Raw genomic sequence first — 53927 nt, forward strand, 5'->3', positions numbered from 1 at the left:
AGGTTGCGCAGCCTCTGGGAACGCAGCACGCAAGTAAAATTTATACCAGTAGCGCGTTTAAATTTATATAACAGTTTTATTTTCAACTGACTATATAGAGTAGAGCATCACTATTTTATAAAGTACCAGCGAGTATAAAGTACAAGTGAATAAAGCATAAGCTGTTACCCAATCATTCATCGTTATCAGCGGCATCGCTGCCAGCTCGTTAATACTACGTTGAGACCCATCTAAAAGTGTGAGTAAATTACCCATGTGGAATAATAACCTACAGACCCTTCTAGTCGGTACAATAATGGCGACGGCTCTGTCATTGAGCGGCTGTGATAGCAACAAAAACGATCCCGAAACCTCAGATGCGGCCACCGATAGCAGTGCGCAGACCGTCACTGAACCGCAAACCCAAGACAATGCGGCCTCAGACTCAGACCTCGACGGCGCGGTGGCTGAGCAGGGCACGCCTGTCAAATACGATGTCTCGGCATGGAGCAATGAAAAAGTAGAGCCTCTAAAGGTCACCGAGCTGGACGGCATCAAAACCACATTTGGCAAGGTGCTCAGTACAGACGAAAACAGTCTCGACTATGCCAGCAATCCAGCATCCAAATATCGTTTTATGAAGACCGACGCGCCGTATCTAGATATTATCGACTCCGAAAAATATCTCGAGCTTGGCTGGTACTATGCCAACCCCACCGACTCAGATACAGAAAAAGAGCACAGTCAAAACCATGCCAAAAAAGCCTACAAGCTGGCACGGCAACTGATGGGCGACGATGGCGGTAAAGTCATCGCCGATATGCTGGCGGGCCAAGTCGTCAAAAACAAAGTCATCGGTGGTCAAAAAGTCGAGTTGGCCAAGTGTGAGTTTTATAGCTGTATGCTGATCATCAATAAATCAGCCGCCCAAACAGATGACGGCTAAGCGATTCAATGCCGACATCTGATATAGCACTACCACTTGCTAACGCTGCCTCCCTACCGAGCAGTGCTTGGCACTGTCTACAATTGGCCGGCCAGCACCTAGAGGCGCTAGACTTAGATGCTGCAAAACAACAATCAGCGGCATCTGCAGTCGCCCTAGACAATCGCGGACTGGCATACGCTGATGGTTTTTTTACCACCATGGGCGTCGTCGATGGGCAGATACTGTGGCAGCAGCAGCATCGACAGCGACTGCTTAGCCATGCAAAAGCACTGCAGCTGGATATAGACTGCCCAGCACTCATGAGCCAACTGTCCGTCTATGGCAAACAGCTGCAACAAGGCATGCTAAAGCTGATCGTCACGCGTAGTACGCAGGCGGTACGCGGCTATGGCTATGCGTCTGATGCAGCTGGTCGCGCCTGTGATGTCTGGCTAAAAGTGGCCGCTATGCCTGTCAAGACAGCAGAGCAAATCACGCTACCTGATGGACGCAGGATGCCTAGGCAGCCTAATTGTGCCGCCGTTTGTCTATCGGCGAAGGTTGCTAGCCTACCGCCGCCATTGGCAGGACTCAAAAGCCTCAATCGCTTGGACAATGTCCTCGCGAGCGGTGAGCTGCAACGGTATAAGACGCAGTGGCTAAATGCTCAGCCGGTGCCAAACCCTCCACAGCCAGAGATCGCCGAAGGTCTGCTACGCGATATGAGCGGACACTGGGTGGAGGGCACGATGAGCAATGTGTTTTATCAACTAGCAGAGTCGCCGCCACCTGTGTCAACCAGCAGCGATAACGACCAAACTCAGGCCAATTATCTGACCACTGGCCAATGGTATACGCCGTCGATGGCGCAGTCGGGTGTCGCTGGGGTCATGCGACAGGTAATCATCGATGCGCTTGCGAATACAGAACGACCAGTAGTCATGCGTTCATTACATGATGAGGATTTGCCACAGATAACGCGGCTATTCTTTTGTAATGCGCTGCGCGGAGTAATGCCGATGAGCTCGCTTACTTTGCTATCAGGTGAGGTGGTTGAGTTCAATTAGTCGCTTACTTCACATCAAAAATATTAAATTTGGTATCGATCAAATCATCATAATTTAACTCAACATCTTCATTTCTATACTTTTCTTGCGCTTGCATAATCGCTGAAGAATCGTCTTCAGCCTTTATGTCTATAATAGCGCTCATCGTTTCAACTATTTCTATTTGATAAGTTTTTAAGCCTGTGTCATTTTTCATAATCATTCTCACTGTTGCTAGGATTGGTGCTGCTGATCCTAGCAAAAAGACTTTAGAGAAGTGATCGTCTTTTGTTAACTAGACTTGTGCATTGAAGCCAATCGATCAATGCTAGTGTCTTTAACAGAGGATAATTGAAAATGGACTACGTCTACGAAGATGAACGTATACCTTTACAAATCCGTCGACTATTAATTTTCGATGAAATTTGCAAACTAGCAAAAAAACAGCCTGATGAAATTATTCACTTAATGAGATTTACTGAATTATGTCTCGGTGTCATGTATTTAAAAGACTTTAAAAAGTTTATTGCATTTGGCGGTGTGTTTGAATATGCAGAAACGCGTGAAGAAGTTATCGAGCAACGTATTAGTGTTTTTCCTAACGACGAACCAGTAACACGTGCGCTGACCGTCAATTTAAAGCAGTTTACCAAACCTGCACGCACGCCTATCCAGCTGGTCTGGTATTGGAACAGCTATGTTAAAAACAGGATGCACGCTTATGTTGATTATCGTGAAGACGTGTTTTTTCGGATTAATGATGAAATTGACTCAGACTATCCACCGCATAAGTTTCATGACCGTCTCGTTGCAACGGCACGCCTACCTTTATGGGATGATAGAGAAGAGTTAATTGCAGACGTATATCGTGATAATAAGGGGCAACCAAGGCCTGAACGCTTCAATGAGAAACGTTTAATATAATTTAAATGACATAGAAGTTGATTGTACTTTATTAAATATAGTCTATCCATTTTAAAAAGAGTACGGTTCTACTGGGGTAAATTGTACGAAGCATCTGTCACGCTTGCGAACAGCCAGCGAGGAAAATTTATACCAGTAGAACATGATGACCGTACCACTTTTATTTTGGATTAACTATACTGTTTAACAGGAGATACAAATGCGTACTGCTTATGAAGAAAAACGTATTCCACTGCAAATCCGCCGATTGATGCTATTTAATGAAATATGTCGTAAAGCAAAAAAATATCCTGATGAAATCGTTCAATTGGCGGGTTATTCGAAAATAGCATTCACTGTTACTTATTCTAAGAAAGATAAAAAATACACAGCGTTTGGTGGGGTGTTTAAGTATGCGCATACCCGTCAAGAGGTGATAGAAAAAGGTCTAGATAAGCTACCTCACGATGAATTAGTCATGTGTGCACTTACAGTAAAAAGACAAGCTTTTACTAAGGCTTCTCGTACGCCATTAGGGCTATTAATAGAATGGAACAAGCATGTGAAAAACAAGCCTTTCAAATGTATTAAAGACAATATAGACACTTTTTTTAAAGTAAACGATGAGTTGGAAACCGATTATCCTCCACACAGATTCTATGAACGGTTGGTTGCAAGCGCCTATTTACCACTTTGGGGTGATAACCAAGCTTAGCTTAATTTTCGATACTGACCACGGCCCACAAACTCAATAATGCCTTTATCTCGTAGCACTTGTAGTTGCTGGCGAATTTTATCTTTCACATGGTTGTTGTCAGGATGCTTGAGTTGTAATTCATCAGCAAAAGCATAAACTTGTTGCAGGCTAAATTTATCACCCAATCTATCAATACACTGCCAAACATCTAGCGTCCAACCTCGTGAAGTGATGGATTGCTGACGTAAAAACAACGTCTTTTGAAACTGCTGCGTGACACTGTCGCGCGGTATCACTTGCTGGTCTTTGACCAAAAACACCTTTCCCGTTTCTGGTACTCGGCGCAGGTCAATATTGCAGCCGACCCAACCTGCACGTCTGGCAGAGGCTGCCAATGGTTTGCGTTTTATAATGATATCGGGCTTAAAAAACTGCTTAGGGATAATCAAAAAATTATTAACGCGATACTCTTGGGAGTAGGTCAAAAAGAAGAAGCTTGGATTGTCGTCGCTATTGATACGCGCAAGCATGGTGGCATAAGCGCCATCATTGATAATATTGCTTAATTTTGATTGTTTGCTTTTTAGCTCGTATTGCTCGGCACAAGCTGCACAATAAAAATCAGCCACAGGTTTATTATTGCTAAACTCAGCTAATGGTTGAATGCCGCAGTTGGGGCAGTAACCGTTGTCTTTTACCCATGCCTCACTAAGCACACGAATAATCTGTGGTTTGGAGTTGTAGTTTTCGGCCAGACTTTGATTAAAATATAAGTTCATGATGCGTTTTTGTGCCCAGTAAGTAGGTGTAAGCGCTGCAGTAAAAGTAACAAGCTAAACAAATCCCATTGAAAATCACACGGTTCAGTGCTAAATTCTAGCAAACTTCTGCCCTGCGAGTTGTCATGAGCACACCAACCCCTGAGTCGCCGCCCGAACGTCCCAATGATACACCAGAAAACCAGCAAGACCATGCAGCATCGTCCAATGCTGACAAGCCGCGTACGGATGACACGCCTGTAGAGCCGTCAGTCACCAACGTAGCAGACACCCCTGCGACAGATGTATCGCTCATCAGCGGCGAGGGCAAACCGCGCACTTACAAAGTCGACAATCCGTCGTTTTTTATGCAGCGGGGCTATCAGGTGCTACTGGTGCTGGGGCTGATCGCCGCGTTTTTTTTGGTGATGGTTTATCAGACGCTGTTTGGCCGTATCGAGCAGCCAGCGCAGATGGTGACGATTGAGCAGGGTCAGACTTACTATGGGTTGTTGCCGCAGTGGCAACAGCAGATTCCGCTGTTTTCTGCCAGTGTGGCCAAGCTCTATATCAAATCGCAAGTCGATGCGCCGCTGCACGCTGGTATCTATCAGCTGCCTGAAAATCCAACCATCGCTGAGGCACTACAGATACTAGAGCAAGGCGCAAAAGCTGCCATGGTCAAGATACAGATCATCGAAGGCAAGACCGCAAGCGACCTTTATCAGACTTTACGTGACAACCCAGGCATCAAAAAAGAAGTATTGCTAGATAGTGACGACAGCACCCCTCCCGCGAGTAATGCCAGCATCGCTCAGGGGCTCGACTTGGTCGGTATCTTGCCAGAGGCGATAATCAATAGCAACGACCCCATCGTCAATCACAATCTTGAGGGCTGGTTTGCGCCAGACACTTACTATTATGGGGAAGGCTCAACCGATAAGCAGGTACTAACAGATCTGTATAAGCGTCAGCAGCAAGCGTTGTTTGATGCGTGGGAAAGCCGTGCGCCGAACCTGCCGTATCAGACGCCTTATCAGGCACTGGTCATGGCCTCTATTATCGAAAAAGAAACCAGCATCGCTGATGAGCGTCCGTTGGTGTCGGCAGTGTTTAAAAACCGTTTGGATAAGGGCATGCGCCTGCAAACAGACCCAACCATCATCTATGGTATGGGCAACCGTTATGATGGTAATATTCGCCGTAAAGACATCGATGAAAAAACGTCATATAACACCTATCAAATCGATGGGTTGCCGCCAACGCCCATTGCCCTGCCATCGGCCGCTTCTATCGAGGCGACCTTGCATCCGGCAGATAGCGAGGCGCTATATTTTGTGGCAACAGGCAATGGCGGGCACAAATTTACCAATAGCTTGGCTGAGCACAATCAAGCGGTAAGAGATTACCTAAGCGTCATGCGCGAAAAGAAAGCACAAACACCGCCGCAGTAATACCCGTTAGCGATAATTTCCGTTACGTGATGCTCTTTTTGAAACCACACCCCTATTTATCAAGCGCTATGTCACCTCATAGCGCTTAATCATGACACAAGGTCATCTCATGTCTGTATCTATACCTGCCAATGCCGATACCAATCTGGCGCAAGACACTACTGATAGTCAGATAATACAAGGTCGCTTTATCAGTTTTGAAGGCACTGAGGGCGTGGGTAAAACCACAGCAATCGAGCAACTATGCACACGTTTAGATAGTCGTGGTATCGACTATCTGCGTACCCGCGAGCCTGGTGGCAGCCCATTTGCTGAGCATCTGCGCCAGATACTCCTAGACCCTGCGACCGACATAAATGACGACACTGAGCTACTGTTGATGTTTGCTGCGCGCTGCGATCATATGCAGCAAGTGATTTTGCCCGCGCTACAAGCTGGCAGGTGGGTGATATGTGATCGTTTTACCGACTCAACCGTGGCTTATCAAGGGTTTGGCCGCGCCCATGGTGATGAGGCAGTGCGCACGAAGATTGATATGCTGATTGCCCAGTTTGTACCGCAGTTGCCTGAGCTGACGTTGTGGTTAGATTTACCAGTCGCTGAGGGGATGCGGCGTGCTGGCAAGCGCAGCGCTGCCGATCGCTTTGAGCAGCAAGCGGATGCGTTTTTTACGCGGGTGTATGAGGGGTTTGACACGCTTGCGCGCCAGTATCCTGAGCGCATACAGCGCATCGAGGCGTCGGGCAGCGCCGAGGAGGTTGGTGCGCGCATCTGGCAGGCGGTACAAGAGAGGCTGGAGCTAATATAAAAGCGGCGGCGTATAAAAAACCCCCAACGTCGGTTGGGGGTTTCTCTATGGTTACTTGTCTGGTGATGCGTCAGTTATGGTTCAGTTATGCGTCAGAGTCCTTGCGGCTGTCCGTGTCGGTTGCAGTATCTTGACCGGCATCAGGGAAGCGATTGGGATCCAGCGAGCCTTTTTTGGTCTTAGGCGCATGACCATTGCCATTGGTATTGCTGCTATTAGCTGCCTTGGTTTTGGCGGCTGTAGCGGAGCTGGCAGTATCAGCATTGTCGTTTTGTACTTGAGCCGCTGAGCTGTCTGGCGTCGCGGTATCCAACGTCGCGGCGGCGTTTGCGGCTGTATCCAAGCTGCTGCTTGCGTCCTTTGGCATGTGCGTCGGTGCATTTTTTTCAGTATTTTGCTCGGCAGTTGTATCGCCAGCGACTTTGTCTGCGCCCGTTACGCTCACAGGCTCGGTAGCGTCAGTACTTTCTTCGTTCAGCTCTTTTTCTTTGCGTTTTTCAGGCGCTTTGGAGCTGGATTCAAAGTTGGCATCCGCCGCCATACGCGCTTGCTCTTGCTTTGGCGTTACATCGACTGGCTTTGGTTGCACCTCATCGTCCACTACCAAGGAGATAAGCTTGCGATCGCGCGGCACCGTCCCATCAAACTTGTCGGTGATGACGTGGAGCTTGCCTTCTTTGTCGACGGTATAGAGCGGCACAAATTGTTTGTTATCGGCCTTATACTGCTCAAAACTATAGCTGTCAGTGATGTTGGTGATTTTGATACGTGCCTTTTTGGACAGCATACTGGCAAGCTTGGTATAGGTGACGTCTTTGCCAAACAGCCATTGTGAATGGAAGTTTGACTGCTTATCGTCGCGCTCGCTTTTGACTTTTTCGTCACTAAACTTAAGACGATACAGCTTACGCTCACCAAACTCGTGACGATAATGTATCTCAGATAAGGTGTTCATCTCCTTATCCATACTCATGGCAAACAGACGGCCGATACCGATCAAATCCAGATGATGGTCGGCGTGGTCTGAGATGGGGTTGCCAAAGTAAGTACGTAGGCCACTCATGCGGGCGCGAGCAATATTGGTGTAGTTGTTGTGAGCGACGATGACATCAAAGCCTTGGTCTTTGAGTGAGGTGGCGATAAGAAGCGCGACAGGGTTTGAGCCGACCACCAATATGCCATTGGTTTCAGGCTCACGCACGCCCAGCAAGTTGCCGACCATTTTGGCACCCAAACCTTGGATCAAGACCGTACCGATGATGACCATAAACACCAGTGGCACTAGCAGCTCGACGCCTTGGATATCATACTCTTGTAAGCGGATAGCAAACAAAGATGAGATAGCAGCAGCGACGATACCACGCGGCCCAATCCAGCTGATCATCAGCTTTTCATTGGTCTTAAGGTTTGAGCCGATGGCCGATGCCCAGACAGACAAAGGACGTGCCACAAACATGACGATAGCCAGCAGCACCAATCCTGCAAACCCAACACTTAGCAAGCTTGCCAGCTCAACACGGGCGGCAAGGATGATAAAGAGCACAGAGATGAGCAAGATGGTTAAGGATTCATTAAACTCCAAAATCGTCTCGCGCGGGAATTTGGGCCAGTTGGCCAGCGCCACGCCCAATACCGTCACCGTCAATAGACCAGACTCGTGCTCTAAATGGTTCGATACCGAAAACAGCACCAACACAAAGGCTAGGGTAAAGACATTGCGCAAAAATTCAGGAATCATATGACGACGCATGAGGAATGCAAGCAGCCAAGCGCCTGCCATCCCAAGCGCTGTCGCTAGTACCACAATTTTGGCAAACAATAAGATACTGCTGGCTTCGCCGCCTGAGATGATGTACTCATAGACCAATACCACCGCGATAGCACCGATCGGGTCGATGATGATGCCTTCCCATTTGAGGATATTGGAGATGGTCTTATTGGGGCGTACACTACGCAGTAGCGGCATGATGACTGTCGGGCCTGTCACACAGACCAAGGCCCCGAATAGCAGGGCAATCAGTGGATCGACATCAAATAATAAATACGTCGATAACGCCACGATAGCAATGGTGATCAGTACGCCGACCGAGACCAGCATTTGTACGACGGTGCCGTGTTGCTTGATTTCATCAAACTCTAGCGTCAGCGAGCCTTCAAATAGAATAATCGCCACCCCCAAAGATATGAAGGGGAACATCAGCTCACCGAGCACCAAATCAGGGTCAAAAATACCCAAAACCGGCCCGACGATGATACCTATCAATAATAAAAATAAAATGGACGGTTGCTTTAAATACCAAGCCAGCCATTGGGCGGCGATGCCAATCCCAACCACGCCAGATAGTAATAGGGCGGTATCCATACATTAATCCTTTTGTAATCTTGTCATATGTTATATCTATCCATTGCTTGGGCGACCGCGCTGCCTGCTATCGGCAGTGTGTATCGATGTCGCAAACGGTCGCAAGCCTTTTAGTAGCAAGGCCATCAGCAGATAGCCATCATGCATCCAAACATGAGCCAGATGTGATATATACTATAAAGTAATAAAGACAAAAGCATGCCCAGATAAAAATACCAAATCCAACAGTCAATCCGTGTCATCAAACCTACGCCAATCATGGTACTCGGTTGGCGGGTTCATATGACCCGTATGGCCTACTTGGTAGCTGATAGGCGGTTTTGAGTTATTGACAAGGTTGAGATAAGGTATAAACGCCTCTAGTCATGCAAAAGATGGAAAATAAGGGCGATACTAATACGAGCCAAATTGATAAACGCAAGGTCAATCCAATCGGTTTTTTAATTGACTTTTGTTTGTTTATAAAGTTATTTGGCTTGCTATCATAACATGATTTTATTTCGTCACTGCTAGTTGCCGTGTGACTGACTATTGCGTGATAACCGGCCGTATTTGGCAGCGTTAGCGCCGCCGCAGATCATGATGTAGCGCTAAAAGATACTGGTCTTATGCAGATAATACAGGCCAGCGCTTTGATTTATCATACAGTAGCTGCCTTTTTGTCGCCATCTTTGTCGTACCGATGGCCTGTCGCTACTATAAAGATAATGATATAAAGATATTGATACAAAGATACTGACGGCCAATGGTATTGCAGCAAAAAAACCAGTAACCTATTGCATAACAAAAAGGGATTGAAATCAGGGACAACAGTACGGATAAAACGATAAGACATGGCCATGGCCACTTTTGCATCACGCGGCTGTGCTGCTACATTGTTTGTCTCGTCCTGTCCGAATAGGTTTTATTGCGTGCTATCAGGTGTCATACAGACTGTGCAAAACGTATTCCAGCAGCACTTACCTAACTGTACATAGCATCGTCTTTGAGATGCAGAACGGCCACTGACAATAATAATGATCACTCATATGGAGGACACGATGCCTATCAATATGTCTACAGCGCCAGCCAAACCTCGTATGCGCCATTGGCTACATCGCAGCACTTTAGCGCTTGCCATGAGCACAGCGATGCTGGCAGGGGTATATACCACGGCGATACCAAGCGCACACGCTGCCGTCACCACGGCGGATTTTTCGGATTTGGTACAGCAGGTCACCCCAGCGGTGGCGCGTGTCAATGTCACCAAAACCGTCAGTGAGGCGGAGCTTGCTAAGGCCCAAACGGCAGAGCTGCTCAGGCAGTTTTTTGGCGATCGTCTGCGTATTCCGGATCAAGCCGCGACCCCAGCGATTGAGCATGCCTACGGCACCGCGTTTTTTGTCACTACAAATGGCTATATGTTGACCAACCATCATGTGGTCGAAGGCGCGGACAAAATCACCGTCACGCTTAACGATAGGACAGAGCTGGATGCCACCTTGGTCGGTAGCGATGAGCGCTCGGATGTGGCGGTACTAAAGGTCAGTGGTAAGCAGTTTCCCGCGTTACCGATCGGTGATTCAAATGGTTTAAAAGTTGGGGAGCCTGTACTGGCGATTGGCTCGCCCTTTGGTTTTGATTATTCGGCCTCGGCTGGTATCGTCAGCGCCAAATCGCGCAATTTTTCACGCGATACCAGTGTGCCGTTTATTCAAACCGACGTGGCACTCAACCCAGGAAACTCAGGTGGCCCACTGTTTAACCAGCGAGGCGAAGTCATCGGTATCAACTCGCGTATCTTTAGTGGTACAGGTGGCTATATGGGGCTGTCGTTTTCTATCCCGATTGATGCGGCGATGGATATCTACGAGCAGCTAAAAACCAATGGTGAAGTCGCCCGTGCTTATCTTGGTATCTATCCACAAGATATCGATCGCAACTTGGCAGAAGCGTATAACTTGGCGCGTCCGCAAGGGGCGTTGCTGACTCGCGTGTCACCAGATTCGCCCGCTCAAAAGGCAGGGCTAAAATCTGGCGATATTATTTTGCAGTATAATGATGTGCAAATCATGCGCGCCTCGGATTTGTTGAATTTACTCAACCGTGCCAAGCCCAACGACGCATTTCATGTGCAGATTCAGCGCGATGGTAAACGGATGCTCGCGCGTGGCACGCTGGCCTATGCGCCCAATGATGTTCGAGCACAAAGCGGCGATCAGCAAGACAATGATATACAGCTTGGGCTGCGCTTACGTGACTTGACCGCCGATGAGCAAGCAGAGCTGGCAGTTGACAACAAAACCGGCATCTTAGTCACCACAGTCGACCCCACAGGGCTGGCGGCGCGCTCAGGCATCATGGCAGGCGATGTGATTACCAATTTTCACCAAAAGCCGATTAAAAAAGTCACTGATTTCTCCAGTGCCATCTCAACGCTACCCAAAAAAGGCGTGGTGACCATTGAGGTCATTCGTCAAGGTATCCCGGGTATCATTGGTCTGCGTATCGAGTAGCCTTGTGTCATACAGGAGTCGTCACGCAATACGAGCATCTGACTAGAGGGAACTGGATAAATAGGGCAATGATTGACATAGGCTGTCAGTATAATGAGGCAGCCAGCAGAATGATGAGTGGGTCGATCAACCCTATGCTTCAGTCCTATGGTTCATTAGAGACGTCTCGGCAATGATCATCAGTACGACACGCAAGATATGTCAAGTGAATACATGGGTTTACAATTGTGCTTGTCTATCATAGAGCTCGGCCTCTATAATGGCTGGTTTTTTATCCAACTCGCCACATATCGTTTGGGCGATGCTGGCTGGTCGCACATTTGGCTGTGGCAGGCGCTGTCTAATCGCTAGGGTTTGCCAGCTATTGTTTTATGATCTGCGTCTTTTCAGCCCTATTTTGTCAGCCCAGCCCAGTTTATAAGGCGTTGCAGCCCCTGCGAGATAAGCATTGACTGATAAGCAATGATGGCTAAGTGCTGCTCAAAAGCCACTGCTCGATTGTTTCACCTTGATCCATAACCGCTAGGTAATTATGACTGACCACGCATTTTATACGCTAAGTATCTCTATAGCAGCCGCATTGCTTGCGTATATTCTACTATGGTCAGGATTACAGACGTTCAATGCCAATCCGACCAGACGGTTTTTGCGTATCTGGGGCAAGCTCATACTGTATTATGCCGCATATACTATGCCCTTTTGGGCGCTGCTTCTGCTGACAGGCTGGATGGAAGGTCTATTTGCCCTAGCGTGGCCGGTGCTGCTCATCGCGGTGGCAGCCATGCTGCTCTATTTTTATACCGTTATCATACAGCCCAATTGTTTGCGCCTTGAGCACCATACTGTCGATTTGGATTTGTCGGCACCACTGACGGTGGCTGTATTGGCAGACCTACGCATTGGGCTATATAGTGGCAAGCCGCGCCATATTCGTAAGCTGGTTGCGACCATCAATGACTTGGCAGTGGATGCGGTTTTGATTACCGGTGATTGGCTGTATTATCCTAGCGCCGATTTGGTCGGGCAGTTGATGCTGTTTAAAGGGGTCAACAAACCGGTCTATACAGTGATGAGTACCTCAGACTTGCGTTATCAGTCGCTCAACACCACCAAGCAAGGCCAGCCATTATTAGAAGACACTTTGGCCTGCGCATTTGATGTGCTTGATATCAGCTACATTGGTCAGCAGTGTACCTCGTTGCCGCTCAGATGCGCCGCCGTGCCGCCATCTGCCAGTCGTTTTGATAATACAAAGGATACCCAGCGCTTAGCGGCGCACGCATCAGATGCGCCTGTAGCCGTGCTGTGTGGTTGGCAAGATGTCCCTGTACAATGTGGCGAAATCAATGAGAAAAACAGCGCGGACAAAGCCAAGCTTGGGACAAAAATCACCCACGCGCGTCAGCCGGTGATTATTTTGGCCTCACGGTTTGATAGTATCAGCGATTTGCCAAAATCGCCACAACCACGGCCGTTATTGATCACAGGGGCAGCAAAAGCCACACAAAAAAACATATGGCAGGCGCAAAAGCAACAAGACATCCAGCGCAGTGGCCACAAAGGTATGCTTGGCAATAGTCGTATGGGTAAGCAGCGCGGTTTATACCAGCATGCCAGTGCCCAGATATTTGTCAGTAGCGGTATTGGCACGCGCGGTCTGCCGTTTCGCTTGTATCGGCCCACTATCGATGTGTTGACGATTCGTTAATATTTTGTAAAACACTTATCAGCGCTGCTGCATTGCGCTACACTAATCCATCATTAATAAGCCACCAAACGGTGACTCATTAATGACGGGTAGCACTTTTGATGCAGGTCATGGGTGAGCGGCGGTGAGCATTTTATTGATTGGCAACGTAGATGTAATCTCAATTGACTGATAGCGGTCAAATCAAAATATGCTACACTAACAGGCGTTTTTTATGATTATGTGTTAATGATTCTGTTTTAGAATCAGACAGACGCATTTATATCGCAAGTGCTTGGTGTACACCAGCATTTCCACAGTACGACAGTACGTAAGATAAAACATCGCACGTAATACCATGAGCGTCTATTTTTGCCTATATAACGATAGGTAGAGTAGAGGCGCACACTGGCATTTGCAAACGACCTATCATGTGACAGCTTTGATAAAAGCTAGGATAATACAGTAAGGCACGGTTATGAGCACAGCATACGACGAGATTAAAACCCGACTACAAGGCTCAATGGTAGCCTTGGTAACGCCCATGCACCCTGACGGCACGGTCGATTATAAACGTCTGGCAGACCTCATAGATTGGCAGATTGAGCAAGGCACGCATTGTCTGGTGGCCGTTGGTACTACCGGCGAGTCAGCAACGCTATCGATGCAAGAGCATAGCGATGTGATTCGTTATTTTGTGCAGCATGTCAAAGGTCGCGTACCGGTGATTGCGGGCACAGGCGCCAACAACACCATGGAAGCCATCAAGCTGACCCAAGATGCTGCCGACGCTGGTGCAGATTGCGCCTTGCTCGTTGCGCCTTATTATAATAAGCCGCCGCAAGAAGGGTTGTTTCAGCATTACAAGACCATCGCCGAGGCGGTCAACATTCCGCAGATGCTCTATAACGTGCCAGGACGCACCGTCGTCGATATCGCCCAAGAGACCGTCGAGCGCTTATGTGATATCGACAATATCGTCGCTATCAAAGACGCCACAGGCTCAGTGGGCCGCGGTGAGCAGCTGATCAAAGCTGTAGGTGATAAAATGGTGGTGCTATCTGGTGATGATGGCACCGCGCTTGATTTGATGAAAGTCGGCGGTAAGGGCAATATCTCCGTGACGGCCAACGTCGCACCAAAAGCCATGAGTGAGACCTTTACCGCTGGTCTGCGTGGCGACTTTGCCGCTGCTGACAAAGCTCATGATGTGGTCAAGCATCTGCATCGTGATCTGTTTATTGAGTCAAGCCCGATTCCTGCCAAATATGCCCTGCACAAAATGGGTATGATCGACAAAGGGATTCGCTTGCCGTTGGTATGGCTGGCACAAAAGCATCATGCCACTATCGATGAAGCTTTGGTGCGTGCCAACTTACTATAGTAGTATCGAGCAATAATTGCTAACTCAGAGAGATAACATGATGAAAACATCATCGACGATCACAAAGATAATCCCTGCGCTGCTAACCGTCGTTTTGGGCAGCACCTTCGTATTGAGCGGTTGCCAAAGTATCAAAAACGTACTTGGCAAACGCGACAATGGTAGTTTGGAGTACCAACAAAGCAAAAAACTGGCACCGATTGAGTTGCCAGCGAATAAAGAGCCTGCACCTTTTGTCCCTTTATATCCTACGCCTAACGCTGGTACAAACACCCTAACACTAAAAAATGACTCAGGCAGTCAGTATCAACTGCCAAAGCCTCAGCGTACGGTTAGCACGCCTTCAAACTAATTTTATTTCTTTACTTATACCGCTGAGTTTTTGCCTTGCCGATTGTATATGATCGACTGAGCCAAACCAAAGCGGTAGCTGCGCGTTTTTACCACATAAGCTTGAACGAACAGGAACTCCCATAATGCAAAAGCAACAACTGCTGTACAAAGGTAAGGCCAAATCTGTATATGAAACAGAAGACAACGATCTTCTGATTTTGCACTTCCGTGATGATACCTCAGCGCTGGATGGTAAGCGTATCGAGCAATTAGCACGCAAGGGCGTCGTCAATAACCGCTTTAATGCGTTTATCATGCAAAAGCTGGCAGACGCGGGTATCGAAACCCACTTTGAAAAGCAGCTGTCAGAAGATGAAGTGTTGGTCAAGCGTCTGGATATGATTCCGGTAGAGTGCGTGGTGCGTAACTTTGCCGCTGGCAGTTTGGTACGCCGTTTGGGCTTAGAAGAAGGGCAAGCACTGACGCCGCCTACTTATGAGCTGTTTTATAAAGACGATGCGCTGGGTGATCCTATGGTAAATGAGTCACTGGCCGTGTCTCTTGGTTGGGCGACCAAAGAGCAGTTGGCAAAAATGCAAGAGCTGACCTATCAGGTCAATGACGTACTAAAAGCGCTGTTTGCCGCTGGTGATTTGATCTTGGTCGATTTCAAACTTGAGTTTGGCGTATTCCATGACCGTATCGTCTTGGGTGATGAGTTCTCACCTGATGGTTGCCGTATCTGGGATAAAACCACCAAGAAAAAACTGGACAAAGACCGTTTCCGTCAGTCATTGGGTGATGTGATCGAAGCATACGAAGAAGTGGCCAACCGCATTGGCGTCCCATTAAGCTAAGCGATTTTTTTAGACCGTTATAAAAGACTGAGCCGTGTGCTCAGTTTTTTTTATGCAAAAAATTACGGAACTGGTAAAAAAGACGCACGGTACAAGCACGGTATTCTACTTATAATACCTTTGAATGTGTCACGTAGGTCGATAGTCATGTCTCACAAGCGGTCTCCCGAAACAAACAGCAAGGCACTAGAGCCGATTTGGTTTACGCGTCCCACCTGTGTGGTCGCCGCTGATTTGATAGGTAAGGTACTGTGCAGGCGGCTGATAGATAGCGACGGCATAGAAAAAATCCTACGTATGCGCATCTCGGAGACCGAAGGCTATATTGGAGCAGCAGACCCAGCCTGCCACGCTCATGCTGGCACGCGCACCTCACGTACCAAGATTATGTATGAGCCAGGTGGCGTGTTTTATGTTTATCTGACTTATGGCGTCCATCACATGCTCAACTTAGTCAGCGGCGTTGCCCAGTCGCCCGAGTCTGTGCTGATACGTGCAGGGTTTTTGACCGGCGACAGTGACTGTCTCACAGACGAGCAGCAATGGCATCCCCGTAAGCAGCGGACAGCTCCCAAACAGTTTGCAGGCCCAGGTAAGCTCACCAAACGCTTGCACATTGATCGTGATTTATATGGCAAGCCTATTGCCCCTGTATCTGACGTTTGGGTCGAAGACGATGGCTGTCAGCCGCCAGTGTCATTGCGCCCGCGTATCGGCATCGACTATGCAGGCGACGCCAAGGACTGGCTACTACGCTATATATGGACTGATCATCCATCGTTATCTAAAAAATAGTAAGTTTATAGCTATAGTAATTTTTTTAAATAAGCTCGAAGGAAGTGTTTTATGTATAAATTAACCGTTTTTATCCCTGATGAGGCGCTCGAGGCGGTAAAATCAGCGCTGTTTGCCGCGGGCGGCGGTAAGATTGGCAATTATGAAGCGTGCTGCTGGCAAGTGCAAGGTACAGGGCAGTTTAAGCCTTTGGCAGGTAGTCATCCGCATATCGGTGCGCAGGATAGACTAGAAAAAGTAACCGAGTGGCGCGTCGAGATGGTGGTGGCAAAAGAAAATATCGAGCAAGTCATTAGTGCGTTAAAGCAGGCGCATCCTTATGAGACGCCTGCTTATGATGTCATCGAAGTACTTGACTGGTAAGAGATGAGGCAGGATAGCGAATAGTGGCGTAATTAGTGGTTCAATCTTCTTTTATTCTAATCACCTGATAGCTTGGGTAATCAAGCTCGATCTTATAGTCTTCGCCGCCGCGTCTGGCTTTTACCTTTATTTTGTGGTCGCCTTTCTTGTATTTTACATCTTTGACACGGTACCCCAAGCTGCTGACTTTATTGGCAGCGCGCTGCTCGATTGCTGGCTGATACAGCTCTTTATCGATATTTTTCAGCGTTTTTTTGTGCTTCTTATACAGCTTGGTGTCTTTATAAACGTCTTCATATAGATCGCCATATGCATTGTAGCCAGGCGCGGTGACGCAGCCAGTCGTCAGTGCCAAGGCAGCAACCATAGCAGTCACTGCAGCGGGCTTTACAAAAGTAGTGATGTGCATAAAAACCTCTTATGGGGTCAAAATGTGATGAGTCGGTTTATAAAAAATGGCCAAACAAACCAAGGGCTGGCTTATTTGACCAGAGGCATCAAGACCACAACGATGCCAAAACTTAATAAAAAGTCGCGCGCATAACGCACGGACAAACAAGAATCATCAATGAGACGTGCACTACCTTATTAAAATCAATCTTTTTCTATTTTGATGACGTTTAGGTTGGGATAGCCAAGCAATATTTCGTACTCTTGGGAGCCGCGTTTTGCCTCAATCTCAAACACTCCACGATTATTTTTTTCTTCCAGCTCAATGTCTTTGACGCGGTAACCCATGGCGCCAACCTTTCTGATCGCCCGTTGTTTGATGGCAGGGTAGCGTGACTCTTGTTTGATACGATCCTCGACGTCATCACCTTTATAGTGCTTATTGTACTTACCATGATTCTTATGTTTATCGTTCTTATGATAATCTTTGTCGTCCCAAATATTGGACCAAGATTTTTTGTTTGAGCTGATCAAGCGCAGATCAGGATAGCTATATTTTAGCTCATATGCTTGGTTATTCTTTTTGGCATAAGCAATGAGCGCACGGCGGCCTCGATGACTGTCCGCTCTAATATCCATTACTTGATAGCCTTTACGGCGCAAGTTATTGCGTAGCTGCTGACTGACGCGCTTATAACTGACACGGTCATAATCACCATCTCCGCCGTAGATGGGATAATCATAACCGTATCCAGGCGCAGCGACCGTGCAACCGACGGTAGAGGCACTCAGTAATGCGATAGCAAGACCAGAGGTGACCGCCGCTGATAAAGACGAAGGTTTTAACATTTTCACAATGTCTTCTCCTATAGGGGATATTTCTTCTTTTTGAAATATTTGCTTACATAACCATAGTAGGACGCTAATCTCATTGCCGCGTGTCTTGGCTGTTAATAAGTTGTAAACTTTGCAAATATTTGCGTAAGCAGCGGCAACTTTGGGTGACTAAGGTGCAGGATGCAGAGAAGTTCATCGTTGATCTATTTTTATTGCCGTATGATTTTTTCAAGCAGGCGGTTGCTTTTATAAAATAAAATGGATAATTATCAATAGCTTAGTCGGATAAAAATGAGTGCAGAAGTACTTATGTAAGTATATGCTTACACGCAATGACGCTTACGCCACTTAACATCACATTATAGATTGGGCATTATAGTTACACAGCATTAGGGAATGTGACTCAAGGATTGAGTTGACCGCATTAAGGATAATGATTCAGTGATCAGCATCAGGATGATAATGAGAACTGAAGTAAGGACACATTTTCTGTGCTGACAACAGCAGTGATTGCTGTTAGTCGTAGAAAGAGGGCAGGATGCCCAGTATCACACTATGTTGAATAGCGTGCAAGGATGCACATGACGCAACCGTGATAGGTAACATGGATGGTTAACAATAAAACCGCATAACAATTCATTGCTATGCGGTTTTATTGTATCTGCTCGTTCTATACAAAAAAAGACCGCATACTCTCATGCGGTCTTTTTTATTCTCTACTATTTATCATTTACTTAACAGCAAGTACTCAAAAGCAAGTAATTAAGCTGGTCACTGTGAGTGAGTAGAGAAGACTAGCTCAGTAAGTACAATTAGTAGTTACTGTTAGTAATTATTGTGGCGACGCCATTCGTCTACTTCGCGCTCTGCATGGTCCTTGGCATGGCCATAACGCTCTTGTACACGGCCTACTAGCTTGTCGCGGCTGCCTTCGATATGAGTGAGGTCATCATCGGTGAGCTCTGCCCATTTTTGTTTAACCGCACCTTTCATTTGGTTCCATTCACCTTTTAACGTATGTTCATTCATTATTATATTCCTTCTATTATGATCGAATTTATTGTTGAGACGGAGTCTAAAAGCTAAGTTTTATCTAAAGAATAAGCTTTTAGATACTAAGCTTTAGAGTATTAAGTGATAAGACATGCGTTCCATCTGTCTTTTTATACCGTATCACTCAGTGGCTGCTGATTGTTACCAACACTTAACTTGCATTGGCAATCAAGCGTGAGCCAACTGGTGATATCTAATATAGGCGCTCACAATAGCCTTGTCTGTATAGGCAGTGTTTAGAGTGTTGCACCATTATAGAGATCTACGTGCCTGTGTTAGGAGTGGCATCTTTGTGTAATAAAAGGCAGGTTTTTCAACAAAGTACCGTAAAGACGATATCGCAAAAATGGAAATGGATAAAAATTTATTAGCAAGATTAGGGACTAAATATTAGGCACTAAACATAATCAATCCGAAATAAAGCTGGTATGCAAGATGCTATGTGCTACAGGGCGTCACGTGCTACGAGTATTTAGCGTCACGGGCTACGGGTATCTATTTTACGAGAATGCTCGGCAGCTTTTATGCAGTAGTCACACCGACAAAGTCAAAATCGACGGATGGAGTTTTGCCCTGTATTAACAGACTAATAGCTTTTGCCGAACCACAAGCGTGGGTCCAGCCAAGTGTGCCATGCCCCGTGTTTAGCCATAAATTATCAAAACTCGCTGTTGTATTATGACTACCGTGACGGACATGGCCTCTGTGCGCGCGGCCTATCAGCGGTACGTTTGATGGGGTCATCGGCCGCAGCCCTGTCCAGTATTGTACAGAGCTTGCAATGATGCCTTTTGGAAATAGCTGCTGCACACGGCGAGTGATGGCCGCGCAGCGAGTGGGGTTTAGATCCAGATTGTAGCCGTTGAATTCGGCGGTGCCCGCGACCCGTAGCTTGTCACCGAGGCGCGATGCCACCAGTTTAAACTCATCATCGATTAGGCTGACAAATGGCGCTAGATGCGGGGCGCGAGGATTGACTTGATAAGTGGCTGAGTAGCCTTTGGCGGGGAAGATAGGCAGCTGTACATCAAGCGGTTTCATCAGGGCGACGCTATGGCTACCAAGCGCCAGCACATAGCTATCGGCGCTAAAGCTCTGGGCGTTTTCGTCTTTGGGCCGAAGGGTGACGCTATGCACGTGCGGCTGCGACGTTTGGGTATCAAGATTGATGGCGAGGACATCAGTATCATACAAAAACTGTACGCCAGCTTTAAGGCAGAGCGCAGCCAAGCGCTGAGTAAATAGATGGGCGTTGCCCGACTCATCACGGCTGGTATAGGTTGCGCCTGTGAGCTTATGAGCGATGGGGTAGAGTGCAGGCTCTAAGCTGACTGCAGTACGAATATCGATGATATGGCGCTCACAGCCAAGCGCTTGCATACGCTCGGTCGGAGCAATGGCTGCCTCAAACTCTGCTTGGTCGGTATAAAAATGCATGATGCCGCGCGTTTGCTGCTCATACTCGATACCGATATCCGCGCGTAGCTGCTGCAAAGCCTCTCGTGAAAACAGCCCCAATCGGACCATCTGTACCAGATTGGCATCCGCTCTGTCCGCGCGGCACTCTTGCAAAAACTGCAGCGCCCATCTGAGCTGCGCCTTGTCCGCTCGCAGGCGATACAGCAGCGGTGCGTCTTCTTTACCTAGCCACTTTAGTGCTTTTTTTGGGGTTGCAGGATTGGCCCAAGGGGTGGCGTGCGAGACCGATATCTGCCCGCCATTGGCAAACGAGGTCCGCATTCCTGCTGCTGATTCACGCTCGATGACGGTCACATCATAGCCTGCTTGGCGAAGATACCATGCGGTGGTCACACCCACCACGCCTGCCCCGAGTACCGCGATATGTGTCATAGATTGCTCTGCTGCGTTTTTAAAAAAAGTGCTGTTACGGCTGCGAGATGTTTTGTGCTATGGCTGGCGGGCCACATCCGCTTGCAATGCTGGTGGCAATGCCAACACTGTCAGCTCGCTGTCGGCTAAATGTTCTGGACGGGCAACGACTAACGCCTCAAAGCCATTATTGCTAGCAATGGCGTTGACCACCTGAATCTTACCGAGTTTGTCGCCGGCTGCTGGCATCTCGCCTGTGCCACTGACGTAGTGCAAAAACGCCTTTGGCGCTGATTTAAAATAAATACGGGCGATGACTTCTTGACCCAAGTAGCAGCCTTTATCGTAGTCCATTCCGCCGCGCTGATGCAGGCGTAGCTCTTGCGGCTGAAACTGCCCTTGTGTCGCCGCGACGATCCAGTAGTTGCCAGTGGCGATACTTTGCTGCGCCCACGCATTGGCCTCTTCTATCGTATGGTGCTCGTCTTTGTGACTAAAAGTCGGCTCATCAGCGAGCACACAAGGATAGATGGCGGCTGGAGCGCTGGTCTCAAACTTCGAAAATGCGCCGTACTTTTTAAGATGGGCTTGTAAGCTGTCAGCACAGTCAGCGCTGATGACGATATCAAAGTGATTTTCGGCTTGTTTTTTGATCCAAATGCCAAACTCGATGCGGCCCTTTAGGTTGCTAATGGCAGCAGCTTGATAGCTGAGTCCGAGTTTGGTGACGTCAATGGTCAGCTGGCTTTGCAAGAATTTTTCGGCATCCTCGCCTTGGAGCGTCAATTGAGAAAACTGCAGTAGAGTCGGTATATCGGTAGATTGAGTCATTGTTATTATCCTTTTTTGAGCGCTGATTAGCAGGGTTTGCGCATAGTAGGTAAGGGCTGGTATCAGACTCCTTTGACCAATTACGCGCCTATAAAAACCAGATGAGATTAAGAAGAGTACCACAAAAAGCACTGCCGTAAAAAACAACAGTGCCTCGCCAATGGTTACGGTATAAGTTGGGTAGAGTGACCATTTTTCAACCGTACAAATTGGTTAAAGATGGCGAGTTACGGTACAATGTTAGCTCTACAATACACCTAAATATTGCTGGCTGCCGAGGAAACGATGAGCTTACCAAATTGTCCAAAATGTGATGCTGAATATACGTATGAAGATGGTGCGTTGCTGGTATGTCCCATGTGTGCCCATGAGTGGACAGCCGCGGAAACTGACGCTGCAGAAGCCGAGGCTCAAGGCGCTGTCATTCGCGATGCCGTCGGCAACGAGCTACAAGATGGCGACGCGGTGACCGTCATCAAAGATTTAAAAGTTAAAGGCTCCTCACTCATCATCAAGGTAGGCACCAAGGCCAAAAGCATTCGTTTGCTACCAGATGCGAGCGATGGTCATGATATCGACTGTAAGCTCGATGGCTATGGGCCGATGAAGCTAAAATCCTCGGTGGTAAAAAAGGCATAAAACGCCTGCAAGCCAACAGACTAAAGATGGCTTACGTCACCATTACCTTTACTACAATAATAGAGAATATTTATGAGTACTAAAAACGAACAACTATTTGCGCAAGCTCGCAAACATATCCCAGGCGGTGTCAACTCACCTGTCCGTGCCTTTGCTGGAGTAGGTGGTACGCCGATTTTTATGCATCGTGCCAGCGGTAGCAAAATCTATGATACCGAAGACAATGGCTATATCGATTATGTTGGCTCGTGGGGGCCGATGATTTTGGGTCATGCTCATCCAAAGGTGATCGATGCGGTCAAAAAAGCGGCGGATGATGGCCTGAGCTTTGGTACACCAACCCCATTTGAAACCACCGTTGCCGATAAGATCTGCGAGATCGTGCCAAGCGTTGAGATGATTCGCATGACCAACTCAGGCACGGAGGCGACCATGAGCGCCATCCGTTTGGCGCGTGGCTATACGGGACGTGACAAAATCGTTAAGTTCGAAGGCTGCTACCATGGCCATTCAGACAGCTTATTGGTCAAAGCAGGCTCAGGAATGCTCGACATTGGCGAGCCAACCTCAAAAGGCGTGCCAGCGGATTTTGCCAAGCATACCATCACCATTCCTTATAACGATCCGCAAGCGATTAAGGATTGTTTTGAAAAGTGGGGTGATGAGATCGCTTGTGTCATCTTGGAGCCGATCGCTGGCAACATGAATATGGTCGTGCCCACGCAAGCGTTCCACGATACCTTGCGTGCTGAGTGTACTGCCAACGACGCCGTGCTAATCTTTGATGAAGTGATGACGGGTTTTCGTGTCGGTCTTGGCGGCGCGCAGGCACATTTCGGTATCGACCCTGATCTGACCTGTTTTGGCAAAATCATCGGTGCTGGCCTGCCAGTAGGCGCATTTGGCGGAAAAGAGAAAATCATGTCTTGTATTGCCCCACTAGGCGGCGTTTATCAAGCGGGTACGCTATCGGGCAACCCACTTGCCATGCGTGCAGGTATTGCGATGTTTGAGGACTTAACGGTCGCGGGTTTTTATGACGAGCTATCGGCCAAAGTAGATAAGCTAATCAGCGGCTTTCAGGCAGCTGCGGACAAACATGGTATCAATCTACGCACCAATAACGTCGGCGGCATGTTTGGCATGTTTTTTGTCAAAGACTGCGACACTACTGTACCGCAAAACTTCAATGACGTGACGCAGTGTGATATGGAAGCCTTTAACACCTTTTTCCATGGCATGTTAGATCGCGGTATTTATTTGGCACCGTCAGCATATGAAGCAGGCTTTATGTCTATCAAGCACAGCGATGCAGACATCGATGCCTCAATCAAAGCCGCTGACGAGATATTTGCTGAGATGGCAACAGCGTAGTTGCGGTTTTTAGCATGGGTTTGAACGCTCTGAAAATGAGCGCTCTAAAAAGGTCAGTATCATAAATGGTGCTGACCTTTTTTTATGGATATGAATGCGGTGTACAGCCTTTATTTGATTTTATCAAACTTAGCATCTTTTAGGCTCAGTCGGCCGCGCAGTACGTCACTGTACATACGAAAGTCGCTGACAAAGCTTTTTAGTGGAGACTTAAACGACGCGGGTTTGTTTTTTTCAAAGAAAAAATGACCGACCCAGGCACAGGCATAACCTGCGGCGATGCCTTTAAGCAGCGGGGCGGGCGAGCGCGACTTGACCGACTTTGCCAGGCCCAGTAAGCCAAAGCTACTACCTGCGAAGTGCAACCGGCGGCAAGCCATGTTTTGATGCTCATCTAAATAAAAATCATAAAAGCTTTGTTTGGTTGGGCTGACAGCTATCATCATGCTTTTTTTAGCATTGCTGGCCGCTTGAGCATCGGTGTTTTTGGTAGTGTTTTGTATGGTAGTTTGATTCATTTATTTAGCTTCCTTGCTAATCGTTTATTGAGTGTGGACATTAGGGGGCTTTTTGTTTTACTAAAACGGCTAGGCGGTCATTAAGTGACTGTTATTTATTATAATATTGGTCGTTTTTAATGTAGCAAAACGCTATCCTTAACACAAGCAATGGATGTTTATGGCGCATTTGTTATTTTGTCGATGATGCGCTTGCTGCTTAATTAGCATTTGGGTCGCTTGCCAGTGTTTGGCATAAATGCTTTAATGGCGAAAATTGTGTCACTGCTGTCTGTTGGCCTCTTACATTGATGTTGATGGCCCGTTTTTGTCATGTGGTTTTTATAGTTTGGTTATTATAAGGTGTTTGACAGCTTGGCTTTGCTTGAGCCAGCCGTTTGACCCAGCGCCGCCCATGTATGTACCTTTTATCCCACTAATATGGTAACGATTTCGCTTATGCCCATTGATTATTTTACAAACCCGCCAATCGCCGACGATGAAATGATGGCCGCCATTGATATCGGCTCCAATAGTTTTCACTTAGCCATCGCTCGTTTAGATCATGGGGAGGTGCGTAAAGTCGTCTCTATGTCAGAAAAAGTGCAGCTGGCCGCGGGACTGGATGAGCACAACATCCTAAGCGCGGCGGCTGAAAAGCGTGGCCTTGGATGTCTTAGCCGCTTTGTGGCGCGTTTGGATTCGGTGCCGCCTGAGCGTATTCGGGTGGTTGCCACCAACGCCTTGCGCCAAGCCAAAAACGCCAATGACTTTATCAGCCGTGCCAATAAGATTTTGCCCAAGCCTATCGAGATTATCGCAGGACGAGAAGAGGCGCGTTTGATTTATTTGGGCGTTTCACATACCAATGCCAGTAGTGATAAGCGTTTGGTCATCGATATTGGTGGCGGCTCGACGGAGTTTATCATCGGCCAAGAGTTCGACCCGCTACTGACCGAGAGTTTGCAGATGGGCTGCGTGGCCTTTACCCAAAAGTACTTTGCTGATGGGCAGATTACCAAAGACGCGTTTACCAATGCCATCGCAGGCGCGCGTAAAGAAGTACTGGCGATCAATGGCCGTTACCAAAAAGTCGGCTGGAGCAGTGTGGTCGGCTCAAGTGGTACCATCAAAGCGGTGCGAAATGTGTTGGTGTCAAAGGGCTGGGCCGATGAGCAAGAGCGCATTACCTATAAAGGGGTGAAAAAACTCGAAAAACTGCTGCTAAAGATCGGCAACGTCGGCGATATCGATTTAGAAGGTGTCAAAGAGCATCGAAAGGCGGTGTTTCCAGCGGGGGTGGCGGTCCTGCGCGCGGTGATGAAAGTGCTGGGCATCGAGACCATCGTCTATTCTGACGGCGCGCTGCGCGAAGGCGTCATGTATGATATGTTAGGGCGTTTTGCGAGTGAAGACGTGCGTGACCGCAGCGTGCTGGCACTGATCAAACGCTATTCAGGCGACAAAAAACAAGCCAAACAAGTGGTCAAAACCAGTCGGCATTTATTTGAACAAGTCAAAGGTACGCTGGGTCTGAGTAGTGATGATGGCGATTTGCTCAGACGGGCGGCGTTTTTGCACGAGATAGGGCTGGCGATCAGTCACAGTAGCTACCATAAGCACAGTGCTTATTTGCTTGAGCACTCAGATATTCCGGGGTTTTCACAGGTCGACCAAAAGCGCATGGCGCAGCTGATGCTCAATCACCGCCGTAAGCTAAAAGCCGATATGTTGGAGCAAACCTGTACCATCGGTGGCAACCAGTTGGTCTATCTGTGCTTGCTCCTGCGCTTGGCAGTATTGGCGCATCACAGCCGCAGCGACCATGAGCTACCAGCATTACAGCTCGCTGTCGTCGATGATCACTGCTGGCAGATCACGGTTGCCGATAGTAGTGAGCACTATGCGTTTTTGTTGCCAGATTTGCATACCGAGATTGAGCAGTTTGCCAAATGGGGTATCAAGCTTAGCGTGATAGAGGTCTGATGGCTCTAGCATTTATGACTATAGTTAGTTCGAAATAAAATCGATACGCTCATATAAACGTGCAACTGGTACAAATTTTCCTTGCTTGCTGTGTCTACGCTGACAGAGGCTACGCAAAATTCATACCAGCTGCACTATATCGGTTTTAAAGTGAATTAACCATATTATTATGCCAGATGACGGACACCATCGACGTATCAATGTGCCTTACCGGTGGCATGTGCCCTATCGTTAGTAAGGTGGTTTACAGATCTAGGTAACAAAAGCCGCTTTGACAATAATGTCATGCCATTTAAGATGTGCTACTATAGCTTCTATTGAGTTTACAACTGTACTTTTATTATCAAAAACCGATAACATTATTGAGTATAATTATTAAAGGGAAGCATTTATGAGCACTGTCTGGGATAGTGTGCAGCTTGCACGGCACGCTAAGCGTCCATTGTTTATGGACTATGTCAATCAGCTGTTTACCGAGTTTGATGAATTACATGGCGACCGCGCGTTTGCTGATGACAAGGCCATCGTAGGTGGTCTGGCGCGTTTTGAGGGTCAGCCTGTGATGGTCATCGGTCAGCACCGTGGTCGCAGCACTCGTGAGCGTATCGCCCATAATTTTGGTATGGCCAATCCTGAGGGTTATCGTAAAGTTATTCGTTTGGTAAAAATGGCTGAGCGTTTTAATATTCCGGTGATGACCTTTGTCGATACCCAAGGCGCGTACCCAGGAGTGGGCGCAGAAGAGCGCGGCCAAGCACAAGCCATCGCGGAGAGTATCGCAGTCTTCTCTAGTTTACAAGTTCCTATCATCGTGACCATCATCGGTGAAGGCGGCTCAGGCGGTGCGCTGGCCATCGGCGTGGGTGACAGGGTCAATATGCTACAAAACAGTATCTACTCGGTCATCTCACCTGAAGGCTGCGCTTCTATCTTATGGAAGACTGCCGAAAAAGCCCAAGACGCCAGTGAAGCGTTGAAGCTAAACGCGGTAAACCTGCATCAAATGGGTCTGATTGATGCGGTCATTGAGGAAGGTGAGGGCGCGCACGTACAGCCGCAGCCTGTCATGGACGCACTAAAGTCCTTGCTCACTGAGCAATTAAAAGCGCTCAATGAGATGGATGTTGAAACCCGCTGCGCGCTGCGTTATGAAAAGCTCAAATCCTTTGACTCTGAAGTGATGCTGCCTTGCTGATTTATTGATGAGTCATATCGCAAAGTAAAAGTGCTAAAATAAAAACGTGTCATTATATGGCGCGTTTTTTTATGCATAGGTGATTTATAAGAGGTGGTTTATAAGATTTTGAGCCAATAAATTGTTCAATCATCTAAGCAGCCAGATATTCTCCGCTACTTTTTAACTACTACGATTTAAATCCTTTAAAAAATAACTTTGTATTGAGTGACTTAATCGCCATGTATCTGACGTATTTGGACTTTACTATAATTAACAGCATAATTTCTATACGACGTACATATGTCAAGGCTCATGATATTTTGCTTGCTATAAACAAGGCTGATTATGACCAGTAGCGCAATTATTCCCTCTCCTATTAAGCCCATAGCGACGCTACCAATTGATGAAGGTTTGGCGCAGGCATTGCTGAGTAGTCTGACAGAATACGGCGCGCAGCTGCATGGCCGGCGCGTCTGGCTGGCCTGTAGTGGTGGGCGAGACTCTTTAGCGCTGGCGGCGCTGTGTGTCCAGCTATATCATCACGGCCGCTTGCCGTTTTTGCCGCAGTTGCTGCACGTCGATCATGGCCTGCAAGCAGATAGCAGCGTCTGGGCGCAGCACGTCGCGCGTTGGGCCACCGCGCAAAATCTGCCTTGTCAAATCTTGCGCGCACAGGTCAAAGGTCAAGACGAGCAGGCAGCACGGCACGCCCGCTATGAGGTGATGCGCGCCGTACTCAACACCGACGATGTACTGATGCTTGCGCATCATGCTGATGATCAAGCCGAAACGATACTGATGCGGCTGATACAAGGCGCTGGGGTCAATGGGCTATCAGGGATGCAGCCGTGGCGCACGCAAACACAAGGTGGCCGGCGCAACGCACTGTGGCGGCCATGGTTGACTGCCAAACGCAGTAAGATCAGCCGTTATGCGCAGCGTCTACAACTCCCCTATATTGATGACCCAACCAATGAGGCAGGGGACAATGTCCGTAGTGGTCTGCGCCGCGATATCATGCCAGTTTTGGCCACGTACAATCCAAACGTTATTGATAATATCGCTCGTAGCGCCCAGCTATTAAGTGACGCACAATCCATCATCAATGATCAGGCAATAGAGGATCTGCAGCGGGTAGCAGTCAGTGACTTGCAGCTCGCGTCCGCCCAGCGGGTACTCAATATAGCAGTGCTAAACACGCTGTCGTCATACCGTCAGCGCCAATTGCTGCATCATTGGCTTACTCAAGATGAGCCATTACCACCCACAAAGCAGCTGGTAGATGAGGTATTTGGCCTTAGCCGGCGTCAGGACTCTAACCACCAAACCGCGCTTTTTTGGCAAGCGAGTCTACAGTCTTACGTCATTCGCCGTTATCGTCAGCGGCTGTATCGTATAAGTAGCGACTGGCTGGATTGGCTGACATTACCGCTGGGTAAGGTGGAGCATGTAATCTCTGATCTGACAGATGAGGTAGCTAGTACACCTGCTATCAGACAGCAGCCTATCTTGATGACATTACGCAGTGACACACATTTCGTTTGGCAAGCCAAGATTTGGCCTCATGCTTTAGCCACTTTATTGGGTGGTGATAGAAGCAGCAGTGCTACGTTCAGTAAGGACATGTTAATAAAAGACACGTTAAGCAAAGGTACACTAAGAGATAAGCTTGCCAACCATCAGGGTACCATTCGTCTCTCGTTTGCGCCGTTAGCGCGGCAGCAGCGCGTGCGCACGGTGTCCATGCCGCGGCCACAAGCGGGCAAAAAACTATATCAAACGCTGGGCATACCAGTATGGCTGCGTGAAAGCTTGGTGATAGTAAGCGTCGACTGTAGGCATTCAAAAGACGGACAAGACGATCTGATCGAAAACGCAGCTGCCGTGCCTATCTTATTGCTGTCGCCTTTTGATTGTTGGATATTGCACACAGATATCATGCGCGTAGAGAGTAATCATCCGGCGGCGTTTGATGAGATAGCTGAGGGTGTCGTCAGTCAGATTATGATACAAAAAGCGCGCTAGACAACAAAGCCAGCAATACCAAAGCTGCGCCAAAATCCGTCCAAATAGAGGCGATAACTCTATCAGTCAATGAGGCAACAAGCGGGCAAGTAAGCCGCTGAATTTATCAAACGATGCCAGTAGCAGTATGGTAAACTGAGTGTCATTTTCCCTAGCAGTATGTTAGTTTGAATACTTTTGGATTTTCGCGTAGGAGACAAGTATGTCAGTATTAGATAATAAAAAAATCAGCTTTATCGGTGGCGGCAACATGGCGCAGGCTCTGATTAGTGGGCTTGTCAGCTGCGGTGTGGAGCCAAGCTTGATTACAGTTGCTGACCCTAGTAGCGAGGCGCGCGAGCAGCTATCTGCTAAAGGGCTAAACGCTGTCGACCCAACCGCCGATGCTACCGCTGCTGTTATCGGTGCTGACATCGTGGTATTGGCCGTCAAGCCGCAAGTGATGAAAGCGGTGGTGAGCGGCTTTGCCGCTGCGCTAGATCAGCAGCTGGTGATTTCGGTCGCGGCAGGTCTGTCGACGGCTTTATTGACAGACATGCTCGGCGGCTATAGCAATATCGTGCGCGCGATGCCAAACACACCGGCGATGATTCAGATGGGTGCGACTGGCCTATATGGTACAGACGCTATCTCTGCAGAACAAAAGCAATTGGCAACGGCGGTGATGGAAGCATCAGGGTTAGTCATGTGGGTCGATGATGAAGCACATATGCATGCGGTCACGGCCGTTTCAGGCTCAGCGCCTGCTTATATGTTTTACTTTATCGAGTCGATGGTTGATGGTGCAGTCGCGCTGGGGTTGAATAAAGAGCAAGCGTCAGCACTGGCCATGCAGACTATGCTAGGCGCGGCAAAAATGGCGATGAATAGTGATGACGCACCAGCCGAGCTGCGCCGTAAGGTCACCTCGCCAAATGGTACGACGCAAGCGGCCGTCGAGTCTATGCAAGCCAACGAGATTGGTCGTCAAATCATTGAAGCCATGCAAGCCTGCTACGATCGCAGCCAAGCGCTGAGCGAAGAGATGAGTAAATAATCGCTGACTGCTGTTATCTATCTTGGGATATGTCAGACACGACGGCATATCTCACTTTTAATCAAAAAACGCCTGATAAAGACATTCGTCTTCTTAAAATCCGTTAATAACGTCACATTGAGTAGCGCTTCATGAACAACATGTTATTTCAAATCTTTGATTTGGTCACCACTTTCGCCATGATGTTGGTGTTTATTCGTTTTATGCTGCAGTTTGCTGGTATGGATGCTCGTAACCCCATGATTGCCCCTGCCTATAAAGCGACCCATATCGTCGATGTGTTTGGGCGTATTTTTCCGACCGTCGCGCAAGGCCGAATCAGCATCGCTGCCATTGTATTGATGTTTTTGATTCGTCTGATCGACATCTCTGGCAAAGCCGCTTTGATGCATAAAGGCATTGCGCCGGTGCCGTTGTTTTTTACGGGCACCACCAGCTTATTATTAGACTTTTTGCGTATGTGTCGCTACTTGGTCATCGGCTCTATTATCGTCAGCTGGATTGTGGTATTTACTCAGTCTCAGCATCCAATTATCGGTATTATCATCAGTCTGGCGGAGCCTATTTTGGCACCGTTTCGCCGCATCACGCCAAACTTAGGCATGTTTGATTTGTCACCGATGGTGGCTTTTTTGGCGTTTTATTTACTTGAGATATTCATCGGTGGTTTGGCCGCCAGCTTTATGCCAATGTTGGGTTAACACTAGGGCGCTGCGCTGTTAACTAGCCTGAGTAAAGGGCGCTCTATCGATATAGAGCGCCCTTTTTGTATATATTTATTGGATTTGTGAATAATTGACAAAACGATTGGGTATCAGTTGGGCGGCGTCGTCGTCAGGGTGCGGGACGTCAGCGGCGCGTAGCGTCTGAGTGATCCAGTTATCTGCCGCTTTGACGGCGTCAACCAGCGCATCGCCCACGGCTAAGTGTCCAGCGATAAAGCTGGCAAGCGAGCAGCCAGAGCCATGAAACTCACCTTTTAGGCGCGGCAAAATACTCTGATGTACCATCTCACCATTGATATACAGATACTGCTCGATATCGCCGCTGTCGAAGTCATGGGAGGTTTTTACCAAGACGGCACGGGTGCCTTGCGCACACAGTTTTCGTGCAGCGACATGTAGGTCTTGCTCGCCGCTTAGCGCACGCAGCTCATGCGTATTGGGGGTGATTAAGGTCGCGTAGGGGAGCAGCTTGCGAAAGGCGGTGACCAAGGTCTGCTCATTGCCCAAGCTGCCGCCGCTATTGGCGACCAGCACAGGGTCTAAGACAAACGGCGTGTCAGCGTCGATGGTTTGCTTGGCAAACAGCTCTGTAAGCATGGCGATATTGTCAGTGGTGCCAAGCATGCCGGATTTTATGGCACGGACCGGCAGATCTTCGAGCACGGCGATGGCTTGATCTTTGACCAAACTGGCCGCACACGCCTCAAACCCATACACCTGCTGCGAGCTTTGGATGGTGATGGCGGTACAAGCGATGGCGGCATGGGCGCCGGCTTGGCCGATGGCCTCGATATCCGCTTGTAGCCCAGCACCGCCTGAGGGGTCCAATCCTGAAAAACACAGTACCACGGGTCGCATAACATATCCTTTTATTTATAAGAGCTATCAGAAAACTGATAAATACTATAGCCAGCCAATAAGCAAAAAGCCAGTATCAGCATAGCGTTAACCTGTTTTAAAACAAGTAGCGTTCTACAGACATAAAAAGTGCCAGTTTTGTGTTGCATTGATTGTACTTATGGCAGGTGGTTCATTCAAACAAACCAGCCTATTGCAGCCTTGTGTATAGGAGGTCTCTGATGTACAGATTTGGGCAGTATTGTTGGGCACAATGAGCGATAAAAGCATTTAAATCAATAATTATCATAAAAGCGAGATTAAATCTGCCGACAAGGCTTGCAATTCGTTTTGGCTTTGTTATAATACTCGCCCACGACATAAGACGTATCGTTAGCATCGATACTGTATTTATAAGGCTGTTTTTGAACAGTATTATAAGTGTCTTACTTCGTTCGGTGAAGTGGGTGAGTGGCTGAAACCAGTTCCCTGCTAAGGAACCATACGTGTAAGCGTATCGAGGGTTCGAATCCCTCCTTCACCGCCATTTATTTTGTTGTTATAATAGTGCTAACGCAGTATATCGACGATAAATGATTTTTTAGCGATGACTTCAAAAAATAATTTGAAATTATCTTAAAAAATCAGTTGACATAAGCGATATTATCTATATAATGACCAACCTAATTTACTGCAATTGTTATTAAACACTGTAGTGAATGATGTGCAAAATACGCGCCTGTAGCTCAGTTGGATAGAGCACTTGGCTACGAACTAAGGGGTCGGGAGTTCGAATCTCTCCAGGCGCACCATTTGCATACTAGCTTACCTTTTTAAGGTTTAAGCAAAACCTAAAATAATCGCCTGTCTTATGACACTTTGGCGATTTTTTTGTGTCTGTCTTTTTTATATCTATCATTTGCGCACAATACATACCAGTAGCACGTGGCGCATATGTCTTTAATCATCAAAGGTACGATAAGCGTTTGAATTACGGTACAATAGCGCTACTATTCACTGCTTGCTATGAGCTTGTACCATGTCAAAAAGTTTATCCAAACGCCCGCCAAAAACTGCGTCCAACCCCTCTGCGCCTAAACCCTCTGCACCCGGTGCGCCTGTGCAGCAAGACCCAAATGAAGCACCTAGCATTGCCAAACCCTTAACTCGGGTGGTGGCGATTTTGTATGATGGTATGCTGATTTTGGCGCTGTTGTTTTTGGTCGGTACGATGTTGACGGTGATTGGGACTTTGCTGACCATGGAGACTGGTACCGAATCGTCGCAAGCGCAGTCGCTACCGACTTGGTATCAAAACCTTGTCATGACGCCGGCCTTTGTTTTGACCTTGGTGGCGTTTTATGGGATATTTTGGCGACGCGGCGGCCAGACCCTTGGCATGCAGACATGGCGGCTAAAGACCGTCAACAATGCTGGGCATTTATTGACTTGGGGGCAGTCGTTTAAACGCATATTGGCGGCTTGTTTGATGCCGTTGCTGTTTGGTGTCATCGGTAGCCTGATCGGTGGTTCGCGCACGATTATGCTAACCAGTGCGTTCTTGGGTTTAATTTTTAATTACGTGTTTTGTTTGTTTAATCGCCGCGGTCTTGCCGTACAAGATATGCTCTCAAACTCCATTACTCTTAAGATGCCAAAAGTGGCGCATGAGGGACTATGGCGCGGTTTTAAAAACCGTAAGAAAAATCAATAACTGTGAGATTGTATAGTCGATTCTAAATAAAACAGATACATTATATGTCAACGTGGAACTGGGATAAATTTTCCTTGCGTGCTGTGCCTACGCTGCTCGATGCTGCGTAAAAATTATCCCAGTCCCACTGTATCGTTTTTATACTGAACTCACTATATGATAAGCGTCATTTGTGCCGCTTATCATACAGGGGTGATAAAGCGCTGGCAGTTAGCACACCTACCTCGATCTCATCTTCTCTCTACATGTTGACGGTTTGCATCAGCCACAGTGTGTAGCCGACAAAAAACAGCATCAACGCCGCACCTGAGCCCCGGCTAAAGGGGCGATGTCTGATAAAAGCGGCGCCGCACAGCACGACAAGTAGCAGCGTAATTGCACTCATCGCCAGCACATCACGCGACAAAATAATCGGACTGGCGCTAATCGGAGCGATCAAGGCTGCCAGACCCACCACGCCTAAAGTGTTGAAAATATTAGAGCCGATGATGTTGCCCAGTGCCATATCGTGTTCGCCTTTGCGCGCCGCTGATAGGCTGGCCACCAGCTCAGGCAAAGACGTGCCGACGGCGACGATGGTCAGACCGATAATCAGCTCGCTCAATCCCCATAGCGTCGCCAACTCTACTGCACCCCAGACGATGGCGCGCGAGCTGGCCACCAGCATGGTCAGTCCAAGGAACAATGCCCACAAACCACGCAGCAAGCTTGGCTCACTATTTGCTGCGCTCAGCGCGTCATCCACTGCGCGGTGCTCTACAATCTTATTATCATCGATATCATCAACCTTATGTGAGCTGCCTTCTCGCAAGCTCAGCACGATCTGGATGCCTAAGACCACGACCAATAGTGCTAAGAGTGCCAGTCCATCAACGATACTCAGCTGCCCGTCACGCAGCTGCCACGCGGCCAAAGCGGTAATGATGAGCAATATTGGCAGATCGCGTTTTATGATGCCTTTATGGATGATTATGGGGCTTATTAGGGCAGTTGCGCCCAGTACCAAGGCGATATTGATGATGTTTGAGCCATAGGCATTACCCAGTGCCAGCTCCGGACTGCCTTCTAAGGCGGCCAGTACCGACACCACCATTTCGGGTGCAGAAGTGCCAAGACCCAAAATAATGACCCCAATCAAAAAACTGGGTACATTGAGTTTTTTTGCCAGCGCCGTGGCACCATCAATAAAAACGTCTGCACTCCATACCAAAATTGCCAAGCCGATCAATACAGCAGTAACTGCCAACCACATCAGTATGTTTCCTTATCAATGAATCATGACACCAAACTCAAAAAACACGCCAACCCCTGTCAAGCCGTTAAAACTTGTCAAACCGTTAAAAATAGGTTTATCTACAAAGTAGCTGGCAGGTATTGTCCAGCGCCGCCCATCTTTAAGTTTGGAGAAAAATATAAATGTGCCAGATAAAAATGGCACAAAAAAAGCTGAATCCTCTGTAGAGTCAGCTTTTATGTACGATAATCATATATATGCCTTGGCGGCTGACAGCGGTGACGTCTGATATGGGTCAGCAGCGCTTGGAGCGTCAGGCGCTTAAGCCACTTGTACAGGGATGATATTGGCGGTGTCTTTTACCGTGTTGTCTTCGTTGCAGTAGACCAGTTTTGGCTGGTAGGTCGCAGCTTCTGCTTCATCAAAGTGCGCATAAGCACAGATAATGACGATATCGCCTAAGTCTGCCATATGAGCAGCAGCACCATTTAATGAGATGATACCAGAGCCTGCTTCGGCGCGAATCGCATAAGTACGAAAACGCTTGCCATTGGTGACATTATAGATGTCGATTGATTCGTTTTCGCGCAGACCGGCGAGGTCCAATAAATCACCATCGATACCGCATGAGCCTTCGTAGTGCAGCTCGGCATGAGTGACGCGGGCACGATGTAATTTGCATTTAAGCATATTAAGTAGCATAAGTTGCTTCCTTAGCGTAACAAAGATTAATGAACGAAATCATCATGTTAGTGGGGGCGATTTTGCCAAAATAAAAGACTACTATAAAGTATCACGTAACAAGCGCAGTCGTAAAAGCCCAGCGGTAAAGGTCTGGCCGTTATGATTCGGGCAGTTTAAAACCATTAATTTGTGAACGGGCTTTTTCGATATCACCGCCTAACAGCAATGGCAACGCATCAAACGCGGCGCTCAGAGCACTGTCGATGGCAATCTGCTCATCAGGTGAGGCCTTTGAGAGGACATGTCCACTGACCTTTGATTTGTGACCTGGATGCCCGATACCGATACGCAGTCGATGAAAGTCGTTGCCGATATGCGGGGTGATATCACGCAGACCGTTATGGCCGCCATGGCCGCCATTTGTTTTGAGCTTGATACTACCCGCTGGAATATCCAGCTCGTCGTGCGCGATCAACAGCTCATCGTTGTCGATGCCATAAAAGTTGACCATCGGTACCACCGATTGACCCGATTTGTTCATAAAGGTCGATGGCATCAGCAAGCGTACATCAGCGCCATGAATCTGTCCGCGTCCCGTTATCCCATGAAACTTTTTGTCAGGAGAAAGGGCGATATTGAACTGCTGCGCCAAATGATAGACAAACCAAAACCCTGCATTATGACGCGTAAACATATACTGCTGACCGGGATTACCAAGACCGACAATAAGCTTTATGGCCATAAAAACATCCTGCTTAAATGTGATAAATGAGCGTAAGGTTGATTGTGCTGTCGTTTATGTCTGACAGCACTGTGATGCTCAAACCCTACTTACAAAAACAGCAGGAGATATACATCACCTGCTGTTTTTTTTGACGAAACGAACCTATCAGCAGGTCGACGGCATAGTGCCACGACCTAGCGGTCGTTTATTATTCGCCGTCTTTGTTTTCAGCGCCTTGCTCGGTCGCAGGTACGTCAGCTGCATCGACTTCGTCAGCATCTTCGTCAACTTCTTCAACCGTTGGTGGCTGCATGTTAACGATAGTACGGTCGTGTGCATCTTCCATATCAAGTTCGAAGATGATAACACCTTCTGGTAGTTTGATGTCTGATAGACGGAATAGATCGCCGATTTCCATGCCTGATACGTCAACTTCTAGGTATTCAGGTAGTTGTGATGGTAGGCAAACGATTTCGATGTCAGAGACGAGGGTAGACAAGATACCGCCAGCTTTTGTACCTGGTGCTTCTTCACGGCCAGTGAAATGCACAGGAACATTCATATTGATTTTCTGACCTTTTACAATGCGCTGGAAATCAGCATGCATTGGGAAGCCTTTAGCTGGATGGCGTTGTAGGTCTTTGATAACGACCTGATGCGCTTCGCCATCGACATTTAGCGTCAAGATGTGTGAGAAAAACGCTTCAAATTCAAGAGACTTAACCAGCTCATTGATTTTGATAGAAACCGCAGTTGGCTCTTCGTCACCACCATAGATGATAGCAGGTACTAGGTTCTGCTTACGTAGGCGGCGGCTCGCACCTTTACCTTGCTGTTCTGCAGAACGGGCAACTGCACTTAGTTCGAAATGATTAATACTCATGGATATAATCCTATAAAAAGATAAATGAAGTGTCTGGTCATAAAAAAGTGGATTTGCGACCAATCCACTAATACGTGATGAAAGCTCGATGACCGGTCATCAATGACGCTGACAACCAAGAAACAGAGCAATATATTTGCCGTCATCGTTTACTGACAAATATCAGCAAAAACCTATCTGGCAAACGTGATCAGCACTTTTAAAGATGCCAACCATCAAAGATCACACAAACGGTCGGCACAGGCGCGCATTATACGTGGTTTTGTAGCAATAATAAAGACCTACGCAAAATGCGAACACAAAAAACAGCGCCATATCATCAAATATGGCGCTGTTTTTTTATATCAGGTGTGTGTGTAGCTGTATGTGCAAACCGCCACTGACAGATAAGTCGTTAGGCGTCAAACATGGCGCTGATAGACTCTTCGTTATTGATGCGGCGTAAGCTCTCAGCGAGCATCGGTGCGATACTGACTTGGCGGATTTTGCTACAAGATTGAGCAGCAGGAGACAATGGAATGGTATCAGTCACGACCACTTCATCTAGGGCTGACTCAGAGATGTTTTTTAGCGCATTACCCGATAGTACAGGGTGGGTGATGTAAGCCAATACGCGGCGCGCGCCGTTTTCTTTTAATGCTTCAGCGGCTTTGCATAGGGTGCCTGCGGTATCGACCATATCATCAACGATGACGCAGTCACGATCACGCACATCACCGATGATGTGCATTACTTGCGACTCATTGGCACGGGCACGGCGCTTATCGATGATCGCCATGTCGGTGTCGCCCAATTGTTTGGCCATCGCACGAGCACGTACCACACCGCCAACGTCAGGCGATACCACCATGATGTTGTCGTAGTCTTGTTTTTGTAGGTCATTTAACAGGACAGGGGTGCCGTAGATGTTGTCGACAGGGATGTCAAAGAAACCCTGAATCTGATCTGAGTGCAAATCTACGGTCATGACGCGGTCGATACTGACGATATTTAGCATATCGGCGACGACTTTGGCTGAGATAGGGACGCGAGCTGAGCGTGGACGACGGTCCTGACGGGCATAACCAAAATACGGCATGACTGCTGTAATACGGCCCGCACTAGAGCGACGAAGCGCATCCGCCATCATCATGATTTCCATCAAATTGTCGTTGGTCGGTGCACAAGTCGGCTGCATGATAAACACGTCTTTACCGCGCACGTGCTCTTTGATTTCCACGGCAATTTCGCCATCAGAAAAACGCGTGATGTCAGCTTTACCAAGAGGAATGTGTAGGTGGTCGGCGACGGTTTTCGCAAGTTCTGGATGGGCGTTGCCCGTAAAAATTGCCAAATAAGGCATGACTGAAGTCCTATTTATTGACTCAAGCAGCGACCACTAAGCAGTGTCTAACTGCCCAAATAAAGAAAAGAGTGGTGAAAGTAATTATAGACTACTAAGATAGTAAAAAATGGCAGGGGTAGCTGGACTCGAACCAACGGATGTCAGGATCAAAACCTGATGCCTTACCAACTTGGCTATACCCCTGTAATGTCTAGGCAGGACGAGCGCTGAATGCTAACAAAGTATTAGCTAGGCGTCGCTACCTATCAACCGTCTAAGACGGCGTTCCCTAGCGGTGTTCATTGCGAACTATACCGAAATTGGGAAGGTGTTGTCAATTGCTATCACTAGCAATCCAAACTAAAAATGGCAGGGGTAGCTGGACTCGAACCAACGGATGTCAGGATCAAAACCTGATGCCTTACCAACTTGGCTATACCCCTATTGTGGCGACCTATTATAAGTAAATTTTTAGATTTTGCAAGTCATTTGCGCCTTTTTCTAGTATTTATTAAAAAATTTTGCACTCGATTTTTTATATAGTCGATTCTAAATAACACAGATACACTATATTTCAACGTGGAGCGGGTATAAATTTTTCTGACGTGCTGTTGTGATACTCTTTTTAAATACAGTTACGTAGTCTCCATCGGCGTAGCGCGCAAGGAGTATTTATATCAGCCGCCTTAGTGTGTATAGGAAAGCCGCCGCTTTTGGGACGCAGCCTGTACTCTGATAGCGCCATTATAAGTTATCTACCAAGTAAGCAGGACAAGGCGCATTTGCCAGCCATTTTTTTATTAACGCCTTATCGGTAGCAATACTGGCATCCAATGGCAAAAATACCGCACTACCAGAGCCGGTCATCCGTGCTGTGCTGCGTGCTACCGTCTCTAAGACTTGTAAATACTGTAATGCATCATCGACGGCAGGGGCGAGGCCGGTGACGACAGGTGTGAAGACATTGTGATACGGCGCATGTAGAGCTTGTGTATAGTGCGCTGCTTGGCGCTTGATGGTCGGTATGGAGAGGGGGATAATATCACGCTGCAGCGTAGGATGGGTAAACAGCTCAGCGGTGCTGACATGTGCCGTAGGCGTCAAGACCAAATACTGCTGATCTGGTAGCGCTATCGGCGTTAATTGCTCACCAATGCCCTGCGCAATCGCGTCCTGACCAAAGATAAAAATCGGCACATCTGCGCCCACTGTCGCACCGATGTTTATCATCTCATCTTGGGAGAAGTCAAACGCCCATATCTCATTAAGTGCCAGCAGTGTCGTCGCCGCATTAGAGGAGCCACCGCCCAGCCCTGCGCCCATGGGTAAGTGTTTGTCCAGCTCAATCGTCACTGGCGCAAGCTGCTTGGATAGCTTGTTTGACGCTATGGCCGCGGCCAATAAAGCGCGGGCCGCCTGAAAGATCAGATTGTCCGTGACATGGCTGGTGATGGCTTCTGCGCCTGTCAGCTTTAATAGTCGCTCACATAGCTGATCGATCGCTAAAGTGCTATCGATGTCTACTAGGCCATCTACAAGTGAGAAATGCAGATAATCGCCCCAATCAAGCAGGCGAAAAACCGTTTGCAGATCATGATAGCCATCAGCGCGCTTGCCAGTGATGTGCAAAAACAAATTGAGCTTGGCAGGTGAGAGACGAGTCATCGTAGAAGCAGATGATGCCGCTATATTTTCAATCATATGTTTTCAGTCATGTTTTTTCATCATAAGGTACAGTTATAAAAAGCTATATTAATGAGCAACGATAGCTTTTGAAAGGCGATCCGTTGTTGATACCTGATGGATTAATGATTAATCGTCATGACAACCTTGTTGCCTTGTGGCTGCACTGCGCTGATTTTGGAAGGTCGTTTGTCTGAGCCTCTATAAGTAAAGCTGGCTGTCCACTCACCATTGACCGAGCTTATCAGGCGGTTTTGTGCATCGAGCTTGGGCGCGCTGTCTGAGGGTGCGGGGCGACCAGATATCCAGTAGGGCATTTGCGAGATGGGCGCTTGCCAGCCTGTGGCTTTTTTTAGCAGGGTCTCAGGATCATCAGCGGTCAAAGTACCGGTTTTTTCGCTGACCAAGGTGGCCGTCTGACCATCGTATTCGATATTGGTTTTGCCAATACCGAGTGCGCCAATCAGCTCGATGGCAAATCGATCGTCTTGCTGGCCCCATGCATAAAACGCACTGCCACCTTGCGCGCCGCTGCTGTCACTGGCAGGCGTGGTCACACCAATCTTGCCGGTGATATTAAAACGCTCAAGCTTGTTTGGCTGCTCGCTGTTTTGACCTTGTATCATGGTGCCTGATTGATGACTAGCATTGGCAGTCTTTAGAGACTGACAGCCAGAGGTGATGGCAAGGGTAGCCGCCATCGCTGTCAGCAGGATCAGCTTTTGCGATTTAGCTTTAGACTGAAACTTAGATTTGCACTTGGATTTATATTTGGATTTAAACTCGGCAGGGAGCTGAAAAAAAAGGGTGGCAACTGGCATAAAACATCCTCAAAAACAAACAAATTTGCAAAAATAATAATTTTGATTAAAGGCTAGCTTAAGCGTTATTTGTTACTCGCTTATACGCGGCTGTTAGCTTCTTATAAGTGCCTTGTAACCGGTGCCCCGCACCCCGCTTTTGCACAGACTCTAATACAGTTGTATGCGGTCGCTGATATTATGCTGACCAAATGAAAAGCGCTGCTGCAAGTCGGCAAGCAAGGCCTCGACTTTGGCATTATCGCCCAGGCCTTGATAGGCACGTAGCAACAGCGTGCCTGAGCGTAAGGTCGGAAAGACATCATAAGGCGTCTGTAGATAGTCGATGACTTGCTGATAGCGTTGGTTGGTCAAGGCGTTACTTGCCAATATGTTGAGCGCTTGCAAGTGCAGCTCGTTGTCGTAGCGCGGATCATCATAACGAATTTGGATGATGTCGGTCGCCAAGGCCAAGCCTTGCTCAGAGTTTGGCTCATTGGCCAAGAGCAGCTGGGCGTAACTTAGCTGATAGGCCAGATTGCTCGGATCGAGCGCGCGCAGATGATTGAGCAAGGTGCGTTTGACGATATAGTCGTTTTTATCATCGAGGAGCTGAGCTCGAGCAAACAATAGCATCTCATTGTCAGGGTATTTACGCGCTGCCCGAGTCAACAGCCGTAGCGCTTCATCCGGCTCGTTTTGTTGCCATAAAATATCGGCCTGCATGACATAAGTGTCAGGGGCAAAGACGCTAAATTGTTTGCGTAGTTTTTCTAAAGTGCTGATGGCGGCAGCGACATCGTCATCAAGTAGCTCAAACGCCACCACCTTTCGACGTGCCTCCAATACCAAGTCTTCTTGCATCACTGCATTGAGATAGTGTTTGGCTTGCTCAAAGCGCTGCTGACGCTCAGCACTGATGCCCAGATAATAATAGGCCCGATCGAGATAAGCCGGAGATGTGGCGAGTATATTTAGCAGCTCATCAGCGCTGCGGTACTCTTCGATATCCAGACTGACCAAGGCGGCAAGCAAGGTAATCTCCGCATCCTCACGAAAATGCTCGTGCGCTTGTAGTAATAATTGCCACGCCTCTTGGCTTTGTTTTAAGTCCAGTAAATAGCGAATCTCGTATAGGTACAGACTCTTGCTATCAGGGTTGCGCAGGCGCGCTTGGCTAAGGTAATTGACCACGGTTTCGGCGGTGACGATTTTGCGTAAGATATCTGCCTTTAGGGTAATAAAAGGCACATAATCAGGCTGGCGTGCCAGCGCACGGTTGATATGTACAATAGCAATCTCAGGCTCATTAAATTGATAGAGCAGGCCTGCCTTTAGTACCGACAATGACGCATTTTGCTTGCTATCGAGCGGCTGAAGCGCGGCGAGTAGATCGCGTTTGTCAGCATCGGTATTGGGATAGATACCGATTAATATCTCGCTTAAGTCGGCGCGTGGGTCGTAGCGTAAGATGCGGTTTAGTGTCTCGCCTGCCAAGACGTAATCGTGTGCACGCAGTGCCAAATGCGCGACATAAAACCAAGCAGGCACGTGATCGGGGTTTTGCTCTTGCCACGTTTTGGCAAACTGTAACGAGTCGCCCACACTCTCGTTTTGTAAAGACAGGCTCAGCGCCCGCTCAAAGACAGCGGTGGCATCCTTTTTGAATGATTGCTGTTTATAGATGGCGACGGCGCGTTGTTTGTCATCGCGATCAGCGGCAAACTCTGCTGCCAAAAGCGCGTACAAGCTTGGCTCGTTTAGCTCAGGCTGCCAGATACTAGCAGGAGCCAAGCGCTGCACATCGACAGTCTCTGGCAGTCTTTCGCTGGCGCTGGGTGTCGCGGCGCTCGTAAGCGTGCTGGCGCTGTTTTGCTGGTTTTCTGCCTTCGCTGGAATATCGATAGCACTGGCGTGCACAGGGGCAGATAGGCACAGACAAACAGCCAACGATAGCGTTAGCCGATAGCGTTGGCACAAGCGCTCTATAATGAGGTTTAATAAAGCGCGTAGGCTCAATCGCTCATCAAGTGCTGGCGGTGCCCGAAATAATGACCCAAAAAAAATCATAAATAGCTGTGTTCGCCCGATAGTGACTGCCTAATCCATAGGTAGCGTTTAATAAGGGGTGGTTCGTCAGGTTAAGGTGCGTTTTCAATGATGCAGGCTGAGATGAAAACTTAGGGTAACACTCAGATGAAAGTGCCTGTCAAACATTATAAGAGTAGAATGACAAGATAAACAATAGCAGCCGTGTTACTCAACTAGCGCACAATTACAGATGCAGGGTGTCATGTAATGATACCCGTCATAAAAGTCGCCTAGGTGGTTGATTTGTCGGGCAAGTGCCCAGATACAAGCAAATACTCATCCGAAGTGGGTGAGTGTTAATTAACGCTGGTAATAATGATATAATAGGCGATTTTAAGCTCTTCCTTTTAGCGCTGTCGTCGCAAACGGTATTTTTTGTTTATATATTATATATAGTGAGTTTAGGATAAAAATGAGACAGTTCCGTGTTGAAATACAATGTATCTGTTTTATTTAGAGTCGACTATATAAGAATTGGTTTATATAAACAATCAAAACACCGTATGGCTGGCAGGTGAGCGTCATTTTTATGGTCTATCAATAATGAGATTAGTGGTCATTGGGGTCAATCACAAAACCGCACCAGTCGCTCTACGAGAGCGCTTGGCGCTTGTTGGTGACGATGTGAATGTCGCACTCGAGCAGTTAGAGGCCTTTACCGATGGCAGTGTGATCGTCTCGACCTGTAACCGTACCGAGATTTATGCACTGGTACCGCAGCCTGCAGAAAGCGAGCCTGCCCCGTCTGCAACCAACGCCGCCACGACCACCAGCACCACTCTATCGGCCGCCGCCATCAGCGCTCATATTATTAAGATAAAAACATGGCTGGCTGAGTTTAAGCAGCTGCCACTGGCCGAGATTGAGCCTCATTTATACGTGCACCGTGATACCCATGCTCTGACGCATTGGCTGCGAGTGGCCGCAGGTTTGGACTCGATGATCTTGGGTGAGCCGCAAATCCTTGGTCAAATCAAGCGTGCCGTCCATTTGGCACAAGACCAAAAAGCCTTGAGTAATCAGCTCGGCTGGATTGTCGATCAAGTCTTTGCCGCGGCCAAACGCGTGCGAAATGAGACCAAGGTGGGCGCGCAAGCGGTGTCGTTGAGCTTTGCTGCGGCCAAACTGGTCACGCAGATATTTAATGATTTGCCCAGTCGGACGCTATTGGTCGTTGCCGCAGGGGAGATGAACCGCTTGGTGGCGACGCATATCGCAGGGCTGGGTGTGGGGCGAGTGATTATTTGTAATCGCAACCCTGAGCGCGCCGAAGCCTTGGCGGCCGAATTGCGCCATCCCAATCGCCGCGTCGAGGTCAGAGCACTTGCGGAGCTGCCGCAAGTGCTGGGTGAAGCCGATATTGTCAGTAGCTGTAGTGGCAGTATGGATGTACTCATTGATAAAACCATGACGCTACAGGCACTCAAGCGCCGTCGTTATCAACCGATGCTGATGATCGATTTGGCAGTACCGCGCGACATCGACTCGACCATTAGCCGTATCGATGATGTATATCTGTACTCGGTCGATGATTTGCAGCATGTGATCGCAGGCAATATCGAGCAGCGCAGGCAGGCAGCTGTCGATGCCGAATTATTGGTCAGTCAGCTGGTCGTTGAGATGGATCGCCGTTTTCAGGTCCGTCAAGTTGGCAAAGACATCCAGCAGTATCGTGCCCGTACTCATGATCAGGTGGACAAGCTGCTACAAGCCTCTATCGCCAAGCTACAGCAAGACAATGCCGATCCCGAAGATATCCTCACCGAGCTGTCACGTCGCCTTACCCAGACGCTGACCCACGCACCATCCAAGCTTATGCGCAAAGCCGCCCGCCAAGGCGATAGTGAGCTGCTAGATTTTGTGGTCTCGGGACTCCAAGACGCCCACCGCCGCCGCTAAATCTCTTACTCGCCCGTTCACTAAACACGGGTTGGTTTTTTGGTAGATTACCCCCTATAATCAATGGGGCGAAAACACAGGTTATACCCATCCAAAAATCCGAAAACGAGCAAGGAGCATCCCATGACTGCCTTACGTCAAGATATTGATCCAAACGGCCTACTAGAATACTCCGTGGTCTATACTGACCGCGCCCTAAACCATATGTCAAAAGCCTTTCAGCAAGTCATGAACGACTTATCTGCTGACCTAAAATCTGTCTATAACGCCGATGCGGTCGCCATCGTTCCTGGCTCTGGTACTTATGGAATGGAGGCTGTGGCGCGCCAGCTGGCCAATGATGAAGACTGCTTGATCATCCGTAACGGCTGGTTTAGTTATCGTTGGACACAAATTTTAGACAAAGGCAAAATCGCCAAGTCATCAACGGTACTGACAGCACACCGCGAAGACGGCGATACGCCAAAGCCGTTTGCTCCTGTCGCGATCGAAGATGCAGTCGCTAAAATTAAAGAGACCAAGCCTGCCATGGTATTTGCCCCGCACGTCGAAACCTCATCAGGTATTATCTTATCAGCAGACTATATCAAGGCATTGGCCGAGGCGGTCCATAGCGTTGGTGGCTTGCTGGTCATTGACTGTATCGCCTCAGGGTGTGTCTGGCTTGATATGAAAGACTTGGGCATCGATGTGCTGATCAGCGCCCCACAAAAAGGCTGGAGCAGCACCCCAGGCGCAGGGCTGGTCATGCTAAGTGAAGCGGCTGTACAAAAAGTAGACAACACCGAGTCGGACAGCTTTAGTATTGATCTAAAACAGTGGCTAAATATCATGCGCGCCTATGAAAACGGCGGCCATGCTTATCATGCGACGATGCCCACTGATAGCTTGCGTCAGTTCCGCGACACCGTCAATGAAGCCAAAAAAATCGGCTTTGATCAGTTATGTGAGGCGCAGTGGGAGCTGGGTAAGCGCATTCGTCACGTGCTCGAAGCCAAAGGGATTGCGAGCGTGGCAGCAGAAGGCTATCAAGCACCAGGCGTGGTCGTCTCTTATACCGACCGTGATGATATGCATAAAGGCGCGGCGTTTGCGGCGGCTGGCGTACAGATCGCCTCTGGTGTGCCGCTCAAAGTTGGCGAGCCTGATAATTTTAAAACCTTCCGCTTAGGTCTGTTTGGTCTGGATAAATTGACTGATATCGACGGAGCTGTGCAGCGCTTTGAAACTGCGCTAGATGAAGTATTGGCCAGTTAATAGCTCGTATTAAACTGAGGGCATGCCCTAATCACCATTTATCTGATTGGGCATCATCCAGATCACATACTGAACCTATAATCATTGGGTTCAGTATTTTTTTACCCTTTTATTATATTTTATTATATAATGTATTTATGTAAAACGAATGTATTTTATTTTTGATAAAAATTGGCTTAGGTAAATATGATGAGTATACAGATAGATTGGCTGGCCTTTACGCCGATATCCTTGGTCGGGGGTCTGCTATTAGGGACATCGACCGTTGTTTTGCTATTGGGTATTGGGCGTATAGCCGGCATCAGCGGTATCGTGTCAAGCGTGCTAAAACCCAAACACATAGAGGTGTGGCAGATACTGTTTATCGCAGGGCTTATTGTCTCGCCTTTACTATATAGTCTGGTGCGACCACTGCCAGATATAGAGATCACCACGTCATTACCCTTGTTGCTCGTTGCTGGGCTATTAGTGGGTTTTGGCACGCGTTTGGGGTCAGGCTGTACCAGTGGCCACGGTATCTGCGGCAACGCGCGCCTGTCAAAACGCTCAATGGCAGCGACGGCGACTTTTATGTTGTTTGGTGTCGTGACTGTGTATGTGGGCAGGCATGTACTCGGTATGTTTTAAAAATGACTTAACGCAGTATAGACGGCTCGTTTTATCTATAACGGCTTGAATAAACAGATGAAGTATGAGGCACAATAATGCTAAAAAATATGATTGGATTACTGGCCGGTTTATTATTCGGCTTGGGACTGCTGATAGCAGGCATGACCGACCCTGCTAAGTTGCAAGGGTTTTTGGATGTCTTTGGCGCGTGGGATATCTCCTTGGCCTTGGTGATGGGTGGGGGGCTGCTAGTGGCGATCATCGGTGTACAGTTGGCCAAGCGGCAAAAAACCAGCTGGGCGGGCACTTTTATCTTATTGCCAAGTAAGACTGTGATTGACAAAAAGCTGCTAATGGGCGCGATGATGTTTGGTATCGGTTGGGGGCTTGTGGGTATCTGTCCAGGCCCAAGCATTGTGCTACTGGGGACAGGGCACTGGCAAGCGTATGTATTTGCCGCTGCTATGCTAGCAGGTATGCTCATCTATCAGTGGGTGGAGCCAAAGCTTGATTGAGCGCTGGTGACTTAAGTGACAATCCCCATATATCAAAACTTATGTATCAAAACTTATGCATCAAAAAGGTCAGCCTAACGATAGTCGTTAGGCTGACCTTTTTACAGTACTGATATAAAACGATTAATGGCTATGCTTTGGCACTGGCGGTGACTTTGGGTGTTTCGTGTGCCAGTGATTTGGCCGCTTGGCGCAGCTCGTATTTTTGTACTTTGCCCGTGCTGGTTTTAGGTATTTCAGCAAAGATAATGTACTTGGGCACTTTAAAGCCTGCCAAGTACTGCTTGCAGTGCTCCATCACATGGTCGCGCTGCAAGGTGCTACCAGCATGAATCTCGATAAAGGCCACGGGCACTTCGCCCCATTTGTCGTGCGGTGCGGCGACGACGGCGCAGCTTTGGATTTCAGGCATTTTGTATAAGACGTTTTCGACCTCGATACTTGAGATATTCTCGCCGCCTGAGATGATGATGTCTTTTAGCCTATCCATAATTTTGATATAGCCATCAGGGTATTTGACCCCCAAGTCACCGGTGCGGAACCAACCATCAGCAAAGGCTTCTTCGGTCGCTTTGCGGCTTTTTAGGTAACCTTTCATCACCATATTGCCGCGCAGGGCCAGCTCGCCCATCTCTTCCCCATCAGCGGCGACTGGCTCCGTGGTGCCTTGTTTAAACAGCTCAAAACCCGTCATCAGATGCGAGGTCACGCCTTGACGTGATTTTTTCTGGGCGCGACCAGCGACATCCAGCGTCTCCCACTCGTCTTGCTCAGCGCAGATGGTGACTGGCCCATAGACTTCGGTGAGACCATAAACGTGCGAGATATGAAAGCCCATGGCTTCCATCGCCGCCAGCATGGTCTCAGAGGGCGGCGCACCAGCGACCCAGCCTTTGACTTCATGAGTAATGGCTGCTTTATATTCAGCCTTGCCACCTGCGATCATGTTGTGCACCACAGGCGCTGAGCAGTAATGTGTCACTTGGTGCTTGGCAATCAGCTGCAAAATCAAATCTGCATCAATCTTGCGCAGGCAGACGTTGATACCGGCGCGCTCGGCGATGGTCCAAGGAAAGCACCAGCCATTGCAGTGAAATAGGGGCAGTGTCCATAGATACATCGGGTGCTTGGGCATATCCCAATCTAGAATATTGGAAACAGCGTTAAGCGTGGCACCGCGGTGGTGATAGACCACGCCTTTTGGTTTGCCCGTGGTGCCCGAGGTGTAGTTAAGGGCGATGGCATCCCACTCATCCGATGGACGTTCCCAGTTGTCTAGGTTGTCTGAGCTGGCGATGAGCTCTTCGTAGCTCATTTGACCAAAACGCTCAATATCGATCGCGGCATCTGTCGCATGAATGACGATAAGATTGGGAAAGGCTTCATCGATAATCTCGGCATGCTCAGCAAACTCACTGTCCAAGATCAATACTTTGGCTTCTGAATGCTGCAAACAAAAGCTAAGCGCATTGATATCGAGACGGGTATTAAGGGTACAAAGCACACCGCCTGACATCGGCACCCCAAAGGCGCATTCGACCATCGCTGGCGTGTTTGGCATCATCACCGCGACGGTATCATTCTTATCGATACCCAGTTTGCGCAGACCATCAGCCAGCTGACGACAGCGATCATAAGTCTGTTGCCAGCTCTGGGTGAGGTTGTTGTGCGTCAGATCGTCGTAGATAATGGCGGTTTTGTCAGGGTAGACCTGCGCGCTACGGATGATGAAGTCGATAGGAGTGAGCGGTTGGTGATTGGCAGGCGTTTTGCCAAGACCGGTATGAAAGTCTGTCATTAGGATAGTCCTTTATCGTATTTCTATAATGCGATGGTGCAAGGGATGAGCGAAGCGGCTGCTAAGTCAGCTCAACTCAAAGTCAGCTCAAAATAACACAGCGACGCCAATGTCATCGTATTACTGGTAAAACGCGACTCACGTGCGGTGCATTGGTCATCAGAGTTATTGGCTCAAAGCCTGCGCACTATTGATTGCAGCCGCATGGTGACAGCTGTAACGTCACTCAACGACAACGCTTACCACTGAATGGCGGCTGTCAGTAAACTGCCTAGCGTATCACTGAATGGCCCGCTAAGTAGGGTGAGTTTTGCGTCACAGGCGATAGGCTTTTTGTCTGATTGCTTGACCGACTGTTTGGCTGAGCAAAAAGCAGCGCCCCGCTATTATAGCCAATCGTACCGAAAATGGGGCAGGTTTTATGGCGGATGTTTAAACAAATGTCAAAAACCGTATTGTCCATCCATCGCGGCAATATATTGCCCACTCATCAGTCGCTTGTCCGCGTAGCTGATAATAATAGCGGTGTGTTAGGATATCAGCAATGCTCAATCCCGCAGCCTAGCTGATATAAAAGCGAAACTTTTGCATGCTCAGCCAGCTTAAAAGTAGTCTCACAAACCATTCATAAGGAAAATGATATGACAGCCAGCCGCACTGCCAAAACCATAGAAACTGCTCGCGCAAACGACCACTATCCACATCTATTCGAGCCATTAGATTTAGGCTTTACCTCCTTAAAAAACCGTCTGGTCATGGGCTCGATGCACACCGGCCTTGAAGACCGTTTTTATAATTATGGCAAGCTGGCGGCTTATTTTGCAGAGCGCGCAAAGGGCGGCGTGGCGATGATGATCACAGGCGGTATCTCGCCCAATCGCGAAGGCTGGTTGCTACCCGCTGGCGGCACCATGAATAGCAAAATGGACGTCATCAACCATCAGCGCGTCACCCGTGCGGTACATAAGTTTGATAGCAAAATAATCATGCAAATCTTGCACAGTGGCCGCTACGGTTATCATCCATTTATCGTGTCATCAAGTCCCATCAAGTCACCCATCACACCGTTTAAACCGCGTAAGATGAGTGTCAAAAACATCGAACAAACCGTCGAGGACTACGCACGCTGCGCCAAGCTTGCCAAGCAAGCAGGCTATGATGGTGTTGAGATTATGGGCTCAGAGGGCTACTTGCTCAACCAGTTTTTGTCTCGTCATGTCAATAAACGCAGCGATCAATACGGCGGTGATATCAATGGCCGTATGAAGTTTGCTGTCGATGTGGTCAAAGCCGTTCGTGCGGCGGTGGGCGAAGACTTTATCATTCTGTTCCGTTTGTCAGTGATTGACTTGGTCAAAGACGGCAACGTCATGGATGAGGTCATCACAGTCGCCAAGGCGCTAGAAGAAGCGGGCGTCACCATTATGAATACCGGTATTGGCTGGCATGAAGCGCGCGTACCGACTATCGTCACCAGCGTACCGCGCGCCGCTTTTGTCGACTTCACCGCTGAGATTAAAAAGCACATCAGTATCCCAATGATGGCAGCCAACCGTATCAACATGCCAGAGACGGCAGAGGATATCGTCGCCAGTGGTCAGGCGGATATGATTCAGATGGCGCGTCCGTTCTTAGCCGATGCGCACTGGGTTAATAAAGCCAAAAACGGTCAGACGGATCGCATCAATACTTGTATCGCTTGTAACCAAGCGTGTCTTGACCATACGTTCGAAAACAAACGCTCGACTTGTCTGGTCAATCCGCAAGCCTGCTACGAGACGGAATTGGTTTATAAGAAAACCAAAAATCCGAAAAAAGTCGCAGTCATCGGTGGCGGCGTCGCTGGTATGTCAGCGGCTCACGTCGCGGCATTGCGTGGGCATGACGTGACATTATTTGAAGCCAAAGACGTCTTGGGCGGTCAGTTTAACTATGCCAAAGTCATCCCTGGTAAAGAAGAATTTTTTGAGACCATTCGCTACTATATCAATGAGCTTGAGCACTTAGGTGTTGAGATTAAACTCAATACCAAAGTTGATAAAGACATGCTTGAGAAAGCCAAGTTCCATCATGTTATTGTCGCGACAGGCGTAGTCCCAAGAAGCCTTGAAGGCAAGCTAGAAGGTGCTGAGCTGCCACAAGTCATCAGCTATGCTGAGCTGCTATCGGGCGAAAAATCAGTTGGCGAGACGGTCGCAGTCATAGGCGCAGGCGGTATTGGCTTTGATGTCAGTGAATATCTGACGGCCAACCACGGTCAATCACTTGATGAAATCGGCCCTGACGCGCTAAAAGATCCAAGCTACCGCACCACGCCGCAGTCTATCAGCGAGTGGCGCGCAGAGTGGGGCGTGACCTCTGATACGAGTTACCAAACGGAGGGTGGCTTGATTAAGCCTGAAGCCATTAAGCCGGTTCGCCAAGTGTACTTGATGCAGCGCACTAAAGGCCGTCTGGGTAGCGGACTCAATAAAACCTCTGGCTGGGTGCATCGCGCCCATATCAAGTCACACGGCGTCATCCAAGTCGCAGGCGTACAGTATGACAAAATCACCAACGAGGGCATTTGGGTGACCAATGCCCAAGGTCAAAGTCAGCTGCTGCGTGTCGATAGCGTGGTGGTCTGTGCCGGTCAAGAGTCGGTCGTAGAGTTGATGCCAAATGTCGGCGATGCGCCAGACGCGCAGTATCATTTGATTGGCGGTGCAAAGCTCGCCGCTGAACTAGATGCCAAACGTGCGATTCGTGATGGCGCTGAGGTTGCGGCGAGTATTTAAAAGTTTAATTTTTGAATTAAAGTTTTAAATTGAAAGGACGGTAGGGGAGGGATCTCCTGCCGTTTTTTACTTCGTAAACTGTGACCCTTTTTAATTCTATAGGGGTTCTTCGATATCACCTAATGTGAGTCCCGTTTCTTGTGTGCTATAAATAACGATACCTTCATCGTCGATTTTACCATTCATAACCAATCTACCGATTCGATTACTGGCTTGTTGATTGCCTTGATCGGCGGCCTTTTGATACCACTCAAAAGCTTTATCATAATCTTGCGGCACACCATAACCGTTCTCATAAAGACCACCGATGTTAAGTTGTGCTAAATCTAACCCTTGATCAGCGGCTTTGGTATAGCACTCTAAAGCCTTGTCATAGTCTTGCGGTACGCCGTAGCCGTTTTCATAAAGAGTGCCAAGATTATTTTGGGCATCAAAGTCTCCATTGTCAGCTGCCAATGCATACCATTCAAAAGCTTTATCATAATCTTGCGGTACACTATAACCGTTCTCATAGAGACCACCCATATTAAGTTGTGCTACACCTACCCCTTGATCAGCAGCTTTTTTGTACCATTCAAGGGCTTTATCATAGTTCTGATCTACGCCCTTGCCAAAATAGTACAGTGAGCCTATATTATTTTGAGCCTTAAAGTCTCCATTATCAGCTGCTAACAAATACCGTTGCATTGCTTTTTCATAGTTTTGAGCAACGCCTACTCCATTTTCGTACATAACACCAAGATTAAATTGAGCATCAGAGTACTTTTGGTTAGCCGCTTCTTGAAACAGTTCAAAAGCTTTGTCATAGCTCTGAGGGACTGAGTCACCCTCAAAATAGGCAAGGCCAAGCTCGTATATTTCAGCAGGGGTGCTTTGATTAGATAATATAGGTGTGTTTGAAGACTCTGCTAAACAAGCAGAAGTTATTAAGCTACTGGATAGCACTGTCGCTAGCAATATAGATTGGGCTAAGTTATAAATTTTCTGTTGATACATTATAATTCCTTCGGAGAAATTTTTTTATCTATTATTTATTATCTGGCATTAGTATGACTATACTGTGGCTCATTTAAGTCATAACAAGGTAAGCTGTAATCGTACTTAAGCTCCACCAAAGTACGTGCTTTAAATAAATCAATAAGATAATCATTTTGCATGTCGGTCATATACATAAAAATGGTAGCTTTATCCTTACATAGAATATGGACACGTTTGGCTGTTTGATCAGATCTACTTGAGGTATTAGCTATATAATCGTTTTTGTCAATTTTATCAGTCATATCTACCCAGCCTTCTTTGAGAAGAAAGCCATGTAAATGTAACAGTCTATTCTTGTCAAACTCGGGGCTTGCATATCTGGATGTGTACCATACATCCCTATTAGAATGACTATTATCGCTTACTTTGAAGCTCATAAAATTAGCAATTTTATTAAGTTCGGATATGAGCCAGCTTTCTTTCTCAACCAATTCTTGTTGGTATATTTCAAGCTCTTTATTTGGTTCTAAGTCTACAGTCCATATAAATAAAATAATAACGAAAGCAATAAGTAAAATGTCGGATAATTTATATTGTTTGCCTCTTATTTTCACTGATTATTTTCCTACATACTCAATAATATTTTTCAAAACTAGGTTGTTTAATCTGTTCTAAATATTTCAAGTAGTTCACTAATTGCTCTCTATATTTCTCATTCGATTTAAATTTTGGAGATTCAACCCACTTGTTACGATTATGAATAATGGATTCTAAGGTATAGTCAGTCTAGAATAAAAGAGATACAACCCATATCATGAAACAGCTTAGGTAGATTATTCTCCATCCAGCCTTGACGTAGAAATTTTGCCTG

At 47.9% G+C, this 53927-nt stretch carries 48 protein-coding genes and 4 tRNA genes; 29 read left to right on the plus strand and 23 right to left on the minus strand.

Annotation, left to right across the window (positions count from 1 at the left end):
• Positions 1–253: 253 nt before the first annotated feature.
• Both J3491_RS08770 and J3491_RS08775 read left to right on the plus strand, forming a co-directional pair.
• A complete protein-coding gene (locus J3491_RS08770; RefSeq protein ID WP_207969892.1) occupies positions 254–925 on the plus strand; it encodes a hypothetical protein in 672 nt (223 codons plus the stop codon).
• A gap of 8 nt (positions 926–933) precedes the next feature.
• Positions 934–1974, plus strand: a complete 1041-nt coding sequence (locus tag J3491_RS08775; RefSeq protein ID WP_207969893.1) for an aminotransferase class IV — start codon at positions 934–936, stop codon at positions 1972–1974.
• A gap of 4 nt (positions 1975–1978) precedes the next feature.
• On the opposite strand, the gene J3491_RS08780 is transcribed toward J3491_RS08775, so the two are convergent.
• Positions 1979–2170 (minus strand): DpnD/PcfM family protein, encoded by a 192-nt coding sequence (locus J3491_RS08780; RefSeq protein WP_207969894.1) that lies wholly within the window; start codon positions 2168–2170, stop codon positions 1979–1981.
• A gap of 140 nt (positions 2171–2310) precedes the next feature.
• On the opposite strand from J3491_RS08780, the gene J3491_RS08785 reads away from it, so the two are divergent.
• Together J3491_RS08785 and J3491_RS08790 are read left to right on the plus strand one after the other, a co-directional pair.
• Complete coding sequence (locus J3491_RS08785; RefSeq protein WP_207969895.1) at positions 2311–2877, plus strand: hypothetical protein; 567 nt, start codon at positions 2311–2313, stop codon at positions 2875–2877.
• Between the two features lie 199 nt (positions 2878–3076).
• Positions 3077–3571 carry a hypothetical protein gene (locus J3491_RS08790; protein WP_192995778.1) on the plus strand — a complete coding sequence of 165 codons (495 nt, stop codon included), beginning with the start codon at positions 3077–3079 and terminating at the stop codon, positions 3569–3571.
• On the opposite strand, the gene J3491_RS08795 is transcribed toward J3491_RS08790, so the two are convergent.
• Entirely contained in the window at positions 3568–4332 is a 765-nt protein-coding gene (locus J3491_RS08795; protein WP_207969896.1) for a DpnI domain-containing protein, read from the minus strand. The two genes, J3491_RS08790 and J3491_RS08795, sit on opposite strands and share 4 nt — an antisense overlap.
• A 125-nt stretch (positions 4333–4457) precedes the next feature.
• Here J3491_RS08795 and mltG point away from each other — a divergent pair, with 125 nt between their 5' ends.
• Together mltG and tmk are read left to right on the plus strand one after the other, a co-directional pair.
• Positions 4458–5765, plus strand: a complete 1308-nt coding sequence (gene mltG / locus J3491_RS08800) for an endolytic transglycosylase MltG (RefSeq protein WP_207969897.1) — start codon at positions 4458–4460, stop codon at positions 5763–5765.
• Positions 5766–5940: 175 nt separating this feature from the next.
• On the plus strand, positions 5941–6573 hold the full coding sequence (tmk, locus tag J3491_RS08805) for a dTMP kinase (RefSeq protein WP_341534386.1): 633 nt from the start codon (positions 5941–5943) through the stop codon (positions 6571–6573).
• 85 nt (positions 6574–6658) lie between these two features.
• Here the strand turns inward: tmk and J3491_RS08810 are convergent, their stop codons facing one another.
• A complete protein-coding gene (locus tag J3491_RS08810) occupies positions 6659–8935 on the minus strand; it encodes a cation:proton antiporter (protein ID WP_207969899.1) in 2277 nt (758 codons plus the stop codon).
• A 1079-nt stretch (positions 8936–10014) separates the two neighbouring features.
• On the opposite strand from J3491_RS08810, the gene J3491_RS08815 reads away from it, so the two are divergent.
• From J3491_RS08815 to J3491_RS08850, 8 genes are all read left to right on the plus strand, one after another.
• Positions 10015–11430: a Do family serine endopeptidase gene (locus J3491_RS08815; protein WP_075102244.1), complete on the plus strand. Its 1416-nt coding sequence runs from the start codon at positions 10015–10017 to the stop codon at positions 11428–11430.
• Between the two features lie 198 nt (positions 11431–11628).
• The gene (locus J3491_RS08820; protein WP_207969900.1) at positions 11629–11781 is read left to right on the plus strand and encodes a hypothetical protein; all 153 of its coding nucleotides are present in this window, start codon (positions 11629–11631) and stop codon (positions 11779–11781) included.
• Between the two features lie 181 nt (positions 11782–11962).
• The gene (locus J3491_RS08825) at positions 11963–13138 is read left to right on the plus strand and encodes a metallophosphoesterase family protein (RefSeq protein WP_207969901.1); all 1176 of its coding nucleotides are present in this window, start codon (positions 11963–11965) and stop codon (positions 13136–13138) included.
• 457 nt (positions 13139–13595) lie between these two features.
• Positions 13596–14501 carry a 4-hydroxy-tetrahydrodipicolinate synthase gene (dapA, locus tag J3491_RS08830; protein ID WP_075102200.1) on the plus strand — a complete coding sequence of 302 codons (906 nt, stop codon included), beginning with the start codon at positions 13596–13598 and terminating at the stop codon, positions 14499–14501.
• A 37-nt stretch (positions 14502–14538) separates the two neighbouring features.
• Entirely contained in the window at positions 14539–14853 is a 315-nt protein-coding gene (locus J3491_RS08835) for a hypothetical protein (protein ID WP_227679979.1), read from the plus strand.
• Positions 14854–14977: 124 nt separating this feature from the next.
• Entirely contained in the window at positions 14978–15691 is a 714-nt protein-coding gene (gene purC / locus J3491_RS08840) for a phosphoribosylaminoimidazolesuccinocarboxamide synthase (RefSeq protein ID WP_075102201.1), read from the plus strand.
• Between the two features lie 147 nt (positions 15692–15838).
• Positions 15839–16486: a DNA-3-methyladenine glycosylase gene (locus J3491_RS08845; protein ID WP_207969902.1), complete on the plus strand. Its 648-nt coding sequence runs from the start codon at positions 15839–15841 to the stop codon at positions 16484–16486.
• A 51-nt stretch (positions 16487–16537) separates the two neighbouring features.
• Positions 16538–16849, plus strand: coding sequence for a YqfO family protein (locus J3491_RS08850; RefSeq protein ID WP_075102203.1), 312 nt, complete (start codon positions 16538–16540; stop codon positions 16847–16849).
• A gap of 40 nt (positions 16850–16889) precedes the next feature.
• Here the strand turns inward: J3491_RS08850 and J3491_RS08855 are convergent, their stop codons facing one another.
• From J3491_RS08855 to ygfZ, 5 genes are all read right to left on the minus strand, one after another.
• Entirely contained in the window at positions 16890–17258 is a 369-nt protein-coding gene (locus J3491_RS08855; protein ID WP_207969904.1) for a hypothetical protein, read from the minus strand.
• Positions 17259–17443: 185 nt separating this feature from the next.
• Positions 17444–18088, minus strand: a complete 645-nt coding sequence (locus J3491_RS08860; protein ID WP_243456278.1) for a hypothetical protein — start codon at positions 18086–18088, stop codon at positions 17444–17446.
• An 813-nt stretch (positions 18089–18901) separates the two neighbouring features.
• Positions 18902–19105 carry a CsbD family protein gene (locus J3491_RS08865; protein ID WP_075102206.1) on the minus strand — a complete coding sequence of 68 codons (204 nt, stop codon included), beginning with the start codon at positions 19103–19105 and terminating at the stop codon, positions 18902–18904.
• A 546-nt stretch (positions 19106–19651) separates the two neighbouring features.
• Positions 19652–20980 carry a D-amino acid dehydrogenase gene (locus J3491_RS08870; protein ID WP_207969908.1) on the minus strand — a complete coding sequence of 443 codons (1329 nt, stop codon included), beginning with the start codon at positions 20978–20980 and terminating at the stop codon, positions 19652–19654.
• Between the two features lie 57 nt (positions 20981–21037).
• Positions 21038–21790, minus strand: coding sequence for a CAF17-like 4Fe-4S cluster assembly/insertion protein YgfZ (ygfZ, locus tag J3491_RS08875; protein ID WP_207969909.1), 753 nt, complete (start codon positions 21788–21790; stop codon positions 21038–21040).
• A 285-nt stretch (positions 21791–22075) separates the two neighbouring features.
• Between ygfZ and J3491_RS08880 the strand changes: the two genes are divergently transcribed.
• Together J3491_RS08880 and hemL are read left to right on the plus strand one after the other, a co-directional pair.
• The gene (locus tag J3491_RS08880) at positions 22076–22429 is read left to right on the plus strand and encodes a zinc ribbon domain-containing protein YjdM (RefSeq protein ID WP_075102209.1); all 354 of its coding nucleotides are present in this window, start codon (positions 22076–22078) and stop codon (positions 22427–22429) included.
• A 72-nt stretch (positions 22430–22501) separates the two neighbouring features.
• On the plus strand, positions 22502–23803 hold the full coding sequence (gene hemL / locus J3491_RS08885; protein WP_075102210.1) for a glutamate-1-semialdehyde 2,1-aminomutase: 1302 nt from the start codon (positions 22502–22504) through the stop codon (positions 23801–23803).
• A gap of 110 nt (positions 23804–23913) precedes the next feature.
• Here the strand turns inward: hemL and J3491_RS08890 are convergent, their stop codons facing one another.
• Entirely contained in the window at positions 23914–24249 is a 336-nt protein-coding gene (locus J3491_RS08890) for an Mpo1-like protein (RefSeq protein ID WP_241900619.1), read from the minus strand.
• 510 nt (positions 24250–24759) lie between these two features.
• On the opposite strand from J3491_RS08890, the gene ppx reads away from it, so the two are divergent.
• The 5 genes from ppx to J3491_RS08915 all read left to right on the plus strand — a co-directional run bounded on the left by ppx (position 24760) and on the right by J3491_RS08915 (position 31225).
• Positions 24760–26286, plus strand: a complete 1527-nt coding sequence (gene ppx / locus J3491_RS08895; RefSeq protein ID WP_207969910.1) for an exopolyphosphatase — start codon at positions 24760–24762, stop codon at positions 26284–26286.
• A gap of 391 nt (positions 26287–26677) precedes the next feature.
• Positions 26678–27481: an acetyl-CoA carboxylase carboxyltransferase subunit alpha gene (locus tag J3491_RS08900; RefSeq protein ID WP_075102213.1), complete on the plus strand. Its 804-nt coding sequence runs from the start codon at positions 26678–26680 to the stop codon at positions 27479–27481.
• 327 nt (positions 27482–27808) lie between these two features.
• Positions 27809–29488: a tRNA lysidine(34) synthetase TilS gene (gene tilS, locus J3491_RS08905; RefSeq protein WP_207969915.1), complete on the plus strand. Its 1680-nt coding sequence runs from the start codon at positions 27809–27811 to the stop codon at positions 29486–29488.
• Between the two features lie 202 nt (positions 29489–29690).
• On the plus strand, positions 29691–30524 hold the full coding sequence (proC, locus tag J3491_RS08910; protein ID WP_207969917.1) for a pyrroline-5-carboxylate reductase: 834 nt from the start codon (positions 29691–29693) through the stop codon (positions 30522–30524).
• A 131-nt stretch (positions 30525–30655) separates the two neighbouring features.
• The gene (locus tag J3491_RS08915) at positions 30656–31225 is read left to right on the plus strand and encodes a YggT family protein (RefSeq protein ID WP_075102216.1); all 570 of its coding nucleotides are present in this window, start codon (positions 30656–30658) and stop codon (positions 31223–31225) included.
• A 75-nt stretch (positions 31226–31300) separates the two neighbouring features.
• On the opposite strand, the gene J3491_RS08920 is transcribed toward J3491_RS08915, so the two are convergent.
• The gene (locus tag J3491_RS08920) at positions 31301–32107 is read right to left on the minus strand and encodes a hydroxymethylpyrimidine/phosphomethylpyrimidine kinase (protein ID WP_207969918.1); all 807 of its coding nucleotides are present in this window, start codon (positions 32105–32107) and stop codon (positions 31301–31303) included.
• Between the two features lie 436 nt (positions 32108–32543).
• Here J3491_RS08920 and J3491_RS08925 point away from each other — a divergent pair.
• The 3 genes from J3491_RS08925 to J3491_RS08935 all read left to right on the plus strand — a co-directional run bounded on the left by J3491_RS08925 (position 32544) and on the right by J3491_RS08935 (position 33800).
• Positions 32544–32633 (plus strand) — tRNA-Ser (locus tag J3491_RS08925).
• A 188-nt stretch (positions 32634–32821) separates the two neighbouring features.
• Positions 32822–32898 (plus strand) — tRNA-Arg (locus tag J3491_RS08930).
• Positions 32899–33125: 227 nt separating this feature from the next.
• Positions 33126–33800, plus strand: a complete 675-nt coding sequence (locus tag J3491_RS08935) for an RDD family protein (RefSeq protein WP_100748751.1) — start codon at positions 33126–33128, stop codon at positions 33798–33800.
• A 241-nt stretch (positions 33801–34041) separates the two neighbouring features.
• On the opposite strand, the gene J3491_RS08940 is transcribed toward J3491_RS08935, so the two are convergent.
• The 10 genes from J3491_RS08940 to J3491_RS08985 all read right to left on the minus strand — a co-directional run bounded on the left by J3491_RS08940 (position 34042) and on the right by J3491_RS08985 (position 43202).
• Complete coding sequence (locus tag J3491_RS08940; RefSeq protein WP_100748752.1) at positions 34042–35052, minus strand: calcium/sodium antiporter; 1011 nt, start codon at positions 35050–35052, stop codon at positions 34042–34044.
• 303 nt (positions 35053–35355) lie between these two features.
• Positions 35356–35736, minus strand: a complete 381-nt coding sequence (gene panD, locus J3491_RS08945; RefSeq protein WP_075102220.1) for an aspartate 1-decarboxylase — start codon at positions 35734–35736, stop codon at positions 35356–35358.
• A 139-nt stretch (positions 35737–35875) separates the two neighbouring features.
• The gene (gene pth / locus J3491_RS08950) at positions 35876–36460 is read right to left on the minus strand and encodes an aminoacyl-tRNA hydrolase (RefSeq protein WP_100748753.1); all 585 of its coding nucleotides are present in this window, start codon (positions 36458–36460) and stop codon (positions 35876–35878) included.
• Positions 36461–36650: 190 nt separating this feature from the next.
• Complete coding sequence (locus J3491_RS08955; protein WP_100748754.1) at positions 36651–37325, minus strand: 50S ribosomal protein L25/general stress protein Ctc; 675 nt, start codon at positions 37323–37325, stop codon at positions 36651–36653.
• Positions 37326–37719: 394 nt separating this feature from the next.
• Positions 37720–38667, minus strand: a complete 948-nt coding sequence (locus J3491_RS08960; RefSeq protein WP_058367921.1) for a ribose-phosphate pyrophosphokinase — start codon at positions 38665–38667, stop codon at positions 37720–37722.
• Between the two features lie 110 nt (positions 38668–38777).
• Positions 38778–38853 (minus strand) — tRNA-Gln (locus tag J3491_RS08965).
• Positions 38854–39016: 163 nt separating this feature from the next.
• Positions 39017–39092: transfer RNA gene (locus J3491_RS08970), tRNA-Gln, on the minus strand.
• Positions 39093–39393: 301 nt separating this feature from the next.
• Positions 39394–40350, minus strand: a complete 957-nt coding sequence (gene ispE, locus J3491_RS08975) for a 4-(cytidine 5'-diphospho)-2-C-methyl-D-erythritol kinase (RefSeq protein WP_207969920.1) — start codon at positions 40348–40350, stop codon at positions 39394–39396.
• A 104-nt stretch (positions 40351–40454) separates the two neighbouring features.
• The gene (lolB, locus tag J3491_RS08980; protein WP_424108354.1) at positions 40455–41153 is read right to left on the minus strand and encodes a lipoprotein insertase outer membrane protein LolB; all 699 of its coding nucleotides are present in this window, start codon (positions 41151–41153) and stop codon (positions 40455–40457) included.
• Positions 41154–41303: 150 nt separating this feature from the next.
• On the minus strand, positions 41304–43202 hold the full coding sequence (locus J3491_RS08985) for a tetratricopeptide repeat protein (RefSeq protein WP_207969922.1): 1899 nt from the start codon (positions 43200–43202) through the stop codon (positions 41304–41306).
• Between the two features lie 564 nt (positions 43203–43766).
• Here J3491_RS08985 and hemA point away from each other — a divergent pair.
• The 4 genes from hemA to J3491_RS09005 all read left to right on the plus strand — a co-directional run bounded on the left by hemA (position 43767) and on the right by J3491_RS09005 (position 47503).
• Positions 43767–45122 carry a glutamyl-tRNA reductase gene (gene hemA, locus J3491_RS08990; RefSeq protein WP_207969924.1) on the plus strand — a complete coding sequence of 452 codons (1356 nt, stop codon included), beginning with the start codon at positions 43767–43769 and terminating at the stop codon, positions 45120–45122.
• A gap of 123 nt (positions 45123–45245) precedes the next feature.
• Positions 45246–46379: an aminotransferase class V-fold PLP-dependent enzyme gene (locus J3491_RS08995; RefSeq protein ID WP_075102226.1), complete on the plus strand. Its 1134-nt coding sequence runs from the start codon at positions 45246–45248 to the stop codon at positions 46377–46379.
• A gap of 189 nt (positions 46380–46568) precedes the next feature.
• Positions 46569–47006 carry a YeeE/YedE family protein gene (locus J3491_RS09000; RefSeq protein ID WP_100748759.1) on the plus strand — a complete coding sequence of 146 codons (438 nt, stop codon included), beginning with the start codon at positions 46569–46571 and terminating at the stop codon, positions 47004–47006.
• A gap of 77 nt (positions 47007–47083) precedes the next feature.
• Positions 47084–47503: a DUF6691 family protein gene (locus J3491_RS09005; protein ID WP_172953035.1), complete on the plus strand. Its 420-nt coding sequence runs from the start codon at positions 47084–47086 to the stop codon at positions 47501–47503.
• A gap of 130 nt (positions 47504–47633) precedes the next feature.
• On the opposite strand, the gene J3491_RS09010 is transcribed toward J3491_RS09005, so the two are convergent.
• Positions 47634–49301: an AMP-binding protein gene (locus tag J3491_RS09010; RefSeq protein ID WP_207969926.1), complete on the minus strand. Its 1668-nt coding sequence runs from the start codon at positions 49299–49301 to the stop codon at positions 47634–47636.
• Between the two features lie 641 nt (positions 49302–49942).
• Between J3491_RS09010 and J3491_RS09015 the strand changes: the two genes are divergently transcribed.
• The gene (locus tag J3491_RS09015) at positions 49943–52078 is read left to right on the plus strand and encodes an NADPH-dependent 2,4-dienoyl-CoA reductase (RefSeq protein ID WP_207969928.1); all 2136 of its coding nucleotides are present in this window, start codon (positions 49943–49945) and stop codon (positions 52076–52078) included.
• Positions 52079–52174: 96 nt separating this feature from the next.
• Here J3491_RS09015 and J3491_RS09020 read toward each other — a convergent pair whose 3' ends face one another.
• Positions 52175–53074: a tetratricopeptide repeat protein gene (locus J3491_RS09020; protein ID WP_100748763.1), complete on the minus strand. Its 900-nt coding sequence runs from the start codon at positions 53072–53074 to the stop codon at positions 52175–52177.
• A gap of 38 nt (positions 53075–53112) precedes the next feature.
• Positions 53113–53670 carry a hypothetical protein gene (locus tag J3491_RS09025; protein WP_075102233.1) on the minus strand — a complete coding sequence of 186 codons (558 nt, stop codon included), beginning with the start codon at positions 53668–53670 and terminating at the stop codon, positions 53113–53115.
• Between the last annotated feature and the right edge of the window lie 257 nt (positions 53671–53927).

The organism is Psychrobacter halodurans (assembly GCF_017498075.1).
GTDB lineage: Bacteria > Pseudomonadota > Gammaproteobacteria > Pseudomonadales > Moraxellaceae > Psychrobacter > Psychrobacter celer.

Bases quoted from the DNA above. Each gene is read 5' to 3' on its own strand.
- J3491_RS08770 (WP_207969892.1), top strand. From the start codon at position 254: ATGTGGAATAATAACCTACAGACCCTTCTAGTCGGTACAATAATGGCG.
- J3491_RS08775 (WP_207969893.1), top strand. From the start codon at position 934: ATGCCGACATCTGATATAGCACTACCACTTGCTAACGCTGCCTCCCTA.
- J3491_RS08780 (WP_207969894.1), bottom strand. From the start codon at position 2,170: ATGAAAAATGACACAGGCTTAAAAACTTATCAAATAGAAATAGTTGAA.
- J3491_RS08785 (WP_207969895.1), top strand. From the start codon at position 2,311: ATGGACTACGTCTACGAAGATGAACGTATACCTTTACAAATCCGTCGA.
- J3491_RS08790 (WP_192995778.1), top strand. From the start codon at position 3,077: ATGCGTACTGCTTATGAAGAAAAACGTATTCCACTGCAAATCCGCCGA.
- J3491_RS08795 (WP_207969896.1), bottom strand. From the start codon at position 4,332: ATGAACTTATATTTTAATCAAAGTCTGGCCGAAAACTACAACTCCAAA.
- mltG (WP_207969897.1), top strand. From the start codon at position 4,458: ATGAGCACACCAACCCCTGAGTCGCCGCCCGAACGTCCCAATGATACA.
- J3491_RS08810 (WP_207969899.1), bottom strand. From the start codon at position 8,935: ATGGATACCGCCCTATTACTATCTGGCGTGGTTGGGATTGGCATCGCC.
- J3491_RS08815 (WP_075102244.1), top strand. From the start codon at position 10,015: ATGCGCCATTGGCTACATCGCAGCACTTTAGCGCTTGCCATGAGCACA.
- J3491_RS08820 (WP_207969900.1), top strand. From the start codon at position 11,629: ATGTCAAGTGAATACATGGGTTTACAATTGTGCTTGTCTATCATAGAG.
- J3491_RS08825 (WP_207969901.1), top strand. From the start codon at position 11,963: ATGACTGACCACGCATTTTATACGCTAAGTATCTCTATAGCAGCCGCA.
- dapA (WP_075102200.1), top strand. From the start codon at position 13,596: ATGAGCACAGCATACGACGAGATTAAAACCCGACTACAAGGCTCAATG.
- J3491_RS08835 (WP_227679979.1), top strand. From the start codon at position 14,539: ATGATGAAAACATCATCGACGATCACAAAGATAATCCCTGCGCTGCTA.
- purC (WP_075102201.1), top strand. From the start codon at position 14,978: ATGCAAAAGCAACAACTGCTGTACAAAGGTAAGGCCAAATCTGTATAT.
- J3491_RS08845 (WP_207969902.1), top strand. From the start codon at position 15,839: ATGTCTCACAAGCGGTCTCCCGAAACAAACAGCAAGGCACTAGAGCCG.
- J3491_RS08850 (WP_075102203.1), top strand. From the start codon at position 16,538: ATGTATAAATTAACCGTTTTTATCCCTGATGAGGCGCTCGAGGCGGTA.
- J3491_RS08855 (WP_207969904.1), bottom strand. From the start codon at position 17,258: ATGCACATCACTACTTTTGTAAAGCCCGCTGCAGTGACTGCTATGGTT.
- J3491_RS08860 (WP_243456278.1), bottom strand. From the start codon at position 18,088: ATGTTAAAACCTTCGTCTTTATCAGCGGCGGTCACCTCTGGTCTTGCT.
- J3491_RS08865 (WP_075102206.1), bottom strand. From the start codon at position 19,105: ATGAATGAACATACGTTAAAAGGTGAATGGAACCAAATGAAAGGTGCG.
- J3491_RS08870 (WP_207969908.1), bottom strand. From the start codon at position 20,980: ATGACACATATCGCGGTACTCGGGGCAGGCGTGGTGGGTGTGACCACC.
- ygfZ (WP_207969909.1), bottom strand. From the start codon at position 21,790: ATGACTCAATCTACCGATATACCGACTCTACTGCAGTTTTCTCAATTG.
- J3491_RS08880 (WP_075102209.1), top strand. From the start codon at position 22,076: ATGAGCTTACCAAATTGTCCAAAATGTGATGCTGAATATACGTATGAA.
- hemL (WP_075102210.1), top strand. From the start codon at position 22,502: ATGAGTACTAAAAACGAACAACTATTTGCGCAAGCTCGCAAACATATC.
- J3491_RS08890 (WP_241900619.1), bottom strand. From the start codon at position 24,249: ATGATGATAGCTGTCAGCCCAACCAAACAAAGCTTTTATGATTTTTAT.
- ppx (WP_207969910.1), top strand. From the start codon at position 24,760: ATGCCCATTGATTATTTTACAAACCCGCCAATCGCCGACGATGAAATG.
- J3491_RS08900 (WP_075102213.1), top strand. From the start codon at position 26,678: ATGAGCACTGTCTGGGATAGTGTGCAGCTTGCACGGCACGCTAAGCGT.
- tilS (WP_207969915.1), top strand. From the start codon at position 27,809: ATGACCAGTAGCGCAATTATTCCCTCTCCTATTAAGCCCATAGCGACG.
- proC (WP_207969917.1), top strand. From the start codon at position 29,691: ATGTCAGTATTAGATAATAAAAAAATCAGCTTTATCGGTGGCGGCAAC.
- J3491_RS08915 (WP_075102216.1), top strand. From the start codon at position 30,656: ATGAACAACATGTTATTTCAAATCTTTGATTTGGTCACCACTTTCGCC.
- J3491_RS08920 (WP_207969918.1), bottom strand. From the start codon at position 32,107: ATGCGACCCGTGGTACTGTGTTTTTCAGGATTGGACCCCTCAGGCGGT.
- J3491_RS08935 (WP_100748751.1), top strand. From the start codon at position 33,126: ATGTCAAAAAGTTTATCCAAACGCCCGCCAAAAACTGCGTCCAACCCC.
- J3491_RS08940 (WP_100748752.1), bottom strand. From the start codon at position 35,052: ATGTGGTTGGCAGTTACTGCTGTATTGATCGGCTTGGCAATTTTGGTA.
- panD (WP_075102220.1), bottom strand. From the start codon at position 35,736: ATGCTACTTAATATGCTTAAATGCAAATTACATCGTGCCCGCGTCACT.
- pth (WP_100748753.1), bottom strand. From the start codon at position 36,460: ATGGCCATAAAGCTTATTGTCGGTCTTGGTAATCCCGGTCAGCAGTAT.
- J3491_RS08955 (WP_100748754.1), bottom strand. From the start codon at position 37,325: ATGAGTATTAATCATTTCGAACTAAGTGCAGTTGCCCGTTCTGCAGAA.
- J3491_RS08960 (WP_058367921.1), bottom strand. From the start codon at position 38,667: ATGCCTTATTTGGCAATTTTTACGGGCAACGCCCATCCAGAACTTGCG.
- ispE (WP_207969920.1), bottom strand. From the start codon at position 40,350: ATGATTGAAAATATAGCGGCATCATCTGCTTCTACGATGACTCGTCTC.
- lolB (WP_424108354.1), bottom strand. From the start codon at position 41,153: ATGCCAGTTGCCACCCTTTTTTTTCAGCTCCCTGCCGAGTTTAAATCC.
- J3491_RS08985 (WP_207969922.1), bottom strand. From the start codon at position 43,202: ATGATTTTTTTTGGGTCATTATTTCGGGCACCGCCAGCACTTGATGAG.
- hemA (WP_207969924.1), top strand. From the start codon at position 43,767: ATGAGATTAGTGGTCATTGGGGTCAATCACAAAACCGCACCAGTCGCT.
- J3491_RS08995 (WP_075102226.1), top strand. From the start codon at position 45,246: ATGACTGCCTTACGTCAAGATATTGATCCAAACGGCCTACTAGAATAC.
- J3491_RS09000 (WP_100748759.1), top strand. From the start codon at position 46,569: ATGAGTATACAGATAGATTGGCTGGCCTTTACGCCGATATCCTTGGTC.
- J3491_RS09005 (WP_172953035.1), top strand. From the start codon at position 47,084: ATGCTAAAAAATATGATTGGATTACTGGCCGGTTTATTATTCGGCTTG.
- J3491_RS09010 (WP_207969926.1), bottom strand. From the start codon at position 49,301: ATGACAGACTTTCATACCGGTCTTGGCAAAACGCCTGCCAATCACCAA.
- J3491_RS09015 (WP_207969928.1), top strand. From the start codon at position 49,943: ATGACAGCCAGCCGCACTGCCAAAACCATAGAAACTGCTCGCGCAAAC.
- J3491_RS09020 (WP_100748763.1), bottom strand. From the start codon at position 53,074: ATGTATCAACAGAAAATTTATAACTTAGCCCAATCTATATTGCTAGCG.